Origin of the sequence: Streptomyces sp. NPDC019937 (genome assembly GCF_040631655.1) — a bacterium.
Taxonomy (GTDB): Bacteria; Actinomycetota; Actinomycetes; order Streptomycetales; family Streptomycetaceae; genus Streptomyces.
On record NZ_JBEYAL010000006.1, the window covers coordinates 57,672 to 114,969 of the forward strand.

Genomic DNA, 57,298 nt, shown 5'->3' on the forward strand with positions numbered 1-57,298 from the left:
TCTTCCTTCGGGCGGGTGCACCCGCTGCAGCACCACAGTCCGCCCTTGCGGCTGCACAAGCTCACAATCTCGCGGTCGCAGCACCGCAGCTTCGCGAGCTGCTGGGCTCCCGCCTTCGCCAGCGCAGCCAGGCTGCTGAGGTCACCGATGCAGTCGGGAGGCTGCGGGAACTCACGGGAACATGGACATACCACGATCTGAACGCTGCCCACCGGGCCGACTCTGTGCGCGAGCGCCCGAACAGCACCAGCTTCACCGCTGGCTTGAGGTTGTCGTAGCGGATGTGGACGGTCGGGACACCACCCAGCACCTCGAACGCCTCGAGGTGCCCTTCGAAGAACGCCTTCTGCGAGGCGGTGGCGTAGACGCGGTGGACGGCCTTGCCCGAATACGACATCCGCAGCGTGAACAGCACAGACTTGCGCCGCTGCCCGGCCAGGTCCAACCACACATCCGCGAAATCGACCTCGGCCTCCTCGCTGGGCCGCTTGGCCTGCGGGACCGTCCCCTCCCCATGGCGGCGCCCCTCCTTCGCCTCCAACGTCAGCTCCGGGCGCCGCCTGGCGACATAGTCACGCACCGTGGAGTAGGCCGCGAGCTCGAAATAATGTTCCCGGCCAGCCGCTGAACAATCCGGTCGACGGTATGCCGCTGCTTCCTCGGCGCGTCCAGATCCGCACGCAGCATCGCGTCGATGAACGGCTTCACCGGCTCCAGCACACTCGGCCGCGGCGGCGTCTTCTTCCGCTTCGCTGGCACCGGAGACGCCAACGCCTTCGCCACCGTGTTCCGCGACACCCGGTACCGCTGAGTCAACGCCCCGCCCCGACACCGTCGGGTCCAGCCGCCGGTCCCGGCGGATCCGCTCAGAGATCCACTCACGCGACCTGTACACACGGGTCTCCTGACACCACAGCGTGAGCGGCCAAACAGCCCAAAGTCCTGATTACTCCAAAAGCAGCATGTACACCATCACACCAGGTGGATCCCATTCCCGCCGCCGAACCAGTGGCTTCCGAAACCGCCGCCTTACCGGCTCTACCTCACCCCGCGAAAAACACCGGGCTGCTAGCGACATCGAGCTTGGCCGTTGAAGCGACACCCATTACCTAGTGACAACGGGAAGCCGCACCAAGCCGCTGGCAGGTTGTGAATACCGCGACTGATTCGGTGATCCTGCTGCCGTCCGCGGCGCCACAGCGGACAGCAACAGCGTGCTCGGTGCTGGCAGGGCAGTGGAGAGCTACCCGAGGGCTGAGTTGGTGTTGGTGAGTGAGTGCACAGCAGCGCCAGAGTCAGTTGGTCGACTCCGACTCGAAGTGGTTAGTCGGCATGGTCTACTATCGCTTCATGACTCGCTCAACCATGAAGCTGCCCATCTCGGTCAAGGGCATCGTCTTCCAGGACGGCAAGGTTTGGCTCCGACGAAACGAGCGCCAGGAGTGGGAGCTCCCCGGAGGCAAGCTGGACCCTGGAGAGCAGCCCATTGAAACTGTCGAACGGGAAATGCTCGAAGAACTCGGCATGCACGTACGAGCTCTCACGCCAGTCCACGCACACCGTTACACCATTCCCAGCTCGTTAGATGAACAGGGCGGAGTATTGGTGCTTTCTTACCTTTGTGAAGTCTTGGCAAGTACAGGGCAGTTTGAGTGGAAGGGGGAGGGAGGGTTTGCCGATTTCGGTAAGTTCTCGGTTGAGGAGCTGGACGACCTCGAGATTCCCGAATTCTACTGCAGCGCGATCAAATCGGCGCTCGCCGAACCAGTAGCGAATTGAAGTCTCTAGCACTCACAAGAATCATTTCGCTGAACGCCTACCCTTCCAAGAGTCGATGGTACGTTTGTAGGCATGCGGCATTTTCAAGGCTGGGATTTCTTCATGCTTGAAGAGTCCCAGTTCCTTGTGCTCGTTCGAGAGCCTTGGCTGCCTTGAGCCTACGTACTCGGCTCCGTAGCTGACCACGAATACATGCCGATGGCTAAAGATCTCGTAGACCCAGCTGTCCACGATCTGCAGACCTACGAGCTTATCGGCCTCCAGCCCTAGCTCCTCCTCCACTTCACGCAGAGCAGTCGATTCTGGCGTTTCACGCAGCTCCAGTTTTCCCCCCGGGAGTTCCCACTCGTCGCGCTCGTTCTTGAGTAGTGGGATCGCTCCAGAAAGTTCAATTACAAGTTTCACGGAGACCGGAAGCTGATACTCGAAGTACCCAGGGTTGCGTTCAACCAGGTAGGGTTGATGTTCGGCGTTCACGTAGATCCTCCTTGATTGATGGAGAGACATCGATTTCAGACTTGGATGAGCAATGCTGTTACATCATCCGACTTTTTGAAATGCCCAGGCTTGCCGGCGGTGCCTTCCTTGGAGGTTTCATTCTCATGCGACCGAATTCGATCAACCACAGATGACAATCCTCGCTCCATGGCTGTTTCCAGGAGCGCTGTCCAACTCGGGTAGAGATCGTAGTCAACTACGGCCCGCGCGAATCCGTCGCTGCACAGCAGTACGTGCTGATGTTGTGCCGCCTCCACTACCGTGGATTCGATGTGAAGGAGTGCTCGAGGATGTCCGGAGAAGACAGACTCTTTCAACTTCCCTTCGATGTACTGCTGACGTCGCTCCATGATTCCTCGACGATTCTCTTCTTGGCTTAACCCGCCAGATTTCGATCGGCTTACCGCCTGAGCCTCGCGGCGTCCAAAAAAGTCAGTGGACAGTTCCACAGTTTCAGCGCCGAAAGCCAAGCAGGTTGGGTCCCCAATACGAGCCAGCTGCAGGTCAGGAGTCCCGGCAATGAGCAGCCCAATCGAGCAGGTCGGGTGTATGCGGCCTTCGGGGAAACCCAGCTCTCTGATGTCTCGTTCTATACGGGAAGATAGACACTGCAACACCTCCCTCGCATCCGCCGCCAGGGAGACTGCGCCGGCCTCAGTGAGAAGTTCACCGAGTCGGTCTACCAGCCATTGCACATCTGATTCGGCTGGGAGGAAGGATTCAGCGGAAAGATCTGTAGCTCCGTCGATTACCCAGGCGAAATTACCTGAATAGCCAAGACGGTCTTCATTGGCGTGTCGTCCACCCTGTGAAGTGACCTGGTCCACGATCATCATGGTCGATGCACCAGCCAATCCGGAGCCAGCAGGCCAATGCTGAGAAGCAGCGCGCCCACTGAGGTGGAAATAATGCTTCTCCTCCAATTATTTCCACCGCCCATCCAAAAGAACGACGAAAATACCACGATCAACGCTCCTGACATCGCAGTTATTAGCCGCACGCCGGTGGCGCCGGTAACTTGACTCGCAATGTTTGCAGTGCTCGCAACAAAAGCCACAATTCCAGCGAGGAGCCCGAGTAGCTCAAGTTGCTGAGTTCTAAAATGACCCATCTCCTGGCGGAAGTCATCCCTAGCTTTTAGCCAATCGGCACGCTGGGCGAACACGTCGATCTTGACTCTTGTAGTCTGGTATTGCGAAATGCGTCGAAGGTAATCTTGCCCTTCCTTTGGTTCGAGTTCGATAGCTCGGCGCACAAGGCTGCGCGCTGCCTGAAACTCGTCCCGGAGGCAGAGAATACGTGCCTTCGTTTCGAAATAATGAGCCACACGTCCATGAGTCAGAGTGATAGCCCGATCCACGAGCCCTTCAGCTTCCTCCAGCTCGCCAGATCGTGGCGCGCTTTCACGCTGCTCCATGTACTCGGCGATGAACTCTGCGACCTGATGTTGTACGCCAGGGATTTCGGGAAGTAGGCGTGCCGCCTCGCGAGAATGCTCGATGGCTTGCAGGAGACTCGCCAGACTGCCCTCCAGGCGTAGGATTACGGCACGGAAGGTATGAAAATACGGTTCACTTCCAAACTCTTCCTCATGTCGGCCCACCATTTCTGTGTAGTCCGTCAGTCTTTCTTCTCTGCGCAGCCGGAGAAGCACGGCATATAATGCGGCAAATCGAATATGTCGAGGGCGAGAAGCGTCCTCGCAAATTCGACGAAATACCTGCTCGGCATCCCTTGTGCGGTCGATCACACGACGAATGTCCTGCAGGAAAGATCTTTCTGTGGCGTTCGGCAAGTCGGCTAGGGCTGATTCGACCTGCTCACGATCGGCGTAAAATGGTAATCTTGGCACTTGCCTTCTCTCTGTTGGCTACTATTGGTGAATTGAGAAGCCTCGGTTCATCCACCTATACATCGATTCATCGGCCACGGTAGCCAACAGTCGCGCACTCGTGCGAGGGCCCGTGAATTTCGTACGCCCGTGGAGGAATCGATGATTATGTATTACGTAACCTTGGCCTGGGTGTAATTCGATATGCGCTGGATGTCTTATTTTTTGCTGAAGTTCATCAAATAAAAACTGGGCGCGCCTCGATCTCGCAACGGGAACTGCTACGCGGTCGGCTCGGTATCGATTCATGCAGAATATGTCGTCGATCGTAAGTATCTGCTGCCGTATTCCTCCGCGAGGATCTTCAAGTAGCAATTCGCTCTGTATGGTTAATAGCTCTTCGATGTTGAATCTGCGGTAAACGCTGGCTGTGTCAACTAGCGTCGTTATTCCGCCTGATGAAGGGCATTCCATAAGCAGAAAACATAACAAGGAAGGGGGGGTGTGGAGAAGGCTGCGATCCGTGTGAGGTGGCAGCCCGGCGTTGGTGAATCCCATTTCGTCTATCGCTGCACTAGTTTTCCTTAATGGGTGCAGAAGTGTCCATCCGTCGTCTGCTGCGTGCGGGTGCGGGAAGATTGTCAGTAGTGATGAAAGGTGTTCCATGAAGTCTCTGCGGTCGGTATCAGAAACGTGAATGATGCCATCCATGGCCAAAGTGGGCATGACCTGAGGTCGCGTCAGAACGTTGCCCAAGTAGTCTGTGATCTTCATGGCTCCACCCTTCGCTGGACCGGAAAGTTTAAGGTCAGTTCGGGGGCAAGATCGATATTTGCAGTGCGTGTCGTTCGATTAGTCATGCGCGACGCTTCGCCGAATGGGCAAGCCACTCATTCTGGGAGGCATGGCCTGCTGAAGACTCAGCGTAGGCGGATCGGGGCGGGGTCGTTGTCTCCATTGACGCAGATCAACCGCCCTTAGCTGGCGAGCTTGTTCGCGACTTGGGTGCCGCCCCACGCCACAGTGCTCTCACAACCGCCTCCAGGTGTCCTCCCGTTGGCTGTCACTGTAGAAGGCCAGAGGCCGAAGCTTCCAGCGTGGCAGTGAACGCAGTCGGGCAAGTTCGCTCTCGGCGGCACTGCGAGAGCATGCCCCAGCGGGCTCACGCGCCCCCGCTCTCTCGTGATCAACTGGACTGCTCGGGCTGCGTGTGGAGGAGGTGGTCCGCCCTCTGGCGGACTGCTGCGGAGAGTGTGGCCGTCCAGGAAGAGGTCGACAGGCCAGGCACGGCTGACGAGGTCCCGCAGGACTGACCCATCCGAAGGGAATGCGAGGACGTCTCACTGGCCGCTCGGATAGTGCAGAGGTCTGCACTGACAGGGCAGGGTCCTGCACCGTCGGATGGGAAGGTGACGATCTTCCCGCTCGATCCCGACCTCACTGCGTTGCGCCTTGCGCTTGCGCGGTTGAGGGGTAAGCGCGGTTGGACCTTCGACGAACTCGCCGAGCGCAGTGGCCTGGCCCGTCGCACTCTCATCGATCTTGAGCGCGGCCGCACTACCGGATCCGTCACCACTTGGCATGCCCTGGCCCACGCCTTCGGTGTATCCATCGATCAGCTTCTGGGCAACCTGCGTGAAGGCCACACCCCACCCACCCCGCCCGAGGCCTCAGCGCAATGAGGTAAGTGACTCCCTTCGCCACGCATGCTCCACCCGATTGGGCGGCCGAAGTCGAATGCACGACCTCGGGCGGAGGCCAGGAGCGCCTGTGCCCTGTGGGTGTCGTGCGTGCAGTGAGCGCTGCCACGCGTACCGCTCACTGCACGCCGTCAAGAATCTGCCAGACCTTCCGGGAGGCCCCCGCCCCTCAGTGGTCCGCGCGTTCGTCCGGTACGCGGACTGCTACGTCAAATAATGGCATCTCGTCGGTGAGTGGACGAGGGATACGATGTCCTGCGGTCACCGGCGTGATCGCACCGTTGACGGGGTGGCGAGGTTAGCGAGGAGCGATGGAGAAGGACCGGTGGACGACCGTCACCGAGTCTGAATACGGGCACGAGAAGCGGGGCCTGGAGTCGATCCGCAAGCAGCTCCCCGACGGCAAGCCGTGGCGAGCCTGGTCGAACTTCACCTTCACTGCCAATTCGGGTCATCCTCGCGAATGCGACCTTCTTATTGTCGCTCCCGGCGGCGTATGGCTGGTCGAGCTCAAGGACTGGGTCGGACGCCTCGCGGCCCCGTACGGCACCTGGGTGCAGACGAAGGGCAACGGTGAAGAGGTCAACCACGGCAATCCGCTGCACCTGCTGAACAGGAAGGCCGCGCAGCTGTCGGGGCTGCTGGAACGGGCGGCCGGGCCCAAGGCCCCCAAGGTGTGGATCCGGGAAGCCGTCTGCCTCACCAATCCCAAGCTGCGCGTGGAGCTGCCGCAGCACGAGCGGCAGAACGTGTTTACCATCGCCGAGCTGGTCAAGGAGCTGGGCCGGCCGCCACGTGACGAACGGTTCAAGATCAACGAGGGCCGTTCGGACAACATCGCCAAGTGGCTCAAGAAGGCCGGTATCCGTCCGAGCGAGGCCGAGAAATGGGTCGGCGCCTACCGCCTGGACAAGGAGATCGCCTCCGGCCCGACCTGGGTGGACTACGTCGGCCACCACAAGGAGCTTTACGAGACCGTCCGCGTGCGCGTCTACCTGCGCGAGCGGGGCTCAACCGACGAGGCGCGCGAGTCCGTAGAGCGGGCGGCGCGCCGCGAGGCGGCCGTGCTCAGCCGCTTCAAGCACCCGGGGGTCGCGAAGTACAAGACCTTCGAACCGGCGGGCCACCCCGCCGGGCCCGCCCTGCTCTTCGAGCACGACATGCGGGCGATGCGCCTGGACGAGTACATCCGCCGCCACGGGGGCGCACTCACCATCCAGGCCCGATTGGGACTGCTGCGGCAGCTCGCCGAGACGATCCGCTCGGCGCACGCTGGCCTGCTCCACCACCGGGCTCTCGCCGCCCGCTCGATCGACGTGATCCCGGGCCCGCGCAAGCCCGGCGAGGAAGAGGAAGAGGCGTGGCTCCGTCCGCGTCTGGAGATTGCCGACTGGCAGGTGGCCAGCGCCCGCAGCTTCGGTTCGAGCAGCGGGGCGCGCGCCGCCGCTGCCCTCGCCCCGACAGCGCTGTCCGCCACGCACGTGGCCGAGGGGGCCGGGCCGTACCTGGCGCCGGAACTGACAGCCACCCGGCCCGACCCGGTGCTGCTGGACGTCTACGGCCTGGGCACACTCGCCTATCTGCTGGTCACCGGCCGCCCTCCGGCATCCAGCCAGGCCGAGGTCCTGGCGATGCTGCGCGACGGCGACGGCCTGACGCCGTCGGCCGTGGTCGACGGTCTGACAGACGACGTCGACCTGCTGGTGCACGCTGCCACGGCCTACAAGCCCTACCAGCGGATGTCCTCGGTCGACGAGTTCCTCGAACTCCTCGCCGATGCCGAGGAGTCGGTGGACATCCGGCATGCGCATCCGGCCGAGCCCGCGCCCCCCGCCCCTGCGGCCGGACCTGCCGAGGCCCAGTCCGAGCCCGAGCCGCAGGAAGAGCCCGATCCGCTGGAGGCCGAGCCCGGCGACGTACTGGGCGGCGGTCGCTGGCAGATCCGTCGGCGCCTCGGCACGGGCTCCACTTCGCGGGCCTTCCTCGTCCGGGATCTGCGCGCGGAGGAGTTCCGGACCCGGCCGCTGGCCGTCCTCAAGGTGGCCGTCGCGGACCGCAGCGCGTCCATACTGGACGGCGAGGCGCAGGTGATGCGTCGGATGCGCGCCGACTCCCGCGTGATCAACCTGGTCGTGGACGAGCCGCTGCGGCTGGGCGAGCGCACCGTCCTCGCCGTCGAGTACGTCGGTCATGAGAAGGCGGAACTCGCCGACGACGACGGCGTGAGCGGCAAGATCCGCGCCCGCGAGGAGACCCTCGCCCGCTGGCTGCGCGAACTCGGCGCCATGGGCACGGAGTCCCTGGAGAAGTACGGCGACCAGCTCTTCGGCGCTATCGACTTCCTCCACGGCGAGGGTGTGTGGCACCGGGACATCAAGCCCGACAACATCGCCATCCGCAAGCGCCCCAACGGCACCCGTGAACTGGTCCTGATCGACTTCTCCCTCGCCTCCTACCCGGCGAGAGAGACCGGGGTCGGCACCCGGGGGTACATGGATCCCTTCATCGGCGGCCCGGTGAACAGGCGGGCGGTCTACGACGACCAGGCCGAGTGGTACGCCCTCGCGGTCACCCTGCACCAAATGGCCTCCGGCGAGCTGCCCCGCTGGGGTGACGGCTCGGTCACACCCGAGATGACCGACCCCGAGGAGATGCCGCACCCGGAGATCGCCAAGGACGCGTTCGACGACCCGGTGCGCAAGGGCCTGTGGCGGTTCTTCCGCAAGGCCCTGCACCGGGACGCCGGTAAGCGGTTCGCCACGCTCAAGGACATGCACGACGCGTGGAAGAAGGTCTTCCTCGACGCGTCCCAGCAGGCTGTCCCCTCGTCGCACGACAAGGGACACGGTCTCGATGAGGCGGTGGACTCCGAGGCGGTGCGCGACGAACGGGCCGCCACCGCCCAGCTCGACACCCACCTGTCTCTGTCGGGCCTGACCGCCGCCGCTGAATCCTTCCTCTACGGCCTGGGGATCACCGAGGTCGGCCAGCTGCTGGACCGCAGCGAGCGCGATCTGATCAACAAACCAGGTCTGGGCGCCAAGACCCTCGCCGACATCCAGCGCCGAGTCCGGGAATGGCGGCGCCGTCTGCGCGCCGCGGACCTCAACCCGCTCACCGGGGAGGGCCGCAAGGCGGCCAAGGCCGAACTGGACGCGGCCAAGGTTGAGTCGGGCCTCGAGCGCAAGGTCAGCGACCACCTGGGCCTGGTTTCGGGCGACCGTTCCGCGCTGCGGCGGGTCTCCCTCGACGCGCTCGCCACCCGTCTGGTGCCCGAGCTGGTGCCCGGCCAGCGGGGCCCGGTGGGCAGCAACGAGACCCGTGTCGCCGTCGCCCGTGCGCTGCTGCGCCTCCCTGGCGACGATGGGCGGCTGCCGCAGCTGCCCAGCTGGCCCACGCAGACGGACGTGGCCAAGCTGCTCGACATGACCCAGGGCGGGGTCAACCCGCACATCAAGGGTCTGCGGGAGAAGTGGAGCGAGGAGCAGGTCCTCAAGGAGCTGCGCGTCGAGGTCCTGGAGATCCTGGAGCAGTCCGGCCGCCTAGCCTCCGCCAGCGAGATCGCCGACGCGTTGATCCTGCGCCGCGGCACCGACCTGCCCGAGCTGTACCAGCGCCGCGCCCTCGCCCTGGCCGCTGTACGAGCCGTCGTGGAGATGGAGGAACGCGCCTCGATGCCGGCCTTCCTGCACCGCATGAGCCGGCAGGCCACCGACGACGCCCTGCGCCCCGGCCTGCTTGCCCTGCACGCGCGGGAGGGTGTCGACAGCCCTGACACCCCGTCGGCCCCCGGCCTCCTCGACTACGCGATCAGACTGGGCAAGCGCGCCGACCGGCTCGTCCAGGCCGAGACCCTGCCCACGGCCGCCGCCGTGCTGGCCGACCTGACCCGGGTGGAGCCGCCCGAGGGCACCTTGGACTGGGACGAGCGGCGGATGGTCGACATTGCCGCGGCGGCCTCCCAGGATGCGGCGGTCTCCTCCCGCCTGGAGCTGTACCCGCGTGGGCTCGGCCTGGTGCGGGCACTGCGTTTCACGCAGGCCGGCATCGTCAGGATCATCCCCGGGATGCCGGACGACGAGCAGCCGGGCCTGACCGTGGCCGCCGTACACGAGCGGGTCCGCTCCCGCTTCCCCGAGCTGCGGACGGGCGAGGGCGAGGACGGACACGGACTCCCCACGGACTCCCCTCTTACCGAAGCTCTGCGCGACGCCGGCTTCCCGCTCATCCTGCGCACCCACAAGGACGGGCGGCATCAGCGCTACCTCCCCGAGGGACTGGAAGACGCCAGCCACTTCCGCTCCGGACTGGACGGCACGTCTATCGGTACCGTCTCCGCCGCCGCGTGGTCGGAGGACGCCGACCTGGCCGCGAGGGCCCGCGCCGAGGACCGTCTGCTGGCCGCGGGGCGGGGCGACGGCTACCGCGTGCTGACAGTCCGCGGTGGCCTGGCCGAGCGGGCGGTGCGTCATCTGGCGGACGCGCGCTTCGGCGGGGGAGTGGTGGCGGTCTCGGCGACCGCGCTGTTCCTGCGGCACCTCCAGGACGAGCAGAAGACGAAGGCGGCCGCGAACCCGAAGGGACTGCCGCGCTGGGAGACGCTCCTCAAAGCCGACGCGGCGGAGGCGGGGTCCACGGCGTCTGTGAACTTCGCCCGCTTCGCGCGGAACGCGTGCGACCGCATGCGTGAGGAGATCAGCGCGTTGCTGTGCGACGGCGAGGGTCCGCGCCCACTGCTGCTGACGGACGCGAGTGTCTTCGCCCGCTACGAGTACGTCGGCGGGTTGGACGAACTCGCCCGGCAGGCACGGGAGGGGGAGGCCAAGCGGCCCTTGTGGCTGCTGGTTCCGCAGGCCGATCCTGGCAGGGCGCCTGTGTTGGGCAGGGCCATGGGGCCGGATGGCGTACGGGACGTGTACGCCGCCTACCAGGAGCCGCTGGGGGAGTGGATCCCGTTGCCAGAGTCGTGGGTACGGCAGCCGCACCGCGCACAGACCGAAAGCACTGAGGAGAACGCCGGATGATCGACCGCAAGGCCCTGCTGGACGACCTCAAGCCGCAGGTAACCGCAGCCAAGAAGGACCTTGAGCGGCAGGTCGACGAGCGTCCCGAGGTGGGTGAGCGGTACCAGATCGAGTACCAGCAGGCTCGTGAGCTCGGCCGTACGGCGGATTCGCCGAAGGCCTGGCTCGACGAGCAGCTCACGCAGGTGGCGGTCGCGTGGGTGCTGGCCACTGTCTTCGTACGATTCTGTGAGGACAACGGGCTGATCGACGAGCCGTATCTGACATCGCCGGACATCGACCGGCGGGAGCTGGCGGAGGCCCGGTACGACGAGTACAAGTCGACGTCGGCAGATCCCACCTGGCGGGGTTGGCTTCTTAAGGCATTTGCGGAGATCGGGGACGGACAGGCGGGACGGCTTCTCTTCGACGAGTGGCACAACCCGCTGTACCAGGTGCCGCTCTCGCATGAGGGGGCGGGTGCGCTGGTCGCCTTCTGGGGGCGGCGTGGCGAGGATGGCTCGCTCGTTCACGACTTCACAGACCCGTTGGACGAGGATGACGAGGACAAGCTTCAGGGGTGGGACACGCGCTTCCTCGGTGACCTGTACCAGGACCTGAGCGAGGACGCCCAGAAGCGGTATGCACTGCTGCAGACACCGGAGTTCGTGGAGGAGTTCATCCTTGAGCGGACGATGACGCCGGCGCTGCGGGAGTACGGCTTCAGGGGCCTCAAGATGATCGACCCTACGTGCGGGTCGGGGCACTTCGTGCTGGGCGCGTTCAAGCGGCTGGTGGAGGAGTGGGCGGAGAAGGCCCCGACGGTGGATGTTCACGAGCGGGTGCGGGCGGCGCTCGACTCGGTGCACGGCGTGGACATCAACCCCTTCGCGGTGGCCATTGCGCGGTTCCGTCTGCTGGTTGCGGCCATGGCTGCCGCGAATGTGCGGACGTTGAGTAAGGCGGCGCGGTACGAGTGGCCGATCCATCTGGCGGTGGGCGACTCGCTCATCAAGTCCCGCCAGCTGGAGCTGACGCTAGACGGGGAGGCGGCGGAGGACCCGCTGGCCTCGTTCGCGTATCGCACGGAGGACTGGCTGGAACACCCGGACATTCTGAAGCCGGGGCGGTATCACGTGGTGGTGGGTAATCCGCCGTACATCACGGTGCAGGACAAGGAGCTCAACCAGCGGTACCGGGAGATGTACAAGGAGGTGTGCCATAAGGAGTACGCGCTCACCGTGCCGTTTGCGCAGCGGTTCTTCGAGCTGTCCAAGAACGGTGACCCCGAGACTGGCCGGGGTTACGGCATGGTCGGGCAGATCACTTCCAACTCGTTCATCAAGCGCGAGTTTGGTGTGCATCTGATCCAGGCGTACTTCGGCCACCAAGTCGAGCTCACGGAGGTCATCGACGCATCCGGTGCGTACATCCCCGGTCACGGCACGCCTACCGTGATCCTCATCGGGCGGCGACGGGGTGGTCGGCACCGGACGTCGACGGTGCGTACGGTGCGGTCGGTGCAGGGGGAGCCGGGCGTTCCTGACGATGCGGCCAGGGGGTATGTGTGGTCGGCGATTATTGACCAGATCGACAAGCCAGGTACTCCAGGCAAGTGGGTGTCGGTCGACGACCTCGACCGGAAGAGGTACTTCGCGAAGCAACCATGGGTGCTCGCCGACGGCGGGCAGGAACTGATCGAGGGACTTGAAGCGGCAGGAGGCCCGAAGCTCCGTAACCGGGCAAAGCGCTTCGGGTATACCGGGCAGACCAACGCCGACAGCATCATGATCAGCACTCGTGCCGCCTGGGTGCGTCGTGGGGGCGAGGAGCAACTCGGCCGCACGCTTGTGCTCGGTGAGGAGCTTCGTGACTGGAGCCATTCGGAAGGAACTTTTACTTTCTTCCCGCACAAGGAGGCTCCGAAGAAGTTCGAACTGCTTCATCTGCCAGAGGACTCCGGTGCTTACAAGTGGATGTGGCCCGGCCGTACGGTGCTGGGGCATCGTGCGACCTTCTCGAAGGGCACATACTTCTCTGATGGAAGATCCTGGTACGAGTGGCACCAGGTAACTTCGAGCCCTGAGTGCCATCCGTGGTCGATCGCATTCGCAGAGATCGCCACGTACAACCACTTTGTACTGGACCGGGATGGCAAGGTCTTCAACAGAACCGGGCCAGTGATCAAGCTGCGCGAGGAAGTCTCAGAGGAAGAACACCTGAAGCTGCTCGGGGTCCTCAACAGCTCCACTGCCGCTTTCTGGCTCAAGATGGTGAGCCAGGGCAAGGGCGGCAGCGGTTTGGGCAGGGGTATCCAGAGCGAAACTTGGGAAGAGCGCTATGTGTTCACCAGTACAAGGCTTCAGAACTTCCCTCTCCCCCCGGCGTACCCCACTGCCCTGGCCACCGAACTCGATGCCCTCGCCCAGAAGGTGGCTGCCAGTACTGCAGCTGCCGTGGCGGCCACCAATACCCCCACCGCCCCCGCCCTCCGCGAAGCTCAAACCCGCTACACCCACCTCCGCGCCCGCCTGATCGCCCTACAAGAAGAAGTCGACTGGCAGGTCTACGCCCTCTACAACCTCCTCGACGACGACCTCCGCCCGGTCCCCCGTAACGGCGACGACTTCGCAGACGTCCCCGAACTCGCCCTCGGCCAGCGCGCCTTCGAGATCGTGCTGGCGCGCAAGGTCGAGGCCGGTGAGGCATCCGACGAGTGGTTCCGGCGTCACGGCTCCACGCCCATCACCGAGATCCCTACCGAGTGGCCCGCCCCCTACCGGGAGATCGTCCAGAAGCGCATCGACGCGATCGAGTCAAACCGCCAGATCGGCATGGTGGAGCGGCCCGAGTACAAGCGGCGCTGGGCTACCGAGGGGTGGGATGCGCTCCAGGAGAAGGCCCTGCGCTCCTGGCTGCTCAACCGCATGGAGGACCAGGCCCTTTGGTTCGACGCGGAGGGCAGCCCGCTGATCCGCACGCTCAACCAGCTGGTTCACGACCTCGAACAGGACGAGGATTTCGTCGCGGTCGCGGAACTCTTCGCACCGGGCCAGGAGTTCCCGAAGACCGTAGCCGCCCTCCTCTCTACCGAGCACGTACCGGCCATCGCCGCTCTCCGCTACAAGCCGTCCGGCCTGGACAAGCGCACCGACTGGGAGCGGGCCTGGGAGGAGCAGCGCAAGGAGGACGCCGAGCAGGACTTCATCGCCAAGAAGAAGATCCGCGACGCGATCCCGGTCCCGCGGCCCTACACCAGCGCAGACTTCCTCCGCAGCTCATACTGGAGCCTGCGCGGCAAGCTCGACGTGCCCAAGGAGCGCTTCATCTCCTACGGCACGGAGAACCTCCAGTCACCGCCCCTCTATGGCTGGGCCGGCTGGGACCACCTCCAGCAGGCCGAGGCGCTGATCGGTCACCTCCACGCCCATGGGCATGAGCTGTCGGACGGGGAGTGGCCGCCGCTGCTCGCCGCCCTCCTCGAACTGCAGCTGTGGCTGGACCAGTGGCACGGCGAGATCGACCCCGCGTACGGCACCTCGCCCGCCGCCGACGCCCTTGCACAGCGCCGTTCCCTTCAGGGGGACCGTCACCTCACCGACGAGGACCTGAAGGCCTGGTGTCCGGCCCCCGCCCGTCGCGGACGCGGGGCGGGCGTGAAGACAGCCAGGAGCAGCAAGAGCACCGCGAGCACGACAAAGACGACGAAGGAGTCCTGACACCGATGGCCGCCCCCGCCCGACAGAGCACGGCACCGCTGCTCAAGGACCTGATGAACCTGCCGGTGTCCGTCTCCACGTCCTCCTACGTGCTCAAGCTGTCGGAGGCGGTCACCGAGGAGGGTGCCCGGAAGGCTCTGGACGATTACGTCCTCACCGGAGAACTGCTGCGGAACTTCCGCGACGCCCTCAACATGATCTCGACCGCGCTGGACACGCAGAGCTCCAAGGCGGCGTATCTGCACGGCTCGTTCGGTGCCGGTAAGTCGCACTTCATGGCCGTACTGCATGCGCTGCTGTCCAACAGCGAGGCGGCCCGGGCCCGGCAGGAGTTCGACCCGCTGTACCAGGAGTTCGATTGGCTGCGTACGGGCGGCAAGAACTTCCTGCTCGTCCCGTACCACATGCTGAACGCCGAGAGCCTGGAACATCGCGTACTCGGTGGCTACGTCGACTGGGTGGCCAAGGTCCGGCCCGGATCCTCCCCCCCGCGCGTCTACCGGACCGACGCCCTCTTCGACCAACTCCGGGAAATGCGGCAGAACTTCGGGGACGAGCAGTTCCTCGCCCAGCTCAACGCGGGCGCCTCGGAGAAGGTCGACGAGTGGGGCAACCCCGCCGCTTTCTGGACCGCAGAGCGGGTCAACACCGCCCTGAACGCGGCTGAGATCCACGACAAGTACGTCCGGCTCGACGTGCAGAACCCCACGACTCCGGCGGAGTTGCGCGCGCGTCTCACCGAGGACGCGCTGAAGACCGTGGCCCGCGGATACGGCAGGATCGCGGCGCAGGCGGACGGGTTCATCCCGCTCGACGAAGGCCTGTCGGTGATCGCCGAGCACGCCAAGTCCCTCGGCTACGACGGGCTGGTGCTCTTCCTCGACGAGCTGATGCTGTGGCTCACGATGATGATGCAGGAGGAGAAGCAGGTCCTGCGCGAGTCCGCGAAGTTCACGAACTTCGTGGAGGGCGGCGACAGCCGGCGCGCCATCCCTGTCATCTCCTTCATTGCCCGCCAGCGCGACCTGCGGGAGATTACCGGTGAGGAGATGCACGGCACCGGTGAGGCGGCCATGCAACAGAACCTCAACTACGCCTCCGGCCGCTTCGACTCCATCAAACTGGAGGACCGCAACCTGCCGGAGATCGCCCACGAGCGGCTGCTCAAGCCACACTCGGCCGATACCCAGCAGACGATCCAGGCGGGGCTCGACCGGCTGCTGGCCGCCAACCCCGGTGCGGTGCGCGACACCTGGCTCGGTGACGACAAGGCCCTGGTCGGCGCGGGCGAGGAGCCGCTGCGCAAGGCGTACCCGTTCACGCCGGCGTTCATGGACGCGCTGGTCCAGATCTCCTCGGCGCTGCAGCGCAACCGCACCGGTATGAAGCTGATGGGCGAGATCCTCGCCGACCAGCGCAACCGGCTGCGCCTGGGCGACCTGGTGTGTCTCGGCGACCTCTACCCCTACCTGGGCAAGGGCGGCAACAAGCCCTTCCAGGATGCGACCCGGGTGGTGTTCGACTCGGCCGAGCGGCTCTACAACACCAAACTGCGGCCGTACCTGATGACCACCCATGATGTCAGCGAGGAGGAGATCGACGCCTACGCGAGCGACCCCGAATCCGTGCCTGTCGAAAGGCGGCCGTCGCTGGAGGTGTTCATCGGTGACGACCGCATCATGCGTACCCTCCTGCTGTCCGCGTTGGCCCCCGGAGCGGTGTCGCTGCAGAACCTCACCGTGGAGCGGCTCCTCGCCCTGAACCACGGCTCGATCAGGAGCCGGTTCAAGGGTGGTGCCGTCCAGGCCCTGGACGGCAAGCTCCAGCAGTGGGCGGGCAAGTTCGCCGAGATCAAGGTCAGCGGTTCCGGAGCCCAAGCCTCCGTGCTGCTCGAACTGACCGACATCGACCTCGACTCGATCCTCGCCAACGCCAACACCTACACCCAGACTCGCTTCCAGCGTGACCTCGCCGAACGAATCCTCCGCCGCCTGCTCGGCACCACCCAGCGCACGGGCTACGACGAGCTCGCCCTCGTATGGAAGGGATCCCCTCGCACGATCGAGGTGAACTTCGCGAACGTCCGCGACAAGGACCGGGTCGGCGACGAGCAGCTCAAGCCCGCCACCGACGGGCTGTGGCGGATCGTCGCCGACTTCCCGTTCGACGACGGGAACTACGGGCCGCGCGAGGACGCCATGCGTATCGACGGCCTGCGGTCGCAGTCCGCCCCCGACGGTCCCGCCCTCACCCTCGCCTGGCTGCCTACCCACCTGTCCCAGCAGGCGCGGGACAGCTTCCGGCGGCTCACCGTCATCGACAGCGTCCTCTCCGACGAGGACCGCTTCCACGGAACCTTCGCCAAGCACCTCAGCCAGGACAAGCGCGTTCGCGCCTGGCAGCTGCTCGAAGCCCAGCGCGACACCCTGATGCGGGAGGCGGAGAAAGCGTTTAAGCAGGCGTACGGACTGGCCGACAAGAAGGAGACCGAGGTCCAGCTGGGCTTCGAGGACCACCTGACCCCCGTGCATCCGGTGCCCGGCCTGTCCCTTCCGATCGGTGCCTCCTTCGAGAAGGCCGTCCGGCTCATCGCCGCCCGCCTCCTGGAGTGCCAGTTCCCGGCCCACCCGCAGCTCGACCCGGAGAACACCGGCCGGGCGATCACCACGTCCGATGCGAAGAAGGCGTACGACCTGGTGCGGCGGGCCTCGCTCGCCCGGGACCGGCGGGTCGAGGTGCCCTCCGGCGAGCGCAAACTCATGACCCGGCTGGCGCAGCCCCTGCTGCTGGGCACCATGGGGGAGGCGTACTTCGAACTGTCCTCGCACTGGACGGACTTCTTCGACGACCAGACCCGCGCCGACGAACTGCCCGCAGGCGACGACCTGACGTACGTGCGGCTGACGGACTGGCTCGACCGGCCCGAGCCGCGCGGGCTGCACGAGACGGCCCGACAGCTCGTGATCGCCGGATTCGCGGAGATCGCCGACCGGGTGTGGGTGCGGGGCGGGGCCATCCAGGACGTGTCGCTCGCCCTCGTGGCCCGGCCCGGAGACGCCCTGCGCACCCAGCCCCGGCCCTCCGAGTGCGACTGGGAGGAGGCACTCGACCGCTACGAGTCCCTCTTCGGGGAAAAACCCAAGTCTCGGCTCTACCGCGGGCAGATCATCAACCAGTTCGCCACGGCGGTGCGCGAGCAGGCGCGTACGTGCGACGAGGCCGCCGGTGAGCTGGTGCGACGACTGGAGGACGCCCAGGGGAAGCTGGGGCTGGAGGAGTCGGACCCGGCCGGGCGGCTTGCTCTCGCCCGCCGGTCCCTGGCCCTCGTCAAGCAGCTCATCGACACCGCCGAGGCCGGGTCGGCCGCAGCCCGCCGCACGGTCGAGACCCTCGCCGGATTCGACCTGCGGGGCGTCTCCCCCCTGCGCTACGGCACCTCGCTCGCTCAGGCCCGCAGGGTCGCCTCCGCGCTCGCCCAGGCCAACGCCGACTGGGACACCCTGGAGCTCGCCGAGGGCCTCGGCCCGGAGGGCCACTCCATCCTGGAGCGGCTGAAGGCCGCCGCCCGCGGCGACCAGCAGACCGCCGACCTCGCGGGCGCGCTGGAAAGGGCCCGGCGCGAGGTGATCGCCCTGCTGAAGGCCCGCCAGACGCCGCCGACCCCGCCCGAGCCGCAGCAGCCCACCGGTCCCTCCGGCGCCGACGACATTTCGCTGAAGGGGGACGACGCGGAGCCGTCCGTGCCGTCCACGCACACGGCCACCCCGGGTTCCGGTGGTGTGCGGCGGGTCGGCGGCGGACGTACCAAGGCCCGGGCCGCCGCTGTTGAGTTCGCCGCCGAGATTCGCGCCTTGGCCGAGGCACAGCCCGACGCCGAGATCGAGATCACCTGGCGGGTGGTGGGCGAGTGACCACCGCGACCACAGCCGCCGGCCTGGCCCGGCTCACGCTTTCGCTGCTCGTCCAGTACCTGTCCGCCCGGCCCGGACTGGACGGGCGTACCCGTGCCGTCGTCCTGCTCCGCGCCCAGCCGGAGTGGGACGGACCCGACACGCTCACCTACGGCGGCGGGCAGCGGGCAGCCGTCGCCGCCGCACCCTCGCCGCTCGCCGTGCACGAACAGATCCTCGGGCATCTCCACAACGCCGGGGACGGAACCGGCCCGCGTGTCCTGGTCGTGCTCACCGACTGCGAGGAGTCCATGCTCGACCCCGGTCTTCTCGCTTGCGCGTGGCACAACGGTGTTCGCAGCGTGGACAACTGGGAAGTCGTCCGCACCTCCTTCGGAGCCGGTGCCGTCGACCACCGGCTGCAGGTCTCCGACGGAGGCTGGGCCGCCGAGGCCCTGCTGGAGGCGGCACCGCTCGACCGCTGGCCGAAGATCGCGGGCGGCACACTCACTCGCGACCACGCCCTCGTCCAGCTCGCCCAGCGGCGCCTCGGCCTCGGCCGGTACGCGGAATCGGCGGACGAGACACGGGACATCGCCGACGACCGCATCGGCCTCACCGCTCTGCTGCGGTGGGCCGTACGGCCCGGAGCCGCCGAACGGTTCCTCGCCCTGCGGGACGCTGAACGCGACGGCCTGGCCGCCTTCCTCTGCGAGAAGGGGCAGGCCGGACCGGCCGCCACCATCCTCTTCGGCCTTGTCCGCGAAGGGCGCGGCACGGACGCACTCGCCTACGGCCTGGTCACCGCCGCCCTGTGGAGCCACACCGCTTCTCCCGGTCCCGAGGTATATCGGGCCCGCGGCCGGGCCGAGCTGTGGGCGGACGGCCAGGGCGGACTCACGCCTGAGGAGTCCGACGCCCGCTTCGCCCAGTACGGCACGGTGGCCGAAGCAGCCGTGGACACGCTCGTGGCCAGGGACGACCGGCGTGTGCTCATCCCGCTGCTGCAGCGAGCCGACGTCCTCGCCCGCCAGTTCGGTGCCGAACAGGCCGCAGCCGCAAGCCTCTTCCTCCCCCTCGGCTTCGAGGCCCGCGCCGCCGATACCGGTGCCGCTCTGGCCACCGGCGAGCTGGACGGCATCACCCAGGCAGTACGGGCATGGAGCGAACACCGGCACGCGGTGCGCCCAGAGGGCCGCGCCCGCGTCGAGCGTGCCCGCATGGCCCGGCGACTCGCCGCCTGGCTGACCGACCGGACAGAGCACCCGCAGTCGGTGGAGGACTGGTTGAGGCTGCAGGTCACCGACACCGCCTGGGCCGACTTCGCCCTCGACCGCATAGAGGCGGGAGGCGAGGATGCCCCCGCCCTGCGGAACGCGTACGACCGCCTCGGAGAGCAGGTGCGCGAGCGCAGGCGCGAGATGGACCGGGCCTTCGCCCAGCGGCTCGCCGTCTGGACGGAGAGCGGCGGTGCACCCGGCTCCCTGCTCACGGTCGAGGACTTCCTCGACCGCGTCGCCGCCCCCGCCGCCAGGGGCAAGGACCGCCGCCGCCTGCTGATCGTCGTCGTCGACGGCATGACCTCCGCCATCGCCGCCGAGCTCGGGCAGGAGCTGCGCAAGCGCTTCAGCGAGTACGACCCGTTCCCGGAGACGGAGGGACGCCCCCGGCGCAGGGCTGTGGCCGCCGCGCTGCCCAGTGTCACCGCCGTCAGCCGCACCAGCCTGTTCGCAGGGCGGTTGCTGCGCGGCGCGCAGGCCGACGAGAAGCGACTGTTCCCCCAGCACCCGTTCGCCGGTCCCGGGCGCGCGGCGGCCGTCTTCCACAAGGACGACCTGCGCGCCGAACGGACCGGCAGCCCCTTCAGCGCACCGCTGGAGGCCGCCCTGCACGACGGGCGCACCCATGTCGCGGTCGTCCTGAACACCATCGACGACCGGCTCGCCAAGGAACAGCGCCTGGGCGCGCCCCGATGGTCCGTCGACGAGATCGGTTTCCTCGGCGAGCTCCTCGACACCGCCGCTGCCGAGGGCATGGCCGTCCTACTCCTCTCCGACCACGGGCACGTCGTCGACCGGCGTGACCGCCGGGTCTCCGGACCCGAAGCGGCGGACCGCTACCGTCCGTACGCCGAGGGAGAGCTGGACGAGCGGGAGATCCCGCTGCGCGGACCGCGTGTGGTCGCCCCCGAGCCCGGGGGAGCCGTCATCGCTCTGTGGGACGCCGACTCCCGCTACACCGGACGCAAAGCCGGCTACCATGGCGGCGCGTCCCTCGCGGAGATCGCCATTCCGCTCCAGGCATACCTGCCGTTCGGCGCCACGCCGCCCGAAGGATGGCGGGAGCTCGGCGATCCCGCACCCCCGTGGTGGTCGCCCGACCGTGTGGCCGAAGCCCCCGCCGCCCAGGTTCCTTCCCCGGCCGTGGCCGCGGCGCCCACTCCGGCACGCCGCCGCCCCTCGAAGTCGAAGCAGGTCACCCAGGAGGAGAGTCTGTTCGCCGAGCCCGCGGTGCAGGCCGTAACGGCCCCCGCCGTGCCCGTCCGGCAGGCCGAAGCCGCTGTGCCGTCCGATCCCCGTACCGCGCTCGTGGACGGGCTGATGTCCTCGGAGATCTTCGAGGCGCAGCTGAAGCTCGTGGGCCGCACGGTGGATTTGGACAAGGTGCGCGCCGCCGTACAGGAACTGCTCGCATCGAGGACCTTGCCGCTCACGGCTCTGGCACAGCGTGCCGGGGAGCGGCCCGTGCGCGCTGCCGGGTTCGCCGCGGTACTGCGGCAGCTTCTCAACCACGATGGCGAGCAGGTGCTGGAGATCCTGCCGGACAACCGTACGCTCCGGCTCAACGAGTCGTTGCTGAAAGCTCAGTTCGGTCTGTGAGAGGGGCGGTCGTGTCGTCCCGCCCGGAGACGGATCGAGCGGGACGGCGCCCGTGGGAAACTGGCAAGGTGAGTGAACAGCCCGCCTCCGCATTTTCCGTATCCGCCGCCTCCGGCGTCACGGTGTCGCCGGCGCGGCGACGGGCCGTCGTCGACGCGCTGCGGCGCGGAGCCGTCCCCGACAGCGGTCTCGATCTCCTTGCCACGGGACTCGTCCGGTTCGAGGCGGCCGTGGACGGCGAACTCGACGCCGTGGCCGCGGGCGGATCCGCCTTCAAGGCCGTGCGTGGTGAGTACGGCAGCGGCAAGACCTTCTTCGCCCGCTGGCTTGGCGAGCGCGCCAAGCGCCGCGGCTTCGCCGTCGCCGAGGTACAGGTGTCGGAGACCGAGACGCCCCTGCACCGGCTGGAGACCGTCTATCGTCGGGCCACCGAGCGCCTGGCCACCGCGAGCTTCCAGCCGTCGGCCCTCCGACCGGTGGTCGACGCGTGGTTCTACGCGCTCGAAGATGACGCCCTGGCCGCCGGCGCTGAAGACTCCCGGCTGGAGCAGGCCGTCGCGAAGCTTCTCGACGACCGCCTTTCGGAGGTCTCCCGTGGCGCCCCCGGATTCGCCGCCGCACTGCGCGGCTACCACTCCGCGCTGGGCGCGGACGACGAGGCCACCGCTTCGGCCGTTCTTGCGTGGCTCGGCGGCGAGCCGCATGTGGCGGCTGCCGCCAAGCGCGCTGCGGGGGTGCGCGGGGACCTCGACCACTTCGGAGCCCTTGGTTTCCTTCAAGGGCTGCTCGCCGTTCTGCGCGACAGCGGACACTCCGGGCTCCTTCTCGTCCTCGACGAGGTGGAAACCCTGCAGCGGGTGCGCTCCGACGCCCGGGACAAGGCGCTCAACGCCCTTCGGCAGCTGATCGACGAAGTCCATTCCGGCCGCTTCCCCGGCCTGTACCTGGTGATCACCGGCACTCCGGCGTTCTATGACGGTCCACAAGGCGTCCAGCGTCTCGCGCCGCTCGCCCAGCGCCTGGCCACCGACTTCTCTACCGACTCACGCTTCGACAACCCCAGGGCGGTACAACTCCGGCTTCCCGGATTCCAGTTGGAGACGCTTAACGAACTCGGCCGGAAGATCCGCGACCTGTACGCAATGGGGAGCACCGACCCGCAGCGGGTGCGCTCCGTCGCCGACGACGCGTATGTCGCCGACCTGGCCCATGCAGTCGGGGGAGCCCTCGGTGGCAAGGTCGGCGTCGCCCCCCGCCTCTATCTGAAGAAGCTCGTCGGCGACGTCCTCGACCGCATCGACCAGTTCCCCGACTTCGACCCGCGCGCCGACTACCGCCTCACCGTCGACCGCACCGAACTCACCGACGCCGAGCGTCATGTCGCCACGCTCCCGGTTGCTCCCGCCGCCTCGGCCGACGAGGTGGAGCTAGACCTGTGAGCGTGAGCGGAGCAGCGGACGCCGACCCTGTCGACCGGCTCGATCCAGTCCTCCTCCACCACATCGTCAACACCCTCGGCTGGCCCGGCCTCAGGCCCCTGCAGTCCGTGGCGATAGGACCGCTCCTCGACGGCGAGGACGCGGTACTGCTGGCGCCGACAGCAGGCGGCAAGACCGAGGCCGCCGCATTCCCCCTCCTCACGGCCATGGCCCGGAACGGCTGGTCCGGCACCTCGGTTCTCTACCTCACGCCTCTGCGCGCCCTGCTCAACAACCTCCAGCCGCGCCTGCACGCCTATGCCCAGTGGTTGGGGCGCACGGCGGCGCTTTGGCACGGGGACACGGCCGAGTCCGAACGGCGGCGCCTGCGCCGCGAGCCACCAGACATCCTCCTCACCACACCGGAATCCCTCGAAGCACAGCTCATCAGCGTCAAGACCGACCACGCCCTGCTGCTCGGCGGGGTGCGGGCGGTCGTCGTGGACGAGGTGCACGCCTTCGCCGGGGACGACCGCGGCTGGCACCTGCTGGCGGTGTTGGAGCGGCTTCAGCGGCTGACCGGCCGACGGTTGCAGCGCATCGGCCTTTCCGCCACCGTCGGCAATCCGAGCGAGCTCCTCGCTTGGCTACAAGGCTCCGCCCGCGGTCGAACGCCCGGTCAGGTCATCGCCCCCGGCGTCGACACCGGCCCCACAGCCACGACAACGCAACCTCAGCCGCACCCAGCTGAACCCCCGCCCGGTGAAGTCGAGTTGGACTACGTCGGCTCGCTTCCGAACGCCGCCACCGTCATCTCCGCCCTCCACCGGGGCGAGAAGCGTCTCGTCTTCTGCGAGTCCCGCCGGCAGGTCGAAGAGCTCGGGCAGGCACTCCGAGCACGTGGCGTGACCGTCTTCCTCTCGCACTCGTCCCTCTCGGCGGTAGAGCGTCAACGCTCCGAGGAAGCCTTCGCGCAGGCACGCGATTGCGTGATCGTCGCCACCTCCACACTCGAACTCGGCATCGACGTCGGCGACCTCGACCGTGTGATCCAGATCGACTCTCCCGCGACCGTCGCCTCCTTCCTGCAGCGTCTGGGCCGTACCGGACGCCGGTCCGACAGCATCCGCAACTGCCTCTTCCTCGCCACCTCCCACGAGAGCCTCCTCCAGGCAGCCGGACTGCTGACCCTGTGGGGCAGGCACTGGGTGGAGCCCGTCGCCGCACCGCCGGGGCCACAGCACCTCGTTGCCCAGCAGCTGCTCGCCGTCGCCCTCCAGCGCCACAAACTGCCCGCCGCCGACTGGCACGAGGAGTGGAACGGCCTTGCTCCGTTCGACGCGTCCGCCCGACCCGTCCTCGACCACCTCCTTGCCGAAGGCTTCCTGGAACAGGACAGCGGCATCTACTTCATCGGCGAACAGGCCGAGGAGCGCTTCGGCAGGCGGCACTTCATGGACCTCACCGCGTCGTTTACCGCACCGCCCCAGTTCACAGTCCTGCACGGACGTACGGAGATCGGGCACACGGACCCCGCTCTGCTGGTCGAGGAACGCGAGGGGCCTCTTCGGCTGCTGCTCGCCGGACGCAGTTGGCACGTGACGTACGTGGACTGGCGTCGGCATCGGGTTTTCGTCGAAGCCGCCGAGTCGGGCGGCATCGCCAAGTGGCAGACCGGCACCGTCCGTGGCCTGTCGTACCAGCTCGCCCAGGCGATGCGCGAGGTGCTGCTCGGCGCCGACCCCGCAGTCGACCTCACCCGACGCGCACAGGCCGGTCTCGTGGAACTACGCGAAACGGAAGGCCACTTCGCTCACCCGGAGGCCACCCTGATCACCCGCAACGGACGCGACGTACGGTGGTGGACCTGGGCCGGCTTCCGCGCCAACGCGACCCTCACGGCGTGGCTGGCCGACGCGGTTGACCCGCTGCAGCGGCCCGCGGACTCCTACGTCCGGCTCCGCCACGACCTGGCCCGCGAGGAGTGGGACCAGACGCGAAGGAAGCCACGGAAGGAGGAGCTCCCACAGGTCTCAGCAGCCGCCGTACGTGGACTCAAGTTCTCCGCTGCCCTCCCCGATGGCCTCGCCATAAGCGTGCTGGCCGCTCGTCTCGCCGACATGGATGGGGCCGATGCCGTGCTCTCCCAACGTACGCGCTGGGGGAGCGAACCGGTCTGACAACGGCGCCGGACCCGGCACGCAGCACACCCGGTGACCGGACTGCGCCCTTTCGGTGTGCATTACCCCAGCTCAGGCTGGTTCCACACTGTCGCAGGACAGTGTGGAGGGGGCCGCCATGTCCGGACCGCTGTACGTTCCAGTCCCTCCAGCGCACGCCCATGCCGTGGCCGCGGTAAAGGGCCTCGCCCCAAGGATCCGTGATCGAGTGGCCCCGGTGTGGACGTTGCCGATCATCGCGGGCGAGGACGCCGGTCAGCTTGAAGAGGCGGTGGACAAGGAGCGCTGAGGCGCGTCACGGGCGTCCACAAGTACACGTCGGCATGGCCGGACGCGCGTACGCCGCCCTCGATGAGGCCCCCTACGGACACCTGCTCCCCTTCTACTGGTCTAACGCGGCGCTTCGGCCCGTCACCGGTCCCGCCCTTCCCCCGTCCCACCAGGTGGCCATGGAGTCTGCCGGTGAGGGCGGTGCCGGCCTCGGAATCCGCATACGCGTGCCCGGCGCCTGGAACGAAAAGTTTCAGCGGGTGGACGAAGACGTTCACCGATCCCCGGCTCTGCGCGGCCATCGTCGACCGGCTGACCTTCAACGGCGCCATCATCCAGACCGGCACCGAGGCCTACCGCCTCGCCCACACGAAAGCCCTGGCCGGGGTATGACCGAGATGCGCGCCAAAGGGGCAACGGGATGATCTTGAAGCTCTGATCCGCTCGGATTTGGGGTGCTGGTAAGAAGCCTGTCACCAGCCGCAAACGGCGCTGATCAGTCCTCTGCCCTGGAGGGCCGGGGCAGTTCTGCCGGGAGGTCCATGGATTCCGGCCCCCTCGCGGTCGCGGAGCACGGCATACACGCCGACCGCTAGGCCGACGATCCCGCCCGGGGTCGTCGTCACGATGTAGTTGGCCGTGTCCGGGGCCTGATACTGGTGGACTCGCGTATTCAACTGTCGCGAGTCCACCAGTATCAGGCCCCTGTTCGCATCGATCACTCTGGAGGCCAGCAGGCTGGTCGAGACGCCCGCGCCGAGGAGGATGAGCAGCGCACATCCCAGCAGCAGAAGCAGCAGGGCTCAGTCTGGAAGACGGGCTTCTTCTTGCCTCGTTCTTCCTCATCTGGCCTCGCCGCTGCGACAGACTGCCGCCATGAACCATCAGGAAGCCCGCGAGGGATTGGCCGAGGCGGTCGCCGACATCAAGCACACGGCCCTGCGCGTCGACGACCGCCTATGGCCGGACATCGGCACACCGGACCTGACACTGGCAGTGGAGGACCTGCTGCGCTCGACCGCGCCGGACGAGCAGGAGGGCATGGCTCGGCGTGTGTCGGAGGCATTTGTCGTGCACCCCGGCCAGCTGTACGCGCACGGGATCGACAACCTCTCGTTCGGCATCGCGATTCTCTCGCTGCGGCTGGCGCTGGCCCACCTGGACGCCGTGCAGCGCCCGGAGTAGGGACCGTGTCGTCGCGCCGTCCGCCCCGGGAGCCTGTGGGCCGGGACCTGTTCGGGGATCCGGTGTACCGGCAGAGGCAGGCCGGGACGCCGCCGCTGCCGTCGTACACGAGCGAGACGCTGCCCGCATACCTGTGCACGCCGAAACAGATCCGCGCGGAAGGGCTGGAGCCGACCGGCCCTCTCGTCGGGATACTGTCGTGGACTCCGCAGGGCTCGTACGTGCCGGCTCAGTGCCCGGTGTGGGACATCCGCAAGGCGGTCAGGACGCTCGACCCGGGCCAGGACGGTTTGCTGTGAGTGGTACGGACCGCGTCACGTGGCCTGGATCGAAGCGCGGCACCCGTCCGTGAGGTCACGCAGCCGTTTCTGCAGAAGGTCGTGCTGGTCGATCAACTCGGCTCGGAACCGAGTACGGACACCGCGCAGAGGGCCGAGGCGCTCGGACGCGGGGACGTAGTCGCTGAAGTACACCGCCGTTTGCGGCTGGTGACAGGGTTCTTACCAGCACCCCGATTTACGTGCAGCGGGGTCACGTTCGGCGACGTGCCGAGCGACCGAGTCGACGCCGGGGCGGGAGTACCGCCCCAGGGAGAGGACGGAGGCGTGGCGGGCGCCGGCCAGCAGCATTGGTGGCGAGGTGCCGTCCTCCGTGGGCGTCGGTGCTGTGCCGATGACCGGCATCGGATGATTCGGCCAACTGGTCCGCATAATCAGTCAGCCTGTTCCAGCAGCGCCTTCGCCCCCTGTCGGAATTCGCGGAGCGCCTTGAAGTAGGTCCGTACCTCCTCGTTGAACAGGTCCCGGGCGCCAGGGCCCGCGGGTCGGCCGTCCTCGTCGAACTCCTCGTAGTCCTTCTGCTCCATCTCGAAAAGGGGCATGCCGGTGAAGATCCGATGTGCCGTGGTGACGACGGAGTAGGCGACCTGCGCGATCTCCGGCGGCCCTTCAAGATCCACCCCGTCGTACGCCGCCGTCAGGTCCTGCAGGAGCTCGGGAGCTGCCTCCTTCCACTGCTCTCCAGGCTCCGTGACCTCTCCAGACAGAAGGGCTTCGTGCCAGGTCTCGTACAGCGCTAGCTGCTGTACACCGTCCGCAGCGGGCTCCAGCTCAGGCACGGGCGTCGTCGCGTTCGCGGCATCCGCGCGCGCGAAGAGGAGGAACAGCTCCTCGGTGAGGGGAACGAACGTACGGGCGGCCTTACTGAAGGCCAGGTAGGCATCGCGTCGGCGGTCGTGCGTCCACTGTGCCCGCTGCGACAGCTCCTGACGTCGCTCGGCCCTGGCGTTCGTCCAGAACGTAGTGCCCAGTGTGACCAGCGCTGCTAAAAGACCCGTGATTAGCCCGATCATGGCTTCGTTCATATCGGAAGTCTGCCGAGCCCCCGGATCCGGCAGGGGCCGAATGGGAGATATTGCGAGGTACTCCTTCTTACTGGCCCGCGCCCCCACGCCTCCGTCCTTTCCCTGGGGCGTACGCCCGGCACGTCGCCGAACGCGACGCCGCTGCACGTCGCCGCACGTAAATCCGAGCGGATCAGGGCTTCAAGATCATCTAGTTGCCCCTTTGGCGCGCATCTCGGAACCGGCGCGTATCGCATCTGATGCGAACTGACCTCACCTTGCGCCGCATTGGTCAGGCGGCGCTGGGAAGCCGCTGATCAGCAGCTAGACGGTTCTCCAGGGCCTGCTGGGACGGTAACCGACAGGACGGGTCCATGTCGTTCCGCTTCGCTCGATCGGATGGCTGACCTGCCGTTCCGCTCCACGCTTCGCATCTGATGCGAGATTCTCGCGGCGAATGCGATCTACGGAGCGTGACGATGTGGTGAGCAACAACAGGGCGGCGCCGGGGGCCGCACGGCTTCACCTGGCCGACGGAGTGCCGCTGCTCCGGCCGGACGAGCAGGTCTTCGAGGCGATGCTGGACGGCTGGCGCAACCAACAACTGGCCCGGAACCTCGCGCTGTCGACCATCAACGGCCGCGAGCGCAAGGTGCGGGCGTTCGCCGCTCACGCCGACGCCTTTCCGTGGAACTGGTCCTCACCGCTGGCCGACGAGTGGTTCGGCGACCTGCGGTCGGTCCACGGCTGCGGACGCTCGACGCTCCGCGGCTACCAGGAAGCGGTACGGCTGTTCTGCGACTACACCACCGACCCCGCCTACGAGTGGACGAGCGAGTGCGAACGGCGCTTCGGGACCCATCCGATCCAGGTCTGCCACGAGTGGAACACCGCTGTGCACATGCAGGAGTGTGAGGCAGAAGCCCCGAAACGGGCCTTCACCCGGGACGAGCTGCAGACATTCTTCGACCACGCCGACGACCAGGTCGAGCGCGTCCGTGGACACGGCCGCAAAGGCTGGCTGCCCGCCTTCCGCGACGCGATGTTGTTCAAGACCGCTACGCATTCGGACTGCGCCGCAACGAGACCCGGATGCTGGACACCGCTGACTTCGGCCGCAACCCCCAGGGAACTGAGTTCGGCGAGTTCGGGATCTGCTACGTCCGCCATGGCAAGGCCAAGAAAGGCTCGCCACCCAAACGCCGCAGCGTGCTGACGGTATGGGAGTGGTCAGCCGAGATCCTCGACCAGTGGACGAGCGAGGTCCGGCCCGCCATGCGGCACGCGGACGGCCCAGCCCTGTGGCCTTCTGAACGAGGGAGGCGAGTGGGCCTGCAACGGCTGGACTCCCGCTTCGCCGCCTACCGCGACGATCTCGGCTTGGACCCGGTTCTGGACTTCCACTCGCTACGCAGGTCCTACGTCACCCATCTGATCGAAGACGGCATGGACCCCCTGTTCGTCCAGCAACAGGCCGGCCACGACCACGCGTCCACCACCTCTATCTACACCTGCGTGTCCTCAGACTTCCGCACCCGCACTCTGCGGCGGGCGTTGGACGCCACCATCGAGGCCGCGCTCAAGCCCGCGAGGAGTGCTCGATGAAACGCCAGGTCAGCTACCAGTGGCGACTGCGCGAGAAGATGGCCACCGCCGGAATGTTCACCACCAGCGAGCTTGCCCCGCCCCTGGCCGAGCGTGGCATCAACCTCTCGCTCTCCCAGGTCCACCGGCTCGTCACCGGCACCCCCGAGCGGCTGTCGCTGCCGGTCCTGGCCGCGCTCTGCGACATCTTCGACTGCACCCCGGCCGACCTGATTGCCACCAGGGCCGAGAACGCCACCGTCCGCAGGGTCGCCACCGGCGATGCGGTCGTCGACCTGTCGGCAGTGCGGCCCAAGCGTGCCCGCATCCGGCCGGAAGGATGAGCCGCACCCGCGTCCGCGCCGAGGACCTGTTCTGCACTCGCTGTGACCGTGCACTGCGGCTGGGGGCGAACCACTGGCCCGAGGGCTACGTCTGCCAGAGCTGCATGACCAGAGCTCTGGAGACCTACGGGACCTGCACCGGATGCGGAGTCGAGCGGCTCACTCCCGGCCTCGCGCCGGACGGCGGGAAGCTCTACACCGACTGCGCCGGCGGGATCGGTGACTTCTTCTGCGAGCAATGCGGCCAGGAGGCCAGACGATACCGGCGCGGGGTCTGCGGCCGATGCGTCCTGACCGAGCGGCTCCGCGAACTCCTCGACGACGGCTCCGGCTCCGTCCACGCTGAACTGCTCCCGCTGTTCGACGCTCTGCGGCAGATCCGCCGCCCGTGGGGCGCCCTGACCTGGACCAATAAGTCCCACACCCAGCGCAACTTGCGTGCTCTCGCCTTGAAAGAGGTTCCGCTCACGCACGACGGCCTGAGCCAGCTCCACCCCTGGCGATCGGTCGCCTACCTGCGCGACCTACTCATGCAGAGCGGCGTCCTGCCCCCGGCCGACCGGCAGCTGCTGCTGTTCCAGCGGTGGCTCGCCGAGAAACTGCCCGAGGTCGGCGACGCCGGGCACCGGCGGCTCCTGGAGCTCTTCGCGACCTGGCACGTTCAGCGCCGTCTGAACACCCTGGCCGACCGCGGCCCGCTCACCAGTAAGCAGGTTCAGCAGGCCCGCGACGAGATTCGTCTCGCGACCGCCTTTCTCGATCACCTCGCTGAGCGAGGGCGGGCCCTCGCCGAGTGCACACAGGCCGATGTCGATACTTGGTACGCGGGTGGCTACACCGCCCGGCGCCTGACCCACGCCTTTCTGCGATGGGCGATGCGGTCCAAACACATACTCAAGGTTGCCGTCCCGCATCGCTCCACGAGCAACCCCGCCCCGCTCGCCCAACACCAGCGGCTCGCCCTGTTGCGGCAGGCCGTCGACCAAGGCGACATTCCGCTCCAGGACCGTGTGGTCGCCGCGCTCGTCCTCCTTTACGCGCAACCGCTCACCCGGATCGCTCGGCTCACCACCGACGATGTTCTTCACGAGGACGGCGAGGTTCTGGTCCGGCTCGGCGATCCTCCCTCGCCCGTCCCCGAACCGCTTGCCGGAGTGCTGCTGACCTATCTCGACCAACGACCGAACACCATGACCGCCACCAATCCCAACGCCCGGTGGCTCTTTCCCGGCCGCAGGGCTGGACAGCCCATGACCCCGCACACGCTCGAACTCAGGCTTCGCCACCTGGGCTTCCCCACCCAGCGAGGATGCACGGCGGCCATCCGCCACCTCGTTCTCCAGGCCCCCGCACCTCTGATCGCCCGCATGCTCGGCTACCACGACGACACCACCGCCCACCTCGCCGCCGAGGCAGGAGGAACCTGGCGCCACTATGCCCCCGGCGACCACACACGGTGACACCAGCGCCGAAATGACCAAGGAATAGGCGCCAGTCGATTACGCGAGGTCGCCAGTTTCATGCCGCTGGCCGAGCAGACCGCAGCCGGCTGAACGACGCCGCACGGCCGACCCCGGAGCCAACGGGGTCGGCAGCAGGGCGAGATCAGCCGCTGACTTCCCGCGCCTCGCGCTCCAGTCGGTTTCGGTGGCCCTCCCACCACGCCGGATCCCCTGGTGGCATGTTGTCCTTGCCTTGCAAATATCCGACGGATCCGTCGATGAGCTCTCGCACGATGTCGGCGTGACCAGCGTGTCGCTGAGTATCGGAGATCACGTGCACCAAGACGTTGTGCAGCGTCACGTCGCGACGTTCCTCCGGCCACCACGGGACGTGACCGATCGCGTCAAGCGTCAGCGTCGCGATCGTGCTGTTGGAGTGCTCCCACGCCTGGCGATACAGCCCAACGATCCATTCCCGCGACTCGTCTGCGGTGGCCCACATGTCCGAGTTGGGTTCTGCGTCCTCCGTATACCACCAGGGCGGCGGCTCCTTGTCGAAGAACGGCCGCCCGAACGTGTCGCCGAAGTACCCCAGCTCCACGCCGGCAACATGCTTGACCAGCCCTAACAAATTTGTGCCCGTGGAGGTCAGCGGACGTCGGATGTCGTACTCCGAGAGCCCATCGAGCTTCCACACCAGGGCGTCGCGCGCCTCTTGCAAGTACCGGAGAAGGTTCACTTTCGGGTTCGGTTCGACCATGCCGGGAGTCTCCCACTCGGCACTGACAGGCGGCAGTGACATCGAAAGCCACTGACATTGATCTTGCCTGCCTCCACGAAACGACTCCCCAAGTCACCTCGAAACGACTCCCCGCGAAAGTGATACAGCCAACTTTCAGAGGCTGCTCAGCGACTCACGCAGATCGTGCGTGAATGCCTGCAAGGTTGCGTAACTGCCTTGGTCTTGAGGCGGACGGTCCTTACCGCGCTGCCGTTGTTCTTCGATGTGAAGGGTGACTCTGCTCAGCAGCAGGCAGCTCGTCCGGTCTCGCGCTCACCTGAGGGAATCCTGCTCCTTGGATTGCTCGGCCGGTTACACGGCGTAATCGTGGCCGCTGCCGGCCCAGCGACCGGTGACGCGCCACAGTTCATAGTGCAAGAGCCATTCCGAAGCCCACGGCACGATCGTGCGCGACAGGAACATGTGCTCCTTCCACTCTCCCGGCAGGTGCAGGCACAGGTCACCGCCGGGGTAAATGTGCGGCAGGGCCGTGGCGCGCGGATGCAGGGGCAGGGGCGGGCCGGTGATCGTCACGCGTGGCCGGTGCCGGTGCCGGTAGGTGATCCGCACGAGGTGGCGCCTACTAGCGGGGGTGGGCTGCAGGGGAACAGTGCAGACCAGTTCGCCGCCGTGCACGGTTCCCTGCGCCTCGGGAAGAAGTGCCTTGATCGAGGCGAGCTGCAGGCCGAGGTTAATCGCGCGCGGCGGAATGCTGGCCATAGAAGGTGTGGTCCCGCTTACGGGGACCCGTCGCGTACGGGGAGAGCAGTCCGGTGTTGCCCATCCGCTGGTTGGGGGCAGCGCCCATGCGGTCCGCGTATTTTTCGAAAGAGCGCAGGACGGGGGCGTGGTCGAAGGACTTGGTGAGGCGCTCGAAGACCGCGTCCAAGCCCTTGCCCTTCATGCCGGCGAGCTCGTTCACGGTCGCGTTGATCTCGTTGAACCAGGCGAAGAAGGCCTCACGGCGCTCGGGATACTCGTTCCACTTGTCGGTGAAGTTCTCCTTCTCGTGCGCCGGGTTCGGCACCCACCACTCGTCGCCGTCCTTCTCGATGAAGCTGGTCATGTTGTCCAGCACGCTGCGTACGGCGGTGAACAGGTCCTCCTCGCCGGTGTAGGCGCGTCCTGCGAGTGTTGTGATGAGGATGGACGGGGGTCGGTTGTCGGTGTCATCGGCGAACATGATCATGCAGTGCCACTTAAGGATCTGGACGACCCGCTGCAATGGGCTCCGGGTCTGCCAGGTGGGGACGTCGGCGACGTTGGCGTGCCGCTTGTCGAGAACCTTGCGGGACAGCTCTGATCGCTTGTGGAACCAGGCCGCGTATCCGCGGGGGTTGCCGCGCTGCCACTCCCGCAGCTCCTTGTCAGTCAGGCGGATTCCGGTGGGCGGGTGCTTCTCGTCCGGGATAGCCGGCAGGACGTCGAGGTGGAAGCCCGGGTACTCCAGGGTCCAGCAGCGGCGGCGGGGTTCGAGGCTGTCGGGGCCATCGGTATGGCCCTGGTCCTTCTTCCACTGGCGGTAGGCGGTCAGCTGATCACCAACCCGCTGCTTCAGTCGCTCCTGCGTCGTGCTGTCCGGATGCAACGGCAGCTGGCAAACCAGGTCGATGTCGTACTCACCGGTGGGCGTGCTGGGGCGGACCACGGTCCCCAGGATGAATGAGCCCTGGGGATAGATCCGCCATCCCGGCCTGCCGTTCTCGGCGAGCCAGGTTCCAACCTCCTCGTAGCGTTCGACGGCGCTATCGTGCAGGTCGGGGGAGATGTCGAGCACCTCCACAGCGCCGTCGAGGAGCATCGACAGCATGTCATCGAGCGTGTCCACGTCAGTCCTCACGTACGGGATAGAGCGGAGCGAACACCGGCGCACGGTGATCGCAGAACATGCGCTCAACGGTGGGCGACACGTCGCGACTGACGTGTCCAGCCAGTCCGTTGAGGGTTTCGGCGTTGACCTTGTCCAGCGCGACGGCGCCGGTGGGCACCGTCGGATTGAGGCGGAATGCGTTCTCCTTGCCGACGAAGTGCCGCACCTGTTTGGCGGCGCTCTCGCTCTGCGCCCGCATGAGGACCTCCACGGCGTCGCCTGCCCACGGCAGGAGACCACCGCGATCCAGACGGCGGTGGCGGCTACGGACATCGATCGTCGTCCCGAGGCTGAACACCCGGATCGCATCGAGCGGGATGGAGAGCGGCCCCACCGCCTCCGTCAGGGCGACCATGCACGGGTTGTTCGCCCATACGCCGCCGTCGATGAGCCGTGCCCCGTCCAGGGGCATCCCGGGAAGGTAAGTCGGAGCGGCGGAGGTGGCCAGTGCAACGTCCACGGCCTGTTCCCGCCAGTCGCGCTTGAGGGCGGGCAGATGCGGGGTCCGGAAGAGGTAGACGTCGTCGGCGGCGACGTTGTACGAGGTGATTACCAGTCGCTTGGTGCTCTCCCCGAAGGTCCGCTCGCCGAACACCTCGGTCAGCGCCGCCCTCAGCGGCCCGTTTCCGTACTTCGCGCGCCACAGGTGCCGGACGCCGCGCATCCGGCTGCGGTCACGGAAGATCCGGGGGCCGTGCTCGGTGTAGAACGTGAGGATCTCCCGGGGCGTCAGTCCGAGCCCCAGGCCGAGCGCGATGATCCCACCGGTCGAGGTGCCTGCGATCAGATCGAAGTGATCGACGATCCGGATGCCGAGATCCTCCTCCAGGCGGGCCAGTACCGCCGCTGAGAACATGCCGCGAAACCCCCCGCCGTCCAAGGCCAGGATCTGGAAACGCCCTGTCACTTCAACCGCCCCCGTACTGCAGCTCGAAGAAGACCCGGCCTGCCTGACCGGATCTCCACTAACGATAGTACTTAACATCACGGCATCGTTTTCGGTGTGGCCTTCTACACTGTTATCTCGATGCCCTGGTCTGAGAGACCCCCTGGGGCATGGGTGGCGTCCGCAATCCGCGAAGATGTGGAGACCAAGATCGAGCAAGGTCAGACAAAGGGGAGAGATGAGCACGCCGGCGTTCGAACGAGCTCGGCTTCGAACCGCCCGTGAGCTGGCCGGGATGAGCCAGGCGCAGCTGGCGCGCGAAGCCGGGCTCACGCCCGCCGCGATCAGCCAGTTCGAAGGCGGTGCGGCACGACCGAGCCCGGAGACGTTCGCGGCCCTGGCAGAGATTCTCGCGGTGCCCTCCGGGTTCTTCCGCGAGCCAATGGCCGAAAGCCATGACGGCTTCTTCCGGTCGCTGCGCCGTACGTCGGTGGTCGATCGGCGCCGGGCCCGAGCGATCGCTCACGTCGCCCATGACCTCGCGGTCCGTGCATCAGGCGCACAGTGGTTCTCTCTAAGTGATGTGCCGGTGCTCCCCGTGAGCGGGCTGGAGACCCCGATCGCTGAGATTGAGCAGGCCGCAGCCAGGGTCCGCTCCCTGTGGCGTATTCCCTCAGGCCCTGCCCCGAACGTCGTCGAACTGCTGGAGACTCACGGAGTCGCCGTGATTCGACTCCCGCTCGACAGCGCGGACGTTGACGCGTTCTCCCTACCCTTCCCCGACCACCCGGTTGTGGTCCTGGGCACCGACAAAAATGACCGTGCCCGTTCCCGGTTCGACGCCGCGCACGAACTCGCGCATCTCGTGCTGCATGGCGAGCAGATCTGGGGCGTCAAGGAGGTCGAGACACAAGCACACCAATTCGCGGCGGCCTTCCTCATGCCGGCCAGCGACATCTACAGCCACCTACCGACCACGGTCGACTGGTCGACCTTGTTCGACCTCAAACGGCACTGGCAGGTATCCCTCGCTGCCCTTCTCATGCGCGCCCGGACCTTGGGCCGGATCAGCGAAAGCGCATATCTGACAGCTATCAAGACGGCGTCCGCCAGAGGGTGGCGCCGTGTTGAACCGGTCCCCCTCGGCCGACCGGAGCAGCCAACCAAGCTCCTCGACTACCTAGCATCGCCCGACAGCGGTCCCGCCCGAACCGTCCTACCGTCGCAGATCGTGGACAGCATCGAGACGGCGTCCGCGGCCTAACCGCTGAAGAAGGTTCCCCAGTGGCCAAGATCGTGAGACGAACTACTCATGGCCACTACTGAGACGCGACTGATCAGTGCAGGTAGGCGAGGTGCGATTGGTCAGAGGATTCGAGAACCTACAGGGGGCATTCGAACGTGAGCCGGTAACGGGATATCTTGATGTCGAGCAATGTTGCAGACGTGGAGCGGAGCACCCGGTGACTGACTCGACCATCATCTATACGCACACCGACGAGGCCCCGGCCTTGGCGACGTATTCGTTCCTGCCCGTGGTCGAGGCCTACGCCTCGACGGCCGGGGTCTCCGTGGAGCGGCGCGACATCTCCCTGGCCGGGCGCATCATCGCTCAGTTCCCCGAGCGTCTCCAGGAGAGCCAGCGCATCGAGGACGCCCTCGCCGAGCTGGGCGAGCTGGCCAAGACGCCCGAGGCCAACATCATCAAGCTGCCGAACATCTCGGCCTCCATCCCGCAGCTGAAGGCGGCCGTCGCCGAGCTGCAGGAGCAGGGCTACGCGCTGCCGGACTACCCGGACGACCCGAAGACCGACGAGGAGCGGGACATCCGCGCCCGCTACGACAAGGTCAAGGGCAGCGCCGTCAACCCGGTGCTGCGCGAGGGCAACTCCGACCGCCGCGCCCCGGCGTCGGTCAAGAACTACGTCAAGGCCAACCCGCACCGCATGGGCGCCTGGTCGGCCGATTCGAAGACCAACGTCGCCCACATGACCGGTGACGACTTCCGCTCCACCGAGAAGTCCGCGGTGATCGCCGAGGACGGCACCCTGCGCATCGAGCTGACCGGTGACGACGGCTCCACCACCGTGCTGCGCGAGTCGGTGCCGGTGCTCGCGGGCGAGGTCGTGGACGCGTCCGTGATGCGCGTCGCGGTGCTGCGTGAGTTCCTGAAGGAGCAGGTCGCCCGGGCCAAGGCCGAGGGCGTGCTGTTCTCGGTGCACCTGAAGGCCACGATGATGAAGGTCTCCGACCCGATCATCTTCGGCCATGTCGTACGGGCCTTCTTCCCCAAGACGTTCGCCGCGTACGGCCAGGCGCTGGCCGCGGCCGGGCTCACCCCGAACGACGGGCTCGGCGGCATCCTCAAGGGCCTGGAGTCGCTGCCCGAGGGCGCGAAGATCAAGGAGTCCTTCGAGGCGGAGCTGGCCGAGGGCCCGGAGCTGGCCATGGTCGACTCCGACCGCGGCATCACCAACCTGCACGTCCCGAGCGACGTCATCGTCGACGCCTCCATGCCGGCCATGATCCGCACCTCGGGCCACATGTGGGACACCAAGGGCGAGGAGGCCGACACCCTCGCGGTCATCCCGGACAGCAGCTACGCGGGCATCTACCAGGTCGTCATCGACGACTGCCGCGCCAACGGCGCCTTCGACCCGTCCACCATGGGCTCGGTGCCCAACGTCGGTCTGATGGCGCAGAAGGCCGAGGAGTACGGCAGCCACGACAAGACCTTCGAGATCCCTGCCACCGGCACCGTGCGGGTGACCGACGGCCAGGGCAACCTGGTGCTGGAGCAGACGGTCAGCGAGGGCGACATCTTCCGGATGTGCCAGACCAAGGACGCGCCGATCAAGGACTGGGTCAAGCTCGCGGTCACCCGCGCCCGCGCGACCGGCGACCCGGCGGTGTTCTGGCTGGACGAGGGCCGCGCCCACGACGCCAACCTCATCGCCAAGGTCAAGCAGTACCTCCCGGAGCACGACACCGAGGGGCTGCGCATCGAGATCATGTCGCCGGTGGAGGCGATCGCGTTCTCCCTGGAGCGCATCCGCCGCGGTGAGAACACGATCTCGGTCACCGGCAACGTGCTGCGTGACTACCTGACCGACCTGTTCCCGATCCTGGAGCTGGGCACCAGCGCCAAGATGCTGTCGGTCGTGCCGCTGATGAACGGCGGCGGGCTGTTCGAGACCGGCGCCGGCGGCTCCGCGCCCAAGCACGTGCAGCAGCTGGTCAAGGAGAACTACCTGCGCTGGGACAGCCTGGGCGAGTTCCTCGCGCTCGCGGTCAGCTTCGAGCACCTGGCGCAGACCACCGGCAACGCGCGGGCCCAGGTGCTCGCCGACACCCTGGACCGGGCGACCGCCACGTTCCTCCAGGAGAACAAGTCGCCCAGCCGCCGGGTCGGTGGCATCGACAACCGCGGCAGCCACTTCTACCTGGCGCTCTACTGGGCCCAGGAGCTGGCCAAGCAGACCGAGGACGCCCAGCTCGCGGAGTCCTTCAAGGCGCTCGCCGCGACGCTGACCGAGCAGGAGCAGACCATCGTGGACGAGCTGCTCGCCGTCCAGGGCTCGCCGTCCGACATCGGCGGCTACTACCAGCCCGACCCGGCCAAGGCGTCGGCCGTGATGCGTCCGTCGAAGACCCTCAACCAGGCGCTGTCCGCCCTGCGCTGACGGTCACCCCGGTAGCGTCCCGCCCCGGCCGGAGCACCGGCCGGGGCGGTTCCGTATCCGCGCACGGGGGTTACGGCACCGCGGGCATCGCCTCCCGCGGGGCGCGGGTCGGGAGGTACGGCTCCGCCGTGGCCGCCGCCGGATCGAGGTCCTTGTGGACCGCGCGGGCCACGGCCTGGATCGTGTCGACCCCGTCCCGCATGCGGGCGCTGTCCTGGGTGAGCACCGTGAGCGTGTAGTCATGGCCGCGCCCGGTGAACGCGCCGACGCTGTGCACCCGCCAGCCGTGGGTGGCGCGGGACAGCCAGCCGTTCTTCACCTGGATCGTGGTGCCGCGCGGCGCGCCCGCCGGGGTGCCCCAGCGCTGGGACGGGATGACCTCGCGCATCAGCTTCAGAACGTACGCCCGGGACTGGTCGCCGAGCAGCGGGTTGCGGTGGGTCACCAGCTCCAGCAGCCTCTCCTCGTCGTTCGCGGTGATCTGGGTGAGCCCCCAGTAGCCACCGCCGCCGGGCACGGTCCGCGTCATCCCGGCGGCCCGCAGGAACGCTGTCACCCTGGCCGTCGTGAGCTGCCGCCACAGCGCGCTGGTGGCGTCGTTGTCCGACTTCGTGATCATGGCGGTGGCGAGCCGGGACTCGCGCGCGGTCAGCTTCCGGTGGTGCTTCTCGGCGTCCCACAACAGCGTGGCCAGCACCGTCACCTTCACCACGCTCGCGGAGTCGAACGGCCGGTCCGCGCGCAGCGCGCAGCGGGTGTGCGTGGCCGGGTCGCGGAGGCTGACCGCGGTGGTGGCGGACCGGCCACGCAGCGCCGCGGTGATGTCCCGGGACAGCTTGGCGGCCTGGCCCGCCCGGTCCGAGGCGCACACCGTCCGCGGGGTCGCGGCGGCCGTGGCGGTCTGCGCGCCGGCGAGCGCCGGGGCGAGGAGTCCCGCGGTCAGCGCCAGGGAGAGCGCGGCGCGGGGCCGCGGGCGTATTCGCTGTCGGGTCATGGTCGGTCGCCTCTGTCCTTGTGTGTTCCCGCCCGTCACACGGGCATCCTTGGTCACTCACCCCTCATGACCCACAACCGACAGTGCGGGTTGCCCGCAGAGGCTCCATGCTTTGATCACCATGTTTTGATCACCGTCTTGATCACCCCATCGCGGCTCCCGCGCGGCGGCAACCGGGGCGGGCCGAAGGGGCGTCCGGCCGGGCGGCGACCGGATCGTGATCATCCCGCGTCCATGGCCCGGCGGCGGGCGTGGCAGGCTGGTCCCATGGCCGTGCAGATCAATCCCAGCATCCTGTCCGCGGACTTCTCCCGCCTGGCGGACGAAGCCAAGGCCGTCGAGGGCGCCGACTGGCTCCATGTCGACGTCATGGACAACCACTTCGTGCCCAATCTGACCCTCGGCGTGCCGGTGGTGGAGGCGCTGGGCAAGGCGACGGACACGCCCATGGACTGCCACCTCATGATCGAGGACCCGGACCGCTGGGCCCCGGCCTACGTCGAGGCGGGGGCGGGCTCGGTCACCTTCCACGCGGAGGCCGCGGCCGCGCCCGTACGGCTGGCGCGCGAGATCCGCGCCAAGGGCGCGCGGGCGGCGATGGCGCTCAAGCCCGCGACCCCCATCGAGCCGTACGAGGACCTGCTGCCCGAGCTGGACATGCTGCTGGTGATGACCGTGGAGCCCGGCTTCGGCGGGCAGGCGTTCCTCGACATCATGCTGCCCAAGATCCGCCGCACCCGTGAGCTGATCTCCCGGCACGGCCTGGAGATGTGGCTCCAGGTGGACGGCGGGGTGTCCGCCTCGACCATCGAGCGGTGCGCGGAGGCGGGCGCCGATGTGTTCGTGGCGGGCTCCGCGGTCTACGGGGCGCAGGACCCGGACAAGGCCGTGCGCGAGCTGCGCGCCCTGGCCGAGAACGCGGCGGGCGCCGGCGGGCTGTGCGGCCACGAAGCTACCGGTCGGTGAACGTCAACGTAAAGCGCGAACCAACTCAGCCGTTTCTGACAGGATGAACGGTGAGGCCGGAACATTGACAAGTGAGGAGACCGCGGTGTCGACGGGCCGTTCAGCCACGCGGATGGGACCCGCCGAACTGGTGCAGGCGGCGGCCATGGCGCGCCGCTTCTACCTCGAGGGCAAGTCCAAGATCCAGATTGCCGAGGAGTTCGGGGTCAGCCGCTTCAAGGTCGCGCGGGTGCTGGAGACCGCGCTCGAACGCGACCTGGTGCGGATCGAGATCCGGGTTCCCGCCGAACTCGACGCGGAGCGCTCCGACGCGCTGCGCGCCCGCTACGGGCTGCGTCACGCGGTCGTCGTGGAGTCCCCGGCCGACGCCGAGGCCGACACCCCGGACCCGGAGAACCTGGGCGAGGTCGCCGCCGACCTGCTCGGCGAGCTGGTGAACGAGGGCGATGTGCTCGGGCTGGCCTGGGGCCGTTCCACCATCCACATGGCCGCGGCGCTGCACCGGCTGCCCCCGTGCACCGTCGTCCAGCTCACCGGCGTGTACGACGCGGGCACGGCCGAGCGCGGCTCGGTCGAGGCGGTCCGGCGGGCCGCCGCCGTCTCCGGCGGCGAGGCCCACCCGATCTACGCGCCGATGCTGCTGCCGGACACCGCGACGGCCGACGCGCTGCGCGGGCAGACCGGGATCGCCCGGGCCTTCGAGTACTTCGACAAGGTCACCGTGGCGTGCGTGTCCATCGGCTCCTGGGAAGCCGGGATCTCCACCGTGTACGACATGCTCACCGAGGAGGAGCGGGCCCACTACGAGAGCCTGGGCGCCGCCGCCGAGATGTCGGCCCACCTCTTCGACGCCGAGGGCCGCCGCATCGGCCGCGACCTGGGCGAGCGGTGCATCACCGTGGAGGCCGACCGGCTGCGCCGGATCCCCGAGGTGGTGGCGATCGCGGGCGGCCGCCGCAAGGCGGCGGCGATCGGCGCGGTGCTGCGGTCGGGGCTGGTCACCAGCCTGGTGACGGACACGACGGCCGCCGACCACCTGCTGCTGGAGACGGACCCGGGCCCCCGCCCGGCCCTGGACCGGGCCGACCCCGACGGCGTATAGGGCGCGCCCCGGCGCCCGCGGGCGCCGGGGCCGCTGTCGTATCACGGTTTGTGTCACGGGTCGCGTGGGACACTGAGGTACGTGCGTTTCCTCAATGATCAGAAGCCGCCGTACGACCTGACGTACGACGATGTGTTCATGGTGCCGAGCCGCTCCGCGGTCGGCTCCCGCCAGGGCGTCGACCTGGCCTCACCCGACGGCACCGGCACCACCATCCCGCTCGTCGTCGCCAACATGACCGCGATCGCGGGTCGCCGGATGGCCGAGACGGTCGCCCGGCGCGGTGGCCTCGTCGTCATTCCGCAGGACATCCCCATCGACGTCGTCGCCGATGTCGTCCGCTGGGTCAAGAGCCGCCACCTGGTCCTGGACACCCCGATCGTGCTGGCCCCCTCCGGCACCGTCGCCGATGCCCTGTCGCTGCTGCCCAAGCGGGCGCACGGCGCGGGCGTCGTGGTGCAGGACGGCCGCCCGGTGGGCGTGGTGACCGAATCCGACCTGGCCGGGGTGGACCGGTTCACGCAGCTGTCCGAGGTGATGTCCCGGGAGCTGCTGCTGCTCGACGCCGACATCGACCCCCAGGACGCCTTCGGTCGTCTCGACGCGGCGCACCGCAAGTTCGCCCCGGCCGTCGACGCCGACGGCAGGCTGGCCGGGATCCTGACCCGCAAGGGCGCGCTGCGCGCCACGCTCTACCAGCCCGCCGTGGACGGCGAGGGGCGGCTGCGGATCGCCGCCGCCGTGGGCGTCAACGGCGATGTGGAGGGGCACGCCAAGGCGCTGCTCGACGCCGGGGTGGACACCCTGGTCGTGGACACCGCGCACGGCCACCAGGAGTCGATGATCACCGCGCTCAAGGCGGTCCGCGCGCTCGACCCGCGCGTCCCCGTCGTGGCGGGCAACGTGGTCGCGGCCGCCGGAGTGCGCGATCTGATCGAGGCGGGCGCCGACATCGTGAAGGTCGGCGTCGGACCGGGCGCCATGTGCACCACCCGCATGATGACCGGGGTGGGCCGCCCGCAGTTCTCCGCGGTGCTCGAATGCGCCGCCGAGGCACGGAAGTTGGGCAAGCACGTCTGGGCGGACGGCGGCATCCGGCACCCGCGCGACGTGGCGATGGCGCTCGCGGCCGGGGCGTCCAACGTCATGGTCGGCTCGTGGTTCGCCGGTACGTACGAGTCCCCGGGCGACCTCCAGCACGCCGCCGACGGGCGGCCGTACAAGGAGAGCTTCGGCATGGCGTCCGCGCGCGCCGTGCGCAACCGCACCAGCGAGGAGTCGGCCTACGAGCGGGCCCGCAAGGGGCTGTTCGAGGAGGGCATCTCGACCTCGCGGATGTTCCTGGACCCGGCCCGGCCGGGGGTGGAGGACCTGATCGACTCGATCATCGCGGGGGTGCGCAGCTCCTGCACCTACGCGGGCGCGGGCTCGCTGGAGGAGTTCCACGAGCGCGCGGTGGTCGGCGTGCAGAGCGCCGCGGGCTACGCCGAGGGCAAGCCGCTGCACGCCAGTTGGGAATAGGGACACCGCACGTGGGCCCCCACTCTGCTCGGGTGAGTGGGGGCCCACGTGCGTGCGCCGGCGTCGTCGTGCGTCACCGCATGACGCCGCCGCGGGGGTCACCGCCCCGCCGGGGCAGGGCGTGCCGGGGCGGGCTGGTGAGGGTGATCTGCCGTACCAGCTGGTGGAACGAGACCAGCGCGGCGACCGGGGGGAGTCCGGCGACGGCCATGCTGGGCGCGTTCTTGGGGGCGTGCGCGACGCACAGGAACACCGCGATCGTGGAGAAGAGCACCACCACCGCCCATGAGTGCGCGGCCCCCCGGCGGTGCAGCGCGGCCCGCAGCACGGACAGCGAGGCGACCAGCCAGGGCCCGTAGACCAGCAGGGGCCACCACGCCGCCATGGACTCCGAGGTGCTGGGGGAGGCCAGGTAGCGCAGCGGGCGGTAGGAGATCATCCCGCCCAGCACGCTCAGCATGGCGACGATCACGGTGGTCATAGCCGCGAAGATCAGGCTGATCAGCTGGAGCCACGGCATGGTCGGCAGCCGGAAGCGGACCCGGCGGCGCTTGCCGCGCCCGCGCACATGGGCGGGGGAGGGGGACCGGACGGGGATGGGACCGGTGGCGTGCACCGGGTCCTCGACGGGAGCGGAGACGGGCGCGGAGACGGGCGCGGAGGCGGCGACGGGAGGGGGGACGGTGGGGATGGCGGAGCTGGTCTGGAGCAGCCGCGCCAGGTCTCCTTCCAGGTCCCAGCGGCCCTCCAGGGAATCCGGGTCCGGCAGGGGGAAAGGATTCCTCTCGTAGTCGACGCCCATGTCGAACCGTTCGGACGGGTTGGGCGGCGGGTAGTGGCCGGTGGGAGGGGGCCCGTAGCCGCCCGGCCTCGGCTCGGTGTACGTCATGCCTGGACGCCCGCCTCGACGCCCGGCTCCGCGGCACCGGAGCGCTGGAGGAAGTCGTCCTCGATCCTGCCCAGGGTCGTGAGGAAGTCCTCCCAGACCCTCGAGCAGTATTCGAGGGGGTGGTCGTGCGGGGCCCGCTCCTCCTCCATCCCGTGATCCCGGGCCCGGAACACGGGTTCGGCCGTAAGCGGAGCGTGGTCAGGGGGCTGCAGCCTGTCAGTCGTCACGTCCCCACCAACGACCGCCAAATTGGTGCCGTATCGCGGCATTCGGGTGAACCGGGGGGTGACGCGCGCACGGGTGTCGCAATGATTCCCTGGCGAGCGCCCCCGCGCGCAACGTTCGGACACGTATGCGCAAGGATGGTGCATTACGGCCGTGGCCGGACGGCTCGTAGGGTCTTGCGCTGACGCTGAGTGGCGAAGACCGACTGCTTGGCGATTCCCACCTGCGGATTTGTCACCGGGCATCCCTATGCCCGCGTTCGGTCGCCACCACCTGAGATACCCACGCCCGATGGCAGCGATTAAGGAGCCACCCACGTGTTGGAGCACGGCGCAGCCCCTCCCACCGCCCAGCGACCGGAGGGCAAGCCTCCGGCCGGCGGGCTCGGCGCCCGGCTGATGCGGCGCAAACCGGTGGAGCGGCTGGTCGCCGAGGGCGGCCAGGGCGAGGGCGGGAGCCTGCGGCGCTCCATGGGCGTCTGGCAGCTGACCATGATCAGCATCGGCGCGACGCTGGGCACCGGCATCTTCGTCGTCCTCGGCGAGGCGGTGCCGGACGCGGGCCCCGCGGTGATCGTGTCCTTCGTCATAGCCGGGCTGACCGCGCTGTTCTCCGCGCTGTCGTACGCGGAGCTGGCGGGCACCATCCCGGTCTCCGGGTCCTCGTACTCGTACGCCTACGCCACCATGGGCGAGCTGGTCGCCTGGGTGTGCGGCTGGTGCCTGATCCTGGAGTACGGCGTCTCGGTCGCGGCCGTCGCCGTCGGCTGGGGCCAGTACCTCAACGAGCTGCTGGACGGCACGCTCGGCGTCACCATCCCCGACGCGCTGGCCGCCCCGCCCGGCGACGGCGGCGTCTTCAACCTGCCCGCGCTGCTCGTGGTGCTGCTGGCCATGGCTTTCCTGCTGGGCGGCGCCAAGGAGAGCGCCCGGGCCAACGCGATCATGGTCGGGGTGAAGATCGCCGCGCTGATCCTCTTCTGCGCCGTCGCCTTCACGGGCATCCGGGCCGGGAACTACACGCCGTTCATGCCGCTGGGCATGGCGGGCGTCAGCGCCGCCGGGGCCACCCTCTTCTTCTCGTACATCGGCTTCGACGCCGCCTCCACCGCCGGTGAGGAGGCCAAGAACCCGCAGCGCGACCTGCCCCGCGCGATCATGCTCTCCCTCGTCATCGTGACCGCGCTGTACTGCCTGGTCGCGGCGGTCGCGGTGGGCGCCCTGCCGTGGAAGAAGTTCGCGGGCACCGAGGCCGCGCTCGCCGGGATCATGCAGGACGTCACCGGCCAGAGCTTCTGGGCCGTCGTGCTGGCGGCCGGCGCGGTCGTCGCGATCGCCTCCGTGGTGCTGACCGTGCTCTACGGCCAGACCCGCATCCTCTTCGCGATGTCCCGCGACGGGCTGGTGCCCCCGGTCTTCTCCAAGGTCCACCCCACGACCGGGGTGCCGCGCGCCAACACCGTCCTGGTCTCCCTCTTCTGCGGCGTCCTGGCCGCCGCGATCCCGCTCGGCCAGCTCGCCGACGCCACCAGCATCGGCACGCTCTTCGCGTTCGCGCTGGTCAACATCGCCGTGATCGTGCTGCGCCGGACCCGGCCCGAGATGACGCGGACCTTCCGGGTGCCGCTGTCGCCGCTCTTCCCGCTCATCGGCTTCGGGCTGTGCCTGTGGATGATGAACAGTCTGGAATTCGTGACCTGGGTGGTCTTCGGCGTCTGGATGGCCATCGGGCTTGTGCTGTACTTCGCATACGGCATGCGCCGATCCCGACTGGCCACATTTACCAGGTCAGACAGCGAATAGGCGACCGGAGAAAATACAGGAGGGGGTTCTGAGGGGGTTTCGATCGCACCTCGCGTCAAGCCGCCTCGGAACCCTCATCATCGCCCCGCAGCCACCGTCCCAACGCCGCGATGCCCGCTTTCCCCGATCGTGGCATGAAGTGGACATACGTCCGCAGCGTGAACGCGGGGTCCGAGTGCCCCAGCCATGCCGCAAGCTGAATGATGGTCTCTCCACCATGCAGCACCACTGACGCAAACGTATGGCGCAGCACATGGAAGCCATCCTCCCGCGGCATCGCCCAGCGGACCCGACGCAGGGTCTTCTTACCCGGACGCCGAATGATCTCTTCCTCGGGCGGCGGGAGCACACCCGCCGCCACGAGGGCCGGCTTCCACTGCCGGTCATCGAATGTCTGAGGATTCACTGCCCCGCCGGGCCGCTTGCCGTGGCCCGGCGTGGTGACCAACAGCCGTACCGTGACCAGGGGACGGTCCTCCCACGCCATGGTGGGCCGATCCGGGTCAAGCCACGGGAGCGTCACGTCGACCGGCGGGAACTGGTCCATGTGCGCCTTGACGGCCTCGGCCAGCTCGGGTGGGCACGGCGCTCTCCGCTCCTTGTTGTTCTTCGGAGGCGCGAAAGCCAGCTTCCCCCGGACCTTCGTCACCTGGCGCACGACATGGATCTCGTCGCCGTCCAGGTCGTCGGGCGACAAGCCGAACGCTTCCCCTTGACGCAGCCCTGCGAGCGCTGCTTCATCCACAAGGATCTTGTACTGCTCAGGGAGAGCGGCCTGCACCCCGGCCACCGTCTCCCGCGGCCACGCCTTGGCCTTCGACTTCGGTCGAGTCGGAGCCTTCAAATCCGGATCCCGGAACGGGTTTTCGACGATCTTCTTAGCCGTCTTCGCCGACTGCATGATCTTGGAAAAGTGGGACCAGGCGACGCGGACGGTTCCTGCGTCGATGCGCTGCTCCGCCTGGACAGTCCACCACTTGATCTCGTCGGTGCCGATGGCGTTCAGGCGGTGGTCTCCCATGTAGGGGAGGATGTGGTTGAAGATCCGCCACTCCATCCCCGCCTTCGTGCGTGGCGCAGCCCGAAGGGCAGGCCACCACGTCTCCTCGACATACTCGCGAAGCGTGATGTTGCCCGAGCGCGGATCGAAAAACTCCCCGGCCATCACCGCGGCCTGCGCCTTCGACTTCCACGCCTTGGCGTCATCTAAGACGTCGAACGAGCGCGCCCGCACGCCGGGGATGCCGCACACCTTGTACCGGGCGGTCTTCGTCCCCCAGAGCTTGGTGCGCTCGCGCTTCCCGGTGACGGGGTCCTTGCGCTTCTTCAGCCACCGATCTTCGATCCACCCTGCGGCTGCGGCCATGGCCAGCCCTCCCCTGTGAGGTCGTGCAGACGGACTTGGAGCATGCGCTCTGTGACCTGCAGCTCCTCGGCAGCGGTGTGGACATCAGGAGCCCACTGGGCGACGGCGGCGAGGTCTGAGATGGCGATGAGCTTACGGGCGGCCTCGCGGTCGGCGGCCCTTTCCAGACGTATGGCGAGCGGGCCCCAACCGCAGGCAACATCGTCCGCTAGGACGTGCTCGACTTCGTGTGCGAGGACGCATCGCTCCTGCACCGCGCTTAAGTTGGCCGCGACCACGATCGTCCTGCGGTCCTGGCACCAGGCACCCCAGGTGTCCCGCAGCCACGTGCGCTTGACTCGGATACCCAGGTGGTCGAGCACGATCGCCGGTCTGTAGGCCAGGCCGACGTGCGCGAGCAGCAACGCCTGACTCAAAGACATGCACTCCCCCTGAAGTTGGCTTGTGGGAAGCGCGCTTGAGCCATATTTACCCGAGTGCCCATAGGCAACGGAAGGAAACGACAGGAAATTTCGTAAGGAGTTCCCCGGGCTGACGGTCCTGAGCTTCAGTCAGCTTTCGTCGTCCGCAGCATCCATGATTCGCGCCGCGTCGTCGTCCGCCACACCCTCGCCCACGGCATGAGGGCGGTAAGCGGCGAGGGCGTAGCGCCGGCGCTCGCTCCCGCTGGGCAGCGAGTCAATCAGCGCCTGGAGTGCCTGGTCGAAGGTGTCTCGGGCGCGGGGGGGCGCGCCGAGCGCTACGCAGTCACGGCTGAACTGGTAGATGCGGGGGAGGAATTCGAGCACGCTCTCTCTGCTCAGCGCGTCGGCCTTCGCTACGGCCTCTGCCGCCTCTGCCGCCTGGCGGGCGGGTCGGTGCGGGAGGACATCAGCCGGGTCTTCGCCGTTGAGAATGCGGTGGGCCCAGCCGAGTCTCCAGCCCAGGGCGGTGATGACCACCTCGGCCGTGGGTGGCAGCTCGCCGGTGCGGGGCACGATGCCTCTCTCGATGCTGCCGATGCTGCGGTCCGAGGCGCCGCCACCCTGCTCCTTAATCCGCTGGGCCAGGGCCTTGCGGGTCTTGAAGCCCTGACGGAGCCGGTCGGCCCTGACCGCCCTGCCGAGGGCGGCCCACGCTTCTGGATCGCGGGTCATGGCCTGGTCTCCACTCGGTCCGTAGGCAACAGGAAGCAACGGTAAGCAACACGCTACCAAGGCACGCCTCACCGGGGACAGGTCGGTTTGAGCCTCTGACCTGGCGTTTCCTATTGTTGCCTCTTTCTTCCCTCGTAGGGCTTGCCTAGCTGCCATTTCTTTCCTAATCTTTCCATTGTGCAAGCGCGGGGAGAGCGGATCCGGCGCCAGCGCGTGGGGAGCGGCTACGGCCTACGGACCTTCGCCAAGAAGATCGGAATCTCCCCCTCGTGGCTGTCCCGGATCGAACGAGACGAGAACGCCAATCCCAGCCCTGACCTGCTGAGACGCATCGCTCTCGAACTGGAGCGAGAGGCCCCAGCCAGGGCCGCGATCAACAAGATCGCCCAAAACGAAGAAGACGAGGGACCCGATGAAGATCCCCCAGACGAGTGAGTCCCCCCACCTCACCGTCCCGCAACTCGCCGAGCGGTGGCAGACCACACCGCAGGCCATCTACATGGCTCGCCACCGCCGGAAGGCGCCGAAGGGCTTCCGGCGCGGCCGGGAAGTGCTCTTCCCGCTCGCCGAGGTCGAGGCGTTCGAGGCCGCCGCGGTCGACGCCGACCCGAAGTCCGGCACGGCGATGGACCCGACGCTGCGGCCGCCCGAGCCCGCGAGGCCGAGGCGCCGGCGCCTGGCGCGCACCTGACGAACTGGAGCGGGGCCGAACCGGCTGGACCCCGGAACGACCCCTACGGCTTCACCTCACCCAAGAAGGAGGCTCCACCGTGAGCACTCAGATTACCGACCGCCCGCCCACGGAGATCACGGCGTTCCGCCGGGAGTGCAACGCCCGTCGGCACAACGAGCTCGAGTTCGAGGGGACCGCGAACCTCCGCGATCTCCCAAAGGGCAGCTACCAGGCCGAGGCCGACGCGGTGCACGTGATGTCCACGGACATCGACGTCCTGGCGGCGTGGCTGTACGAGATGGGCGGCACGGTCACCACGACCGACACCGGTCACGGCGTGACGGTGTGGACGCTGCACACGCGGACGGACGTCGACCCGGGGCGCGTGGCGTGCCCGGTGCGGGTGTCGGTCCCGCTGGTGACCGGCTCGCCGGTCATGCACGAGATCGCTGCGGCGGTGGCGGCATGACGGACACGACGACGGTGCGCGAGCTGGCGACGGCGATCCGCCAGGCGCAGGAGAACGGCCAGCGGACGCCGCTGGCGCTGGCGCTGGCGATCGAGTCGGCACGGCTGGCGGTGACGCCCCAGGTGACGGCCGAGCTGGAGTTCCTGCGGAAGGACCGCGATGCGTTCCGTGCCCAGCGGAACGGGGTCTTCAAGACCAACGAGCGGCTGATCGGGTCGTTGCAGGAGGAGCAGGACGCGCGGCTCCGGGCGGAGAACGACGTCCGGACGCTGACGCGGGAGCGAGACGGGCTGCGGACGCGGTTTGCCGACTCTGTGGCCACGGTCGCTCGCCTGGAGCAACTGCGGGTGGAGCGGGAGAAGGTAGAGAACGCGCTACGGGCGCGGGTCGCCGAGCTGGAGGCGGAGCAGGGCAACAACGACAGGGCCAAGGCCCCGTGGGGCCGCGCCGAAGACGGGCGGCCGTACCTCCCGGAAGGAGCGGACTGGACCGACGTGCCCGAGTTGGTCGACCGCACCGTCGCTGGCATCCAGGCGCGCGTGGATCAGGCGCAGCCCGGCCACTGGTACACGGCCCCTGCCACCGAAACGGGGCTGGCGCCGGGCATGGTGCGCACGCGAGTCGACGGCTACCCCCGCACAGTGGGCCAGTTCACGAACGTGCTGCCCGCAGACCTTGAGCTGATCCTCCACGCATACGTCGACCTCAGCTGGTGCCTGGAAATGCTCGCCAAGTTCCGGGCGCGGGTCGCCGAACTGCTGGCCGAGCGGCACAGCACGAACGCGGCGCTGGTCGACGTGACGGTGGCGATGCGGGCAGCCGAGTCCGGGCAGGCGCCGGGCGGCTACCCGCCGGCGTTCCCGTGGGCGCGGTGGCTGGACGCCGAGGATCGGGCCGATTTCCTGGACGAGTTGGCGGCGGCCGCGATCGCCAACGTGGGTGGCGCTGAGGTGCTGGCCGAGGTCGAGGAGACGTGCGCGCGGTGGCGGGTGATCGCCGAGGCGACGCAGGCGCACCTGACCGCTCCGGGCCCGAACTGCACGTGCCAGGAGCCGGTGGCCGACTGCACGGGCGTGTCGTGCGGGTGCCCGGTGTGTCACCGCGCGGTGGCCGTGCCGGACGCCGAGCTGGACGGCGCCGCGCCGTCGCAGGTGCTGCCGCTGGCCGTGGATGTCCCGGTGCCGGTGGTGCTGACGGAGGACGACGGCCCGGCTGTGGTGACCTCGTCGGCCCGCCAGTCGGCTGCCCGGCTGCGGATGCTGCTGCACCCGCTCGACCCGGGGGTGCGCCCGTGATGTGGCTCGTCTGCTTCGCCGGACTGGACGCCGCCTGGCTGACCTTCTGCAAGGCGATGGACGTCCGCGCCCGGACCGCCCCGACCTCGTTCGATCCCTGCGCGGAGTTCCGCGCCCGCTCCTCGGCCCGCCGCGCCGAGGGCGCCCAGCTCCCCGGAGGCACTCGATGACCGATCACTTCCGCGAGGCCGAACGCCTCGTCGCCCGCGCCCACCACTTCACCTACGGCGACGGCGCCGACCCGGTCACCGGGGCCGCGCTCGCTGCCGAGGCCCAGGTGCACGCCACTCTCGCCACCGTGCCGGCGCGGGACGGCGTCGACCTCGACCAGCTCAACGAGCTCGTGGCCGAACTCGCCAAGGCCCAGAAGCAGATCGCCGAGCTGGAGGAGCGATCCTCCCGCCTGGCCACGGTGGAGTACATGGTCGAGCGCGGCCACAACAAGGGGTACACCCCCGACATCGAGGAGCTGGCCGAGGCGCTGGGCCTCACCAAGGACGGTGCCGACCGTGGCTGACCGCATCCGCCGCGCGCTCGCGCGCCTCTTCCGCCGCCCGGCCGTCGCCGCTCCGGTCCTCTACGTCCGCCGCCCGTCCGGTGGCGTGCTCGACGTCGAGGCGTACGCGACCGGCCTGGTGGTCGACATCATCGACAACCACCTCGACCGCGTGCTTGAGATCGCCGCCGAGCGTGGTACGGCCCGCGAGTACGACGGGCACGTCCCGGAGTCGCTGGCCGTCGAGCAGCTGGTGGCCGACCTCGGGTACGAGATTCGGATCACTGACGCTCAGGCCGCGCGGCTGTCTGAGCAGATGCGGCCGGGTGACCGGGCCGGGTGGCTGTCCGCACAGCGCGCCGCCGAGGGTGGTGCTGCCGCGTGAAGACGACCTACCGCGATGAGTGGCGAGTGATGGTCACCCTCAAGCCGCGCCGTCCCGCTGACCTCGGGCTCACCGGGCTCGACGACCTCGCGGAGTTCGTCGCCCCGAGCGGGCCGATCACGGTCGCGGTGCTGCCGCGCCGCCTCGGCAGCCTCGGGTTCGGCGCCCTGTCCATGAGTGACAGTCTCGTGAGCCGCGACGTCGACGGCGACTACCGGCGCCGGTGCGAGGAGATCGCGGCCGAGCTGCGGCAGCGCCCGCAGGTCGACGAGGTCACGGTCACCTGCACTGAGACGCACACGTGCTCGCACTGCCGACTCGGCTGGGAGGTGCTGACCGCCGACCAGGCCGCCGACCCCGAGCACCGGCAGGACGAGCACAGCATCGAAGGCGAACCGGTCTGCTGCGACTGGGCGATCGACGAATTCCGCGCCGAGCGCGGCATCCCCAGGCTCGACGAGGGCGTCGTCGCCTACCGCAACCCCGACCGGCCCGGCGTGCTGCTGTGCCGCGAACACGGTTACGCGTGGGCCGGTCTGGTCCCGCTCAAGTCCGACGATCTGCCTGACGGCGGTCTGTGCACGTACGGCGATCCGGCTGCCCCGAACACTCAGTGCGGCCGGGACGTGCTGATCCAGCCGTCGCAGGCCGAGGCGGGTGGTCAGCGATGAGCGAGCCGATGACCGTGCAGGAAGCGTTGACCCGACTGCGCCAGTACCAGGAGCGCCCCGCCCCGACGTGGTCCACGGCTTCGTACGGCAACAGTGCAGCGGAGAGCACGCTCGCCGAGATCGGCCGGACGCTGGCTGCTGAGGTGGACCGGCTGCGCGCCCCTCGCGCCGCCCGTGATGCCGAGGTGCTGCGCGAGACGGCCGACACGGTCGATGCGATGAACGAGGGCTGCAGCGGACCTCGTCCGTGCGCGAGCTGTGATGCCCATGAGGATGTCGCCGTCTGGCTGCGGGAGAAGGCCGACCGGCTCGGGAAGGTCACCCCCACCGGGGGCGAGATCACCCAGCCCGCCGACTTCTTCCAGCCCGGCCGCACCTACGCCTACGACGCCAGCGGCTTCACCGCTCCCGAGCTGCTCACGCTGTTCCGCGTCGAGCACATCACGCAGCGTCCCAACACCGGCAAGCGCATGGCGTTCGGCTGGATCCGTACCGCCGAGTCTGAGGCGTGGTCGCCGTACGCCGAGCCCTCGGACGAGTGGCCCTCCTGTTGGACCGACATCACCGACAGCGAGCACGTCACCACCAGGGCCGGGTCCGGCCAGCCCACCGAGCTGATCATCTATCACGCCGCGTACGAGCACGAGAAAGACCCGCTCGGCACCTACACCAACCCCACGGCGGCCCGTGCCCACTGCGAGGCTCACGTCCGCCGCGAGCAGCCGACCGCCTCCCTCGACTGGATCGAGGACGAGGAGGACGGCGTCGCCGAGCTGGTCGCCACGGTCGACGGCGAGGAGAGCCCCACCGGCTACCTCGTGACCGAGGTGACGGTCGCCTCCGAGTACGTCGAGGAGGCCGACGAGTGAAGACCATCGACCTCCTCGACGCCCTCTACTCCGTCATGCGCGACCAGGGCGGCGTGTGGACCACCCGCCGCGTCATGGACCTGCCCGCCCCGCTCGGCACCGATCAGCGGTCCGTGGCCCGCCAGCGCCTCGATGCGCTGGCCGAGCGCAAGCAGCTGCTGCCGATGCCCGGGCACGACCGCGCGTTCCGGGTCAACCACGCGGGCGGTGAGGAGCGATGACGAACCGCGAGCCCAGCGACACGTTCGGCAAGCGCTACTGGATCCGCCCGCGGAACGACGGCCGTGGCCGCGACCGCGGCGAACTGCGCGACCGGGCCCACTTCGACTACCAGCCCAAGCGCGGCCTGATCGCCCGCCTCCTCAAGGGGAACCGCACATGACCGACACCGTGCAGGCCGGGGCTTCGGTCCCGGCCGCCGGCCACCGGCCCACACCGGGCGGCAAGTTCACGGGCGCCGAGGTCCGCCGCAACTATCTCCTCGCCGTCGCACGCCACACCGGCACGCCCCTCACCACCGGCCTGGCCCTGCAGATCTACGCGGTGTCGCCGTGGCGCACCGCCGCCCGGAGCACTGCCCGCCGCGACCTGAGGGACCTCGCCCGACGTGCCTACCTCGTGCCCCACGACACGGAGGCGGGCCGCGTCTACCGGCTCGGCAGCGACCCCAACCCCGTCCACCCGGTCCGGCGCGTCAGGCAGTCCCTGCTGGAGGTGATCCGCGGAGAGGGCGGCGAGTGGACCGTCGGCCGCCTGAAGCGCGCCTGGCATCAGGCCACCGGCACCCACGTCCTCCGGATGTCGTGCCGCCGCTTCCTCGCGGACCTGCACCGGGACGGCCACCTGGACCGGCACGGCGACGGCACCCCGCGCCGCTTCTACACCTACCGCGAGACCGGAGGCGACGCCTGATGGCCACCGTCGCACAGCGCCAAACCGCCGAGCAGATCACCGAACCCGGCATCTACCAGCTGTCCAACGAGGACTACCACGCCGACTGCGGCAGCCTCTCGTCCAGCGGCGCCCGCATGCTCCTCCCGCCGTCCTGCCCCGCCCTGTTCCGGCACGCGCAGGACACCCCGCAGGAACCGAAGAAGACCTTCGAGCTCGGCAACGCCGCGCATCGGCTCGTCCTCGGCGAAGGCCCCGACCTCGTACGGGTCGACGCGGAGAAGTGGACGACGAACGCCGTCAAAGCAGAGGTCGCGGCGATCCGCGACCAGGGCGGCATCCCGCTCAAGCCTGCCGAGTACCAGCAGGTCCACGACATGGCCGACGCCCTGCGCCGCCACCCGGTCGCATCCGCCCTGTTTGACCCGGCCCGAGGCAAGCCGGAGCAGTCCCTGTTCTGGCGCGACCGCCCCACCGGCGTCATGCGACGGGCCCGCTTCGACTGGCTGCCCGACCCCCGCAGCGGGCGGCTCATCATCCCCGACTACAAGACGTGCCGCTCGGCCGAGCCGCAGGCCCTGGCTCGCGCGGTGCAGGAGCTCGGCTACCACCAGCAAGACGACTGGTACCGGGCCGCGGCCCGCGCGCTCGACCTCGCCGACGACACCGCGGCGTTCGTCTTCGTCTGCCAGGAGAAGACCGCCCCCTACGTGGTGACGGTCGTGGAGATGGACGCCGAGGCCCGCCGGATCGGCGCCGCCCGCAACCGGCGCGCACTCGAAGTCTTCGCCGAGTGCACCGAGTCGGGCGTCTGGCCCGGCTACAGCGACGAGATCGCCTACCTCTCCCTGCCCGCGTGGGCGGCCATCCGTGACACCGAGGAGTACCTGTGAACTACCCCGCCGAGCAGCGCATGAGCCCGGCCGCAGCCCCGGCCCGCATCGGGCAGGGCACCGCCGTCGAGCAGTCCCGCGCCGTCGCCGAGGTGCAGGCCGCGATCGTCGTCGCCCAGCAGTGCCCGCGCGACATCAACGCCGCCATCGCTGAGATGCGTCAGTCCTGCACCCAGCCGTTCCTCGCCGAGCGGGCGTTCTTCCGCTACTCCCGTGGGCAGGGGACCATCACCGGCGCCTCCGTCCACCTCGCACGGGAACTCGCCCGCTGCTGGGGCAACATCCAGTACGGCCTGGTGGAGATGCGCCGCGACGACGAGTTCGGGCAGTCCGAGATGCAGGCGTTCGCCTGGGACGTGGAGAAGAACTCCCGCAACTCCTCCACCTTCATCGTCCCGCACAAGAGGGACCAGAAGACCGGGCCGAAGCAGCTCACCGACATGCGGGACATCTACGAGAACAACGCCAACAACGGTGCCCGCCGCGTCCGTGAGGCCATCTTCGCGATCCTCCCGCCCTGGTTCGTCGAGGAGGCCAAGCAGCTCTGCAACAAGACCCTCCAGGACGGCGGAGGCAAGCCGCTCCCTCAGCGGATCGCAGACGCCATCCGCGCGTTCGAGGGGATCGGCGTCACGCAGGACCGCATCGAGACGAAGCTCGGGCGTCCGTCGGGGAAGTGGACGGAGCACGACGTCGCTCAGCTGCTGGTGGCGTTCCAGTCGATCAACCGCGGTGAGGTGACGGCGGACGACGAATTCCCGCTGCCGCGGGTGACGGTCGATGAGATTCACCAGCAGGCGGCAGCTCCCGCGCCCGCTCCGGCCAGTGAGCAAGGTGAGCCTGGTTCGTCGGAGTGGCCGGCGGCCGCGCAGCCCGGATCGGGGGCACGGCGATGAGCTGGCACCTGAACCGCATGTGCGGCTACGACCTGGAGACCACCGGCCTCGACCCGGAGACCGCGCGCATCGTCACCGCGTGCGTCGTCCAGGTCGGCGGCAACCAGCCCACCCAGTCCGCGAACTGGCTGTCCGACGTGGACGGCGAGGAGATCCCCGCCGAGGCCGCCCGCATTCACGGCGTGACCACAGAGCGGGCCCGCGCGGAGGGCGCCGACCTGCGCGAGGTCGTCGAAACCCTGCTCGCCGCTCTGTCGCAGGTGGTGCTGTCCGGCGTGCCGATCGTGGCGATGAACGCCCGCTATGACGTGACCGTGTTGGACCGCGAGGCCCGCCGGTACGGAATGACGCCGCTGACCGAACGCCTCGGCGACGACCTGCGGGTGGTCGACCCGTTCGTGATCGACAAACAGATGGACCGCTACCGTCCCGGGAAGCGGACACTCACCCACCTGTGCCAGCACTACGAGGTGCGGCTCGACGGCGCGCACTCGGCCGACGCTGACGCGATCGCCGCGTGCCGGGTCGCGTGGCGCCAGGGCCAGCGGTACGAGCGGCTGGCCGCCATGACGCTCGACGAGCTGCACGCCGCACAGGTCGAGTGGGCCGCCGCGCAGGCCGCCTCACTCCAGGAACACCACCGCAAGACGAACCCGAACGCGTACTGCGCGCCGGAGTGGCCGCTGGTGCCGCACCAGGCCGAAGCGGGTGACCGCTGATGTGGCACCCCTGGAAGCGCCGCATCACCGAGCTGCAGGCCCGCGTCGCCGAACTCGCCGAGCAGCGCACTGAGCTACGGGCCGAGCTGGCCGAATCCCGCGCCGCTGTAATCCGGCTCGCCGGGCGTAACGACGAGCTGTCGGACCGGCTGGAGCTGACCCGCGCCGTGCGCGGCAAGCAGGCCAAGCAGCTGCGCGCCCGCCTCGACCGTGTGCTCCGAGCCTGTGCCCGCTACCGGCGCGAGGGCGCCGAGGACCAGGCCGCGGCCATGACCGCCCACCAGGCCATGAAGGACGCGCTCGACGCCGCGGACCGGGCCCGGGTGGCTGGCGCCGACGCGCTTCGGCGGCTGGAGCTGAGCGAACGCGCCCGCCGCGACCTGGACGCCCAACTCGCTGCCGAGCAGAAGTCGAACGACTTCATGTGCCGCGAGCAAGTGACCGCAGCCGGAACGCTCACCACCCCGCCGGCCGATGCGGACAAGTCGAGCGAGGTGGCCCGGTGACCGACACGATCAGCGCGCTCGCCGTCGCCTCCGTCGTCGCCGCGGCCGCCGTCCTTACCTGGGCCGTGGAGACCCGAGTGCGCGCCCTGCGGGCCCGCCCGGCCGGCACCGCCGCCGAGGATGCGGCGGCCCTCGAGGAGCAAGACGCCACCGAGTTCGCCGCGCTCATGACGACCGCGGACCTGTGCGAGTCCCGCGTGTGCCCGGACGAAATGCGCGTCCGGTACCACGCGGTCCGCGCGGACGGCTC

Annotated in this window: 53 protein-coding genes and 1 pseudogene (1 of these 54 running past the window's edge); 38 read left to right on the top strand and 16 right to left on the bottom strand. The window is 68.4% G+C overall.

What is annotated here, in order from left to right; all coding sequences use genetic code 11:
* Positions 1-61: 61 nt before the first annotated feature.
* Positions 62-541, bottom strand: coding sequence for a hypothetical protein (locus ABZ562_RS07085; protein ID WP_361475067.1), 480 nt, complete (start codon positions 539-541; stop codon positions 62-64).
* A gap of 731 nt (positions 542-1,272) precedes the next feature.
* On the opposite strand from ABZ562_RS07085, the gene ABZ562_RS07090 reads away from it, so the two are divergent.
* Positions 1,273-1,779 carry an NUDIX hydrolase gene (locus tag ABZ562_RS07090; RefSeq protein ID WP_361475069.1) on the top strand — a complete coding sequence of 169 codons (507 nt, stop codon included), beginning with the start codon at positions 1,273-1,275 and terminating at the stop codon, positions 1,777-1,779.
* 21 nt (positions 1,780-1,800) lie between these two features.
* Here ABZ562_RS07090 and ABZ562_RS07095 read toward each other — a convergent pair whose 3' ends face one another.
* The 4 genes from ABZ562_RS07095 to ABZ562_RS07110 form a co-directional block, all read right to left on the bottom strand.
* Positions 1,801-2,256 carry an NUDIX hydrolase gene (locus tag ABZ562_RS07095; RefSeq protein WP_361475071.1) on the bottom strand — a complete coding sequence of 152 codons (456 nt, stop codon included), beginning with the start codon at positions 2,254-2,256 and terminating at the stop codon, positions 1,801-1,803.
* Between the two features lie 35 nt (positions 2,257-2,291).
* Complete coding sequence (locus tag ABZ562_RS07100) at positions 2,292-3,104, bottom strand: hypothetical protein (RefSeq protein WP_361475073.1); 813 nt, start codon at positions 3,102-3,104, stop codon at positions 2,292-2,294.
* 5 nt (positions 3,105-3,109) lie between these two features.
* Positions 3,110-4,027: a hypothetical protein gene (locus ABZ562_RS07105; RefSeq protein ID WP_361475075.1), complete on the bottom strand. Its 918-nt coding sequence runs from the start codon at positions 4,025-4,027 to the stop codon at positions 3,110-3,112.
* A 123-nt stretch (positions 4,028-4,150) separates the two neighbouring features.
* Entirely contained in the window at positions 4,151-4,882 is a 732-nt protein-coding gene (locus ABZ562_RS07110; RefSeq protein ID WP_361475077.1) for a TauD/TfdA family dioxygenase, read from the bottom strand.
* A gap of 635 nt (positions 4,883-5,517) precedes the next feature.
* Between ABZ562_RS07110 and ABZ562_RS07115 the strand changes: the two genes are divergently transcribed.
* From ABZ562_RS07115 to ABZ562_RS07165, 11 genes and pseudogenes are all read left to right on the top strand, one after another.
* On the top strand, positions 5,518-5,790 hold the full coding sequence (locus tag ABZ562_RS07115; RefSeq protein ID WP_361475079.1) for a helix-turn-helix transcriptional regulator: 273 nt from the start codon (positions 5,518-5,520) through the stop codon (positions 5,788-5,790).
* 329 nt (positions 5,791-6,119) lie between these two features.
* Positions 6,120-10,832, top strand: a complete 4,713-nt coding sequence (gene pglW / locus ABZ562_RS07120; RefSeq protein WP_361475081.1) for a BREX system serine/threonine kinase PglW — start codon at positions 6,120-6,122, stop codon at positions 10,830-10,832.
* Positions 10,829-14,530, top strand: coding sequence for a BREX-2 system adenine-specific DNA-methyltransferase PglX (gene pglX, locus ABZ562_RS07125; protein ID WP_361475083.1), 3,702 nt, complete (start codon positions 10,829-10,831; stop codon positions 14,528-14,530). The genes pglW and pglX overlap by 4 nt, the downstream gene beginning before the upstream one ends.
* 5 nt (positions 14,531-14,535) lie before the next feature.
* A complete protein-coding gene (locus tag ABZ562_RS07130) occupies positions 14,536-18,441 on the top strand; it encodes a phage resistance protein (RefSeq protein ID WP_361475085.1) in 3,906 nt (1,301 codons plus the stop codon).
* Positions 18,438-21,299 carry a BREX-2 system phosphatase PglZ gene (pglZ, locus tag ABZ562_RS07135; protein ID WP_361475087.1) on the top strand — a complete coding sequence of 954 codons (2,862 nt, stop codon included), beginning with the start codon at positions 18,438-18,440 and terminating at the stop codon, positions 21,297-21,299. Before ABZ562_RS07130 ends, pglZ begins: the two co-directional genes overlap by 4 nt.
* A 68-nt stretch (positions 21,300-21,367) precedes the next feature.
* Entirely contained in the window at positions 21,368-22,738 is a 1,371-nt protein-coding gene (gene brxD / locus ABZ562_RS07140; RefSeq protein WP_361475089.1) for a BREX system ATP-binding protein BrxD, read from the top strand.
* A 2-nt stretch (positions 22,739-22,740) separates the two neighbouring features.
* Positions 22,741-24,897 (top strand): DEAD/DEAH box helicase, encoded by a 2,157-nt coding sequence (locus tag ABZ562_RS07145; RefSeq protein ID WP_361475091.1) that lies wholly within the window; start codon positions 22,741-22,743, stop codon positions 24,895-24,897.
* A 118-nt stretch (positions 24,898-25,015) separates the two neighbouring features.
* Positions 25,016-25,186, top strand: coding sequence for a hypothetical protein (locus ABZ562_RS07150; protein ID WP_361475093.1), 171 nt, complete (start codon positions 25,016-25,018; stop codon positions 25,184-25,186).
* 227 nt (positions 25,187-25,413) lie between these two features.
* Positions 25,414-25,560: pseudogene (locus ABZ562_RS07155) on the top strand (ATP-binding protein); the annotation flags it as partial.
* Between the two features lie 483 nt (positions 25,561-26,043).
* A complete protein-coding gene (locus ABZ562_RS07160; RefSeq protein WP_361475095.1) occupies positions 26,044-26,352 on the top strand; it encodes a hypothetical protein in 309 nt (102 codons plus the stop codon).
* A gap of 5 nt (positions 26,353-26,357) precedes the next feature.
* Entirely contained in the window at positions 26,358-26,651 is a 294-nt protein-coding gene (locus ABZ562_RS07165; protein ID WP_361475097.1) for a hypothetical protein, read from the top strand.
* A 413-nt stretch (positions 26,652-27,064) separates the two neighbouring features.
* Here the strand turns inward: ABZ562_RS07165 and ABZ562_RS07170 are convergent, their stop codons facing one another.
* Positions 27,065-27,715: a hypothetical protein gene (locus tag ABZ562_RS07170; protein ID WP_361475099.1), complete on the bottom strand. Its 651-nt coding sequence runs from the start codon at positions 27,713-27,715 to the stop codon at positions 27,065-27,067.
* Positions 27,716-28,786: 1,071 nt separating this feature from the next.
* Between ABZ562_RS07170 and ABZ562_RS07175 the strand changes: the two genes are divergently transcribed.
* From ABZ562_RS07175 to ABZ562_RS07185, 3 genes are read left to right on the top strand one after another with little or no spacing between them, the layout of a single operon-like run.
* Entirely contained in the window at positions 28,787-29,299 is a 513-nt protein-coding gene (locus tag ABZ562_RS07175) for a site-specific integrase (protein ID WP_361475101.1), read from the top strand.
* Positions 29,296-29,622 carry a helix-turn-helix transcriptional regulator gene (locus tag ABZ562_RS07180; RefSeq protein WP_266792691.1) on the top strand — a complete coding sequence of 109 codons (327 nt, stop codon included), beginning with the start codon at positions 29,296-29,298 and terminating at the stop codon, positions 29,620-29,622. Before ABZ562_RS07175 ends, ABZ562_RS07180 begins: the two co-directional genes overlap by 4 nt.
* On the top strand, positions 29,619-31,082 hold the full coding sequence (locus ABZ562_RS07185) for a hypothetical protein (protein WP_361475103.1): 1,464 nt from the start codon (positions 29,619-29,621) through the stop codon (positions 31,080-31,082). Before ABZ562_RS07180 ends, ABZ562_RS07185 begins: the two co-directional genes overlap by 4 nt.
* 145 nt (positions 31,083-31,227) lie before the next feature.
* Here the strand turns inward: ABZ562_RS07185 and ABZ562_RS07190 are convergent, their stop codons facing one another.
* The 4 genes from ABZ562_RS07190 to ABZ562_RS07205 all read right to left on the bottom strand — a co-directional run bounded on the left by ABZ562_RS07190 (position 31,228) and on the right by ABZ562_RS07205 (position 34,700).
* A complete protein-coding gene (locus ABZ562_RS07190) occupies positions 31,228-31,824 on the bottom strand; it encodes a DinB family protein (protein WP_361475105.1) in 597 nt (198 codons plus the stop codon).
* A 333-nt stretch (positions 31,825-32,157) separates the two neighbouring features.
* A complete protein-coding gene (locus ABZ562_RS07195) occupies positions 32,158-32,565 on the bottom strand; it encodes a hypothetical protein (RefSeq protein ID WP_361475107.1) in 408 nt (135 codons plus the stop codon).
* Positions 32,537-33,673: a nucleotidyltransferase gene (locus ABZ562_RS07200; protein WP_361475109.1), complete on the bottom strand. Its 1,137-nt coding sequence runs from the start codon at positions 33,671-33,673 to the stop codon at positions 32,537-32,539. Before ABZ562_RS07200 ends, ABZ562_RS07195 begins: the two co-directional genes overlap by 29 nt.
* A 1-nt stretch (position 33,674) precedes the next feature.
* Entirely contained in the window at positions 33,675-34,700 is a 1,026-nt protein-coding gene (locus tag ABZ562_RS07205) for a CBASS cGAMP-activated phospholipase (protein WP_361475111.1), read from the bottom strand.
* 139 nt (positions 34,701-34,839) lie between these two features.
* Here ABZ562_RS07205 and ABZ562_RS07210 point away from each other — a divergent pair, with 139 nt between their 5' ends.
* Both ABZ562_RS07210 and ABZ562_RS07215 read left to right on the top strand, forming a co-directional pair.
* On the top strand, positions 34,840-35,865 hold the full coding sequence (locus ABZ562_RS07210; RefSeq protein WP_361475113.1) for an XRE family transcriptional regulator: 1,026 nt from the start codon (positions 34,840-34,842) through the stop codon (positions 35,863-35,865).
* 199 nt (positions 35,866-36,064) lie between these two features.
* Entirely contained in the window at positions 36,065-38,284 is a 2,220-nt protein-coding gene (locus ABZ562_RS07215) for an NADP-dependent isocitrate dehydrogenase (protein WP_361475115.1), read from the top strand.
* A 70-nt stretch (positions 38,285-38,354) separates the two neighbouring features.
* On the opposite strand, the gene ABZ562_RS07220 is transcribed toward ABZ562_RS07215, so the two are convergent.
* Positions 38,355-39,278, bottom strand: coding sequence for a serine hydrolase (locus tag ABZ562_RS07220; protein ID WP_361475117.1), 924 nt, complete (start codon positions 39,276-39,278; stop codon positions 38,355-38,357).
* Between the two features lie 267 nt (positions 39,279-39,545).
* On the opposite strand from ABZ562_RS07220, the gene rpe reads away from it, so the two are divergent.
* From rpe to ABZ562_RS07235, 3 genes are all read left to right on the top strand, one after another.
* Positions 39,546-40,244 (top strand): ribulose-phosphate 3-epimerase, encoded by a 699-nt coding sequence (rpe, locus tag ABZ562_RS07225; RefSeq protein WP_361475119.1) that lies wholly within the window; start codon positions 39,546-39,548, stop codon positions 40,242-40,244.
* A gap of 112 nt (positions 40,245-40,356) precedes the next feature.
* The gene (locus tag ABZ562_RS07230; RefSeq protein WP_361475539.1) at positions 40,357-41,346 is read left to right on the top strand and encodes a sugar-binding domain-containing protein; all 990 of its coding nucleotides are present in this window, start codon (positions 40,357-40,359) and stop codon (positions 41,344-41,346) included.
* Positions 41,347-41,418: 72 nt separating this feature from the next.
* Entirely contained in the window at positions 41,419-42,867 is a 1,449-nt protein-coding gene (locus ABZ562_RS07235) for a GuaB1 family IMP dehydrogenase-related protein (RefSeq protein ID WP_361475541.1), read from the top strand.
* Positions 42,868-42,940: 73 nt separating this feature from the next.
* Here the strand turns inward: ABZ562_RS07235 and ABZ562_RS07240 are convergent, their stop codons facing one another.
* Together ABZ562_RS07240 and ABZ562_RS07245 are read right to left on the bottom strand one after the other, a co-directional pair.
* Entirely contained in the window at positions 42,941-43,756 is an 816-nt protein-coding gene (locus ABZ562_RS07240) for a DUF2637 domain-containing protein (RefSeq protein ID WP_361475121.1), read from the bottom strand.
* Positions 43,753-43,905, bottom strand: a complete 153-nt coding sequence (locus tag ABZ562_RS07245; protein ID WP_361475123.1) for a hypothetical protein — start codon at positions 43,903-43,905, stop codon at positions 43,753-43,755. Before ABZ562_RS07245 ends, ABZ562_RS07240 begins: the two co-directional genes overlap by 4 nt.
* A 393-nt stretch (positions 43,906-44,298) precedes the next feature.
* On the opposite strand from ABZ562_RS07245, the gene ABZ562_RS07250 reads away from it, so the two are divergent.
* Positions 44,299-45,783: an amino acid permease gene (locus tag ABZ562_RS07250; RefSeq protein ID WP_361475125.1), complete on the top strand. Its 1,485-nt coding sequence runs from the start codon at positions 44,299-44,301 to the stop codon at positions 45,781-45,783.
* Positions 45,784-45,838: 55 nt separating this feature from the next.
* On the opposite strand, the gene ABZ562_RS07255 is transcribed toward ABZ562_RS07250, so the two are convergent.
* From ABZ562_RS07255 to ABZ562_RS07265, 3 genes are all read right to left on the bottom strand, one after another.
* Positions 45,839-47,149: a site-specific integrase gene (locus ABZ562_RS07255; RefSeq protein WP_361475127.1), complete on the bottom strand. Its 1,311-nt coding sequence runs from the start codon at positions 47,147-47,149 to the stop codon at positions 45,839-45,841.
* The gene (locus ABZ562_RS07260) at positions 47,110-47,571 is read right to left on the bottom strand and encodes an ImmA/IrrE family metallo-endopeptidase (protein ID WP_361475129.1); all 462 of its coding nucleotides are present in this window, start codon (positions 47,569-47,571) and stop codon (positions 47,110-47,112) included. The genes ABZ562_RS07255 and ABZ562_RS07260 overlap by 40 nt, the downstream gene beginning before the upstream one ends.
* A gap of 129 nt (positions 47,572-47,700) precedes the next feature.
* The gene (locus ABZ562_RS07265; protein WP_361475131.1) at positions 47,701-48,285 is read right to left on the bottom strand and encodes a hypothetical protein; all 585 of its coding nucleotides are present in this window, start codon (positions 48,283-48,285) and stop codon (positions 47,701-47,703) included.
* 177 nt (positions 48,286-48,462) lie between these two features.
* On the opposite strand from ABZ562_RS07265, the gene ABZ562_RS07270 reads away from it, so the two are divergent.
* From ABZ562_RS07270 to ABZ562_RS07350, 17 genes are all read left to right on the top strand, one after another.
* A complete protein-coding gene (locus tag ABZ562_RS07270) occupies positions 48,463-48,720 on the top strand; it encodes a helix-turn-helix transcriptional regulator (protein ID WP_361475133.1) in 258 nt (85 codons plus the stop codon).
* On the top strand, positions 48,698-48,976 hold the full coding sequence (locus ABZ562_RS07275; RefSeq protein WP_361475135.1) for a DNA-binding protein: 279 nt from the start codon (positions 48,698-48,700) through the stop codon (positions 48,974-48,976). The genes ABZ562_RS07270 and ABZ562_RS07275 overlap by 23 nt, the downstream gene beginning before the upstream one ends.
* Positions 48,977-49,055: 79 nt before the next feature.
* Complete coding sequence (locus ABZ562_RS07280; protein ID WP_361475137.1) at positions 49,056-49,427, top strand: hypothetical protein; 372 nt, start codon at positions 49,056-49,058, stop codon at positions 49,425-49,427.
* Positions 49,424-50,722 carry a hypothetical protein gene (locus ABZ562_RS07285; protein ID WP_361475139.1) on the top strand — a complete coding sequence of 433 codons (1,299 nt, stop codon included), beginning with the start codon at positions 49,424-49,426 and terminating at the stop codon, positions 50,720-50,722. Before ABZ562_RS07280 ends, ABZ562_RS07285 begins: the two co-directional genes overlap by 4 nt.
* The gene (locus ABZ562_RS07290) at positions 50,719-50,892 is read left to right on the top strand and encodes a hypothetical protein (protein WP_361475141.1); all 174 of its coding nucleotides are present in this window, start codon (positions 50,719-50,721) and stop codon (positions 50,890-50,892) included. Before ABZ562_RS07285 ends, ABZ562_RS07290 begins: the two co-directional genes overlap by 4 nt.
* Positions 50,889-51,239 carry a hypothetical protein gene (locus tag ABZ562_RS07295; RefSeq protein ID WP_361475143.1) on the top strand — a complete coding sequence of 117 codons (351 nt, stop codon included), beginning with the start codon at positions 50,889-50,891 and terminating at the stop codon, positions 51,237-51,239. Before ABZ562_RS07290 ends, ABZ562_RS07295 begins: the two co-directional genes overlap by 4 nt.
* Positions 51,232-51,603 (top strand): hypothetical protein, encoded by a 372-nt coding sequence (locus ABZ562_RS07300; RefSeq protein ID WP_361475145.1) that lies wholly within the window; start codon positions 51,232-51,234, stop codon positions 51,601-51,603. Before ABZ562_RS07295 ends, ABZ562_RS07300 begins: the two co-directional genes overlap by 8 nt.
* On the top strand, positions 51,600-52,274 hold the full coding sequence (locus ABZ562_RS07305; protein WP_361475147.1) for a hypothetical protein: 675 nt from the start codon (positions 51,600-51,602) through the stop codon (positions 52,272-52,274). Before ABZ562_RS07300 ends, ABZ562_RS07305 begins: the two co-directional genes overlap by 4 nt.
* An 8-nt stretch (positions 52,275-52,282) precedes the next feature.
* Positions 52,283-53,143, top strand: a complete 861-nt coding sequence (locus ABZ562_RS07310; protein WP_361475149.1) for a hypothetical protein — start codon at positions 52,283-52,285, stop codon at positions 53,141-53,143.
* Entirely contained in the window at positions 53,140-53,364 is a 225-nt protein-coding gene (locus tag ABZ562_RS07315; protein WP_361475151.1) for a hypothetical protein, read from the top strand. Before ABZ562_RS07310 ends, ABZ562_RS07315 begins: the two co-directional genes overlap by 4 nt.
* Complete coding sequence (locus ABZ562_RS07320) at positions 53,361-53,525, top strand: hypothetical protein (protein ID WP_361475152.1); 165 nt, start codon at positions 53,361-53,363, stop codon at positions 53,523-53,525. The genes ABZ562_RS07315 and ABZ562_RS07320 overlap by 4 nt, the downstream gene beginning before the upstream one ends.
* On the top strand, positions 53,522-54,055 hold the full coding sequence (locus tag ABZ562_RS07325) for a hypothetical protein (RefSeq protein WP_361475154.1): 534 nt from the start codon (positions 53,522-53,524) through the stop codon (positions 54,053-54,055). Before ABZ562_RS07320 ends, ABZ562_RS07325 begins: the two co-directional genes overlap by 4 nt.
* On the top strand, positions 54,055-54,927 hold the full coding sequence (locus ABZ562_RS07330; RefSeq protein ID WP_361475156.1) for a PD-(D/E)XK nuclease-like domain-containing protein: 873 nt from the start codon (positions 54,055-54,057) through the stop codon (positions 54,925-54,927). Before ABZ562_RS07325 ends, ABZ562_RS07330 begins: the two co-directional genes overlap by 1 nt.
* Positions 54,924-55,823, top strand: coding sequence for a hypothetical protein (locus ABZ562_RS07335; protein ID WP_361475158.1), 900 nt, complete (start codon positions 54,924-54,926; stop codon positions 55,821-55,823). Before ABZ562_RS07330 ends, ABZ562_RS07335 begins: the two co-directional genes overlap by 4 nt.
* The gene (locus ABZ562_RS07340; protein WP_361475160.1) at positions 55,820-56,542 is read left to right on the top strand and encodes an exonuclease domain-containing protein; all 723 of its coding nucleotides are present in this window, start codon (positions 55,820-55,822) and stop codon (positions 56,540-56,542) included. Before ABZ562_RS07335 ends, ABZ562_RS07340 begins: the two co-directional genes overlap by 4 nt.
* Entirely contained in the window at positions 56,542-57,048 is a 507-nt protein-coding gene (locus ABZ562_RS07345) for a hypothetical protein (RefSeq protein ID WP_361475162.1), read from the top strand. Before ABZ562_RS07340 ends, ABZ562_RS07345 begins: the two co-directional genes overlap by 1 nt.
* Positions 57,045-57,298, top strand: partial view of a hypothetical protein gene (locus ABZ562_RS07350; protein WP_361475164.1) — the 5' portion only. The gene runs 61 nt beyond the window's last position; 254 of the gene's 315 nt are visible here — the first part of the coding sequence; the start codon lies at positions 57,045-57,047; its stop codon lies off the right edge, out of view. Before ABZ562_RS07345 ends, ABZ562_RS07350 begins: the two co-directional genes overlap by 4 nt.

Excerpts from the sequence above, each read along its gene's own strand:
- ABZ562_RS07310 (WP_361475149.1), top strand. The coding sequence starts at position 52,283 with ATGACCGTGCAGGAAGCGTTGACCCGACTGCGCCAGTACCAGGAGCGC.
- ABZ562_RS07160 (WP_361475095.1), top strand. The coding sequence starts at position 26,044 with ATGAACCATCAGGAAGCCCGCGAGGGATTGGCCGAGGCGGTCGCCGAC.
- ABZ562_RS07340 (WP_361475160.1), top strand. The coding sequence starts at position 55,820 with ATGAGCTGGCACCTGAACCGCATGTGCGGCTACGACCTGGAGACCACC.
- ABZ562_RS07110 (WP_361475077.1), bottom strand. The coding sequence starts at position 4,882 with ATGAAGATCACAGACTACTTGGGCAACGTTCTGACGCGACCTCAGGTC.
- ABZ562_RS07230 (WP_361475539.1), top strand. The coding sequence starts at position 40,357 with ATGGGACCCGCCGAACTGGTGCAGGCGGCGGCCATGGCGCGCCGCTTC.
- ABZ562_RS07210 (WP_361475113.1), top strand. The coding sequence starts at position 34,840 with ATGAGCACGCCGGCGTTCGAACGAGCTCGGCTTCGAACCGCCCGTGAG.
- ABZ562_RS07265 (WP_361475131.1), bottom strand. The coding sequence starts at position 48,285 with ATGACCCGCGATCCAGAAGCGTGGGCCGCCCTCGGCAGGGCGGTCAGG.
- ABZ562_RS07185 (WP_361475103.1), top strand. The coding sequence starts at position 29,619 with ATGAGCCGCACCCGCGTCCGCGCCGAGGACCTGTTCTGCACTCGCTGT.
- ABZ562_RS07260 (WP_361475129.1), bottom strand. The coding sequence starts at position 47,571 with ATGTCTTTGAGTCAGGCGTTGCTGCTCGCGCACGTCGGCCTGGCCTAC.
- pglW (WP_361475081.1), top strand. The coding sequence starts at position 6,120 with ATGGAGAAGGACCGGTGGACGACCGTCACCGAGTCTGAATACGGGCAC.
- ABZ562_RS07130 (WP_361475085.1), top strand. The coding sequence starts at position 14,536 with ATGGCCGCCCCCGCCCGACAGAGCACGGCACCGCTGCTCAAGGACCTG.
- ABZ562_RS07195 (WP_361475107.1), bottom strand. The coding sequence starts at position 32,565 with ATGGCCAGCATTCCGCCGCGCGCGATTAACCTCGGCCTGCAGCTCGCC.
- rpe (WP_361475119.1), top strand. The coding sequence starts at position 39,546 with ATGGCCGTGCAGATCAATCCCAGCATCCTGTCCGCGGACTTCTCCCGC.
- ABZ562_RS07285 (WP_361475139.1), top strand. The coding sequence starts at position 49,424 with ATGACGGACACGACGACGGTGCGCGAGCTGGCGACGGCGATCCGCCAG.
- ABZ562_RS07190 (WP_361475105.1), bottom strand. The coding sequence starts at position 31,824 with ATGGTCGAACCGAACCCGAAAGTGAACCTTCTCCGGTACTTGCAAGAG.
- ABZ562_RS07175 (WP_361475101.1), top strand. The coding sequence starts at position 28,787 with ATGCTGGACACCGCTGACTTCGGCCGCAACCCCCAGGGAACTGAGTTC.
- ABZ562_RS07330 (WP_361475156.1), top strand. The coding sequence starts at position 54,055 with ATGGCCACCGTCGCACAGCGCCAAACCGCCGAGCAGATCACCGAACCC.
- ABZ562_RS07220 (WP_361475117.1), bottom strand. The coding sequence starts at position 39,278 with ATGACCCGACAGCGAATACGCCCGCGGCCCCGCGCCGCGCTCTCCCTG.
- ABZ562_RS07240 (WP_361475121.1), bottom strand. The coding sequence starts at position 43,756 with ATGACGTACACCGAGCCGAGGCCGGGCGGCTACGGGCCCCCTCCCACC.
- ABZ562_RS07345 (WP_361475162.1), top strand. The coding sequence starts at position 56,542 with ATGTGGCACCCCTGGAAGCGCCGCATCACCGAGCTGCAGGCCCGCGTC.
- ABZ562_RS07255 (WP_361475127.1), bottom strand. The coding sequence starts at position 47,149 with ATGGCCGCAGCCGCAGGGTGGATCGAAGATCGGTGGCTGAAGAAGCGC.
- ABZ562_RS07325 (WP_361475154.1), top strand. The coding sequence starts at position 53,522 with ATGACCGACACCGTGCAGGCCGGGGCTTCGGTCCCGGCCGCCGGCCAC.
- ABZ562_RS07180 (WP_266792691.1), top strand. The coding sequence starts at position 29,296 with ATGAAACGCCAGGTCAGCTACCAGTGGCGACTGCGCGAGAAGATGGCC.
- ABZ562_RS07275 (WP_361475135.1), top strand. The coding sequence starts at position 48,698 with ATGAAGATCCCCCAGACGAGTGAGTCCCCCCACCTCACCGTCCCGCAA.
- ABZ562_RS07150 (WP_361475093.1), top strand. The coding sequence starts at position 25,016 with ATGTCCGGACCGCTGTACGTTCCAGTCCCTCCAGCGCACGCCCATGCC.
- pglX (WP_361475083.1), top strand. The coding sequence starts at position 10,829 with ATGATCGACCGCAAGGCCCTGCTGGACGACCTCAAGCCGCAGGTAACC.
- ABZ562_RS07320 (WP_361475152.1), top strand. The coding sequence starts at position 53,361 with ATGACGAACCGCGAGCCCAGCGACACGTTCGGCAAGCGCTACTGGATC.
- ABZ562_RS07170 (WP_361475099.1), bottom strand. The coding sequence starts at position 27,715 with ATGAACGAAGCCATGATCGGGCTAATCACGGGTCTTTTAGCAGCGCTG.
- ABZ562_RS07245 (WP_361475123.1), bottom strand. The coding sequence starts at position 43,905 with ATGGAGGAGGAGCGGGCCCCGCACGACCACCCCCTCGAATACTGCTCG.
- ABZ562_RS07205 (WP_361475111.1), bottom strand. The coding sequence starts at position 34,700 with ATGTTAAGTACTATCGTTAGTGGAGATCCGGTCAGGCAGGCCGGGTCT.
- ABZ562_RS07295 (WP_361475143.1), top strand. The coding sequence starts at position 50,889 with ATGACCGATCACTTCCGCGAGGCCGAACGCCTCGTCGCCCGCGCCCAC.